Origin of the sequence: Pleurocapsa sp. FMAR1, assembly GCF_963665995.1 — a bacterium.
In the GTDB taxonomy this organism is placed as follows: domain Bacteria; phylum Cyanobacteriota; class Cyanobacteriia; order Cyanobacteriales; family Xenococcaceae; genus Waterburya.
Genome location: NZ_OY762512.1, coordinates 2,535,925 through 2,593,281 on the forward strand (window position 1 = coordinate 2,535,925; position 57,357 = coordinate 2,593,281).

Sequence of the window (57,357 nt, forward strand, 5' to 3'; positions counted from 1 at the left end):
GGCTTTTTAGAGGGATGATTTTTAGGGCAAGATTTATCTAAAATATTGACCCTCAAATGATCCCTCTGTCGAACGCCTACATTAACTTTTGACCAACGGTCACAGCAGGCTTTGTCCCTTTAGGGACAAAGCCTGCTGTGACTAATTAAATCAGATCAATCCAGTTAATTTCAGTATTTTTTATTTCATTTGCGTCTGGCATTTTTTGCCGACGCATCAGTTCGGAAATAGCTGCAATATCCTTGTCCCTATTTACCCCTGCAACTGCCATTACCTTATTGTTTTGTAAATAGAATGCCAGAAATTCTAACTCATCTAGACTTTTATTAGACTCAGCGAGTTCTCCATCAATTTTAATTTCATCCCATGATTCAGCGTGTCCCACATAACGTAGTTTCAAATCGTATTGACCAGACCAAAAGAAAGGAACAATATCGTCAGCTTTTGTTAACTTGCTTTTTTCCAGCATATTAATTGCTGCAATTTTCCCATGCTGTGCTGCTAGTCGCCAGTGTTCGATGCGGGTTGATTCTCCCATAGGTTGATAGGGAAAAGAAGCAATGTCTCCCGCTGCATAGATATCTTTTATTTCAGTTTGCAGATATTCATTGACAGGAATACTGTGATCTTTCTCGTTAAGTTCAATTCCCTCTAAGTAACTAGTGTTGGGTTGAACACCAATACCAACAATAACTAGGTCAGTAGCTATTTTTTCACCATTTTCCAAAACGGCATATTCAACTTTGCCATCGCCACCAAATTCTGTCGCTTTAGTTCCAAATTTAAAGGTTACGCCGTTTTGCTCATGAAGTTTTTGGAACATCTTGCCTAATCGATCGCCTAAGATCTTTTTAAAAGGGACATCACTAGGAGAGACTACAACAACTTCTAACCCTTGCTGATTTAAACTAGCTGCTGCTTCCATGCCAATAAAGCTCGAACCAATTATTAAAGCTTTTTTGGCTTTTTTAACTTCCTCCAGGATCGAGTTGACATCTTCTGTGTTCCTCAAGGTAAAGATATTAGCTAAATTTGACCCTGGCAGATCCATTTTCTTGGCTTGTCCTCCTGTAGCAAGCAGCAAGGAATCATACTCAAGGGTTGAATTGTCTTCAAAGGTAATTAACTTATTTATGGAATCTACCTTAGTGACTGCCTCACCAAAGCGCAACTCTATATTATGTTGGTCGTAAAACTCACAGCTACGTAGAGGTAAAGAATCTTCTTCAGCTTTACCTTGAAGATAGTTTTTACTCAACTTAGTACGGTCATAGGGTAGCTTTTGTTCGGCACTTATTAAAACAATCTGTCCCTGGAAACCTTGCTGACGTAAAGTTTCTACGGCAACTGTACCCGCTGAACCCGCCCCCAAAACTACAAAGGTACGCTGGTCAACTTTAGGTTCATACCTTGCCATAGCTAGAGTTCGCTGCTGAGATATATCCTCTGGCAGCTTTACTAATACTTGCTCTCCTTCTATCCTGACAGAAAAATTTGTGAGAGAATCTAATGCGGGTGGTTCTTCCTGTTGTCCTGCGATCGCATTAAAACAGGCATTATGCCAAGGGCAAACAATTCTTTCGTTACATAAAATTCCTTTAGCCAGAGGTGCGCCATAGTGGGTGCAAAATGCTCCCGTAGCGTAAAATTGACCGTCAATCTTGGATAATAATATTTGGTCGTCACCTACAGCTATTTGCTGCATTTGACCGTCTTGTAGTTCATCGACTTTGGCTACAGCTATTTCTTTCATATACTTATACTTTTAGTGCTGACTATATTTAGACAAAAGTTATCAGTTAATAACTGAATTTATTCAAAACGCTTAAAATATTTAATAGCGATCGCAACTTTAACTTAACATTTATTAACATTTATTTTCCAATAAATTAAATCTTGTTTGTATCTGACAATAGTATTAGATCGATTTCAAAATTTATGCTTATATCTGCATTTGATGCTTTAGTAGTCAGAATGCTGTCTTCGATCATCTATCAAAGGTTGTATATTGTCTCAAAGGCTTATAGCTATTTCAACCGTCTGATAATCTCAAACTGAAATGACGTTGTTTTATAGCCACCAGATAGTTAATTTTTACGTAAGACTCAACGAAACCATAAAAGTGCAAAAATAAATAATATACAGTAAATTGCATCTATCTAAACTACTATGGTCGATCTCCCACACCTAAGCGGTAGCGACATCCGCGACAAGTTCTTAAAATTCTACGAGTCCAGACAGCATAAAATATTGCCTAGCGCATCTTTAATACCCGAAGATCCGACGGTAATGCTTACTATTGCGGGAATGCTACCATTTAAACCAATATTTTTAGGACAGCGCAGAGCATCCTCTCCCCGCGCTACTACATCCCAAAAGTGTATTCGTACCAATGATATTGAGAATGTAGGACGTACCGCCAGACATCATACTTTCTTTGAGATGCTGGGTAACTTTAGCTTTGGCGATTATTTTAAAGGACAGGCGATCGCTTGGGCGTGGGAACTTTCTACTCAGGTTTATCAGCTACCAGCAGAGAGAATTATTCCTAGCGTTTATCACGATGATGACGAGGCTTTTGATATTTGGCGCGACAACATAAATATCCCCGAACATCGTATTCAGCGTCTGGGAAAGGAAGACAACTTTTGGGAATCTGGCATTACTGGTCCTTGTGGTCCTTGTTCGGAGTTATATTATGATTTTCATCCAGAATTAGGCGATGAGAATATCGATCTAGAAGATGACAGCAGATTTATCGAGTTTTATAACCTGGTATTTATGCAATATAATCGCGATGCAGAAGGAAATTTGACACCTTTAGCCAACAAAAATATTGATACGGGTTTGGGTTTAGAGAGGATGGCACAAATCCTCCAGCAAGTACCAAATAATTATGAAACTGATTTAATTCTGCCCATTGTTAATACTGCTGCTGAGATTGCAGCCATCGACTATACTCAAGCCGATGAGCAAACTAAAACTTCCCTCAAGGTAATTGGCGATCATGTTCGGGCAGTAGTTCATATGATTGCTGACGGGGTTACTGCTTCTAATGTCGGTAGAGGTTATATTCTACGTCGTCTAATTCGTCGAGTGATTCGTCATGGCAAATTGATTGGTATTGAAGGGAATTTTATTAACCAAGTTGCCGAAAGTGCGATCGCTTTATCTGAATCAGCTTATCCTAACGTTAGAGAAAGAGAAGACTACATTAAAGGTCAGCTTCAAAGGGAAGAATCCCAATTCCTCAAGACATTAGAGAGAGGAGAAAAAATACTAGCAGATATTATTGCTGAGGCAGCTAATTTATCGGCAAGTCAGATATCGGGCAAAGATGCTTTTGAACTCTATGACACCTACGGTTTTCCTTTAGAATTAACCCAGGAGATCGCTGAAGAACAGGGATTAACGATCGATCTTGGAGGTTTTGAACGAGAAATGGAGTCGCAAAAAACTCGTTCCAAAGATTCCCATGAGGCGATCGATTTGATGACTCAAAACGCTTTGGGCGAAATAGTCAAAGACAGTAATGAAACTAGCTTTTTAGGTTATTCTCAGCTTGCAGTACAATCTCAGATTATGGGCATTGTGGTTAACAGTAATGATCCAGGTAGGGGCAGTTCGCGAACTGCCCTTACGCAAAACGCTCCTACGGCAACTGCGGGTGATACGGTTCAAATCATTCTCGATCAAACCCCATTTTATGGCGAGTCTGGAGGGCAAATAGGCGATCGCGGTTATCTGTCTGTAGGGGCGAATGGCCATTCGCCCCTACAAATCCGCATTGAAGACGTACAAAAGGACGGCAATGTCTTTATCCACAAAGGAAAAGTTGAGCGGGGTACAGTCAACCTGGGAGATGTGGTTAACTCAACTATAGACCGCGCCTGTCGTCGTCGAGTTCAGGCAAATCATACCGCCACCCATTTATTACAGGCTGCCCTCAAGAAAATAGTTGATGATTCAGTGTCTCAAGCTGGTTCATTAGTTAGCTTTGACCGCTTGCGCTTTGATTTTAATTCTCCTCGCGCTTTGACCCCAGAAGACGTGCAGCAGGTAGAAGATTTGGTTAATACCTGGATTTCTGAGGCGCACGAAGCCGATATAAACGTGATGCCCATAGATGAAGCTAAAGCCAAAGGGGCAACGGCTATGTTTGGCGAAAAATATGGTGATGAAGTAAGAGTTATTGACTTCCCAGGAGTCTCGATGGAACTTTGTGGCGGTACTCATGTAACTAATACCGCAGAAATCGGCGTATTTAAAATCATCTCCGAAACTGGTATTGCTTCTGGAGTCAGAAGAATTGAAGCAGTAGCTGGGGCTGCTATTCTAGACTATCTCAACGTTAGAGAGAAGGTAGTTAAAGAATTGAGCGATCGCTTCAAAGTTAAGCCAGAAGAAATTGGCGATCGCGTCTTGAGTTTGCAAACGGAACTTAAAACTACTCAAAAAGAATTAGAAGCAGCAAAACAAGAACTGGCACTGGCTAAATCCGACAGCTTATTATCTCAAGCTGAAACGGTAGGTGAATATAAAGTATTAGTGGCAAATATGGGAGAAATGGATGCCAAATCCTTGCAGTCTGCTGCTGAAAGATTACAGCAAAAATTAGGCGAATCAGCCGTAGTTGTTGCTTCTATTCCCTCAGAAGATAAGGTTAGTTTGGTAGCTGCCTTTAGTCAGCAGGTTATTCAAGCTAAACAACTACAGGCAGGTAAATTCATCGGCGAGATTGCCAAAATCTGCGCTGGTGGAGGCGGTGGCAGACCAAATCTAGCGCAGGCTGGAGGCAGAGATGCTAGTAAAATAGATGAGGCTTTAGATACCGCCAAGCAACAGTTAATTGCAAAGTTAAGTTAGATCTAATGGGTGGGTCAAATTCCACCCTAATTTTTGTCATTTGTATTCTCATTGCCGAGAATGATAATCTATGACTACCAAATAGGCTGCGAAAAAATAAACCATCAGTAGGAAAATTGAGCCATAATTTGTCAGTATAAATAGTCATTTAAAATATGGAATCTACCAATCAATCTCTTAACACTGGACAGTGGTGTTTAGTTACAGCGCGTCAATGGAAACGTGGCTCTTTTTTAAAATACTTAAATAACGATATTGACAAAAAACATTTACAAGAATTAATTTTAGAGATTGTCGAGTTAGAAGAGTCTGTTTATGAAGATATGGTATTACTGCGTATTAGTAATTATGCAGAAGCAAGAAGCCAATTACAGCAAATAGAGCATTTCCAAAATATTCAAAGATTAAAGCCCAACGAAGTTAGTCGAATGCTTAATAAATAAATAATTTGCCTTAATTACTAAATTTTACCAGCCAATAAGATAACGGCTATTCTTTTTCAGGACAGCTTTGATACCGTAAGCGATCGCCATAGAAATAATAACTATTAAAAAAGTTGCCAATACCAAAGTAAAAAAGTTTCCTTGATAACTTAAATCTAAATTTAATTTCTTAGCAATGCTAGCAATAGCGTTAATTAAAAATGGATGAATAAAGTAAATAGCAAAGCTGGTTTCTGCCGTCTTTTTCATGCTGCTAATATCAGTATTTTCATAATGATCGAGAATAGACATAAGCAGAAAACAAAGCAAAATTTTCTGAAGTAAATTGACATCAGGAACCGTGATTGACCAAAATTCTTTGGTAAAGTTACCTGAACTGTGGAGTACAAAAATTTGAATTAAACTAAGAGCGATCGCCAGTAATACAATCACTGCCTTTTTCTTATTATCTTTTAGATAAGCGTAGATCTTTTTATTATTAATTGAACTCCAGATTCCAATCAAATATACTGGCAAAAAGTAAACTACAGAATGAAGAGGATTTATACCATCACTTGGTCGATGAACAATCAATGAAATAGGTAAAAGAAATGCAATTGCTAATAATATTTTGTTTGACCTGATAATCCAGTTAATTACAGGAGAAATAGCAAATAAAATCATTACCATGGGAATATACCAATAGGCAAAATTAATTCTACCTGTAACTAAAAACCAAATAATTGCTAAAAATGGTTGTTCTCTCAAGCTACCAGGGAGAAATTTTCCACCGTCACCTACAAACACAGTAAGTAATATAGGAACTAATGAACAAAGTAAATAAGGCAAAAGCACAAACTGTGTCTTTTTCTTCATAAACTTTTTGTATTCAAATCTAGGGTAAAAAATATGATTGTATAAAAAACCCGAAATAAATACAAAATAAACGCTTCCATTTGAAATCAGAGAATAAAGCAGCTTTTCGGCATTAGTTGATGTATCCAAACCACCCAAACCTTGACAATGACCTAACACAATTAGAATAATTGCTATTCCTCTAAAATAATTAATTGAATTGAGAAATTTTTTCTTTGTAGGTTGAGAGCTTGATACCATTTTCTATCTTTAAAACGGATTGTTTTATTTGATTGAATTTAAAATAACCTGAGCTAGGAATTTAGCCAAAAGAATAGGAACTAATTAAATGTCTCTTATTTTTCATCATGAACGATCACAAACTTTTTGATTTAATTACTAGCATTTTGTTGCCACCTGGTTGAAGTTCATAAGGTACAGTTTTAATCATCACAGAATATCCCCAGTTGCTAAATTCAGTCATAACAAAATCTAAATAGGGAGAAGTTTCCTGCATTAATGTCAACAGCGGAAATATTCTTACCTCTTGGCTAACCCTCAGCATTTCTTTGATCGAAGCGATATGAAAGTCTCGATCGCAATGTTCAGAATATAAAAACAAAAAATGAGAACATAATGCTAAGTCGAAGCTGCGATCGGCAAAATTTAAATGGGGTAATTCCTGGTTGAGATATCTATTGTCTTGTTTTCCCTGGCTATAATCCTCTAAAAAAAGCTCAAGGCTTTCGACGCGACTCTTTTTTAGGGCTTGGGGTGATGAATGATATTTCCACACCCAATTATTAGGAGTAGCAATTACCTGATCGATAATATTATCCACCACCTCATCAAATCGCTGCTTGATTTCTGCACCGTCAAACTGATAAATAGGATCGACGGAGGTAATATTTACCTCTGCTTTTGTCCCTTGGGCATTAAAGCTGGCTGGACCATCTCCTACCCCTAGAATCCTTTGCTGTAAATCCTTGGGGGAGAGGTCAAACATTTTAGTATATTCATCGAGCGATCGCCCAAAAGGAACAACTTTTGCTAATTTCATGACCATAATGGAAACTATTTTTTAATGTTTCTAAATAGCACATGGTTGAGATTTATTAACTTTATCAAGTTGTCTACTGCCTTTTGGTGGCATTGATAAATTATGCCTATTATGAAAATCTTGCTGTACCTTGTAGGTCAAACGAGGGGAAATTTGACGAACAATTTGTCCTAAAAGGCGATCGCCTGTAGATTGAATTAAAAATGGGGAAATTTTAGCCATAAACTGAGGGAATTCTACCTCAACGCCTAAATTTAAACTCCACCTAACTTCAGTAATACGGCTTGGGAGTGTAATCTTCTTAGGAAATAAGCCACTTTTAAAGGTATCATCCCGATCTACAGTCATCTCAGTTAATTCCATCGATGCCTGATAATTAACCTCATATCCAGTAGAATCATACTCAGGAATAGGAATAGTCTGCATCTGATAAATATTGCCTACAGGTGAATTTAAGACCACGCCAATTTTTGGCTCTACTTCGTAACCAAACGCGCCATATTGTCCTACAGTCAAAACATAACCATTGTCTCCTAAAGGTTCAACCTTCATTGGTTGAGCGCAGCGACAAAACCAACCTTCATGAGCATCAAGGTATTTAGCCACCGTATCTACATCGCTATACATATCCATTCGTCCGATAAAGCTGACCTCAAAGACAAATGTTTTTGACTGTTCAAGAGAATTAATATAGTTAAGCTGCATAGAATCAGATGAAGATCCTGGTGAAAATGAATTTTGCGGGTGACTAATAAATTTGGACTGCATACTATTTATTTAAATTACCGTTTTAGAACATTCCCTTACTGTTAATATAATTACAATAAAGGTGTTAATTATCAGCAAAACACTTTTTTTTTGAGACAGGTGTGATTTAGATTTCTATGGGTATATTTGTTGCAGGAGCTACTGGGCAAACTGGTAAACACATTGTTAGACAGCTATTGGCAAAAAACGTCTCTGTAAAAGCACTAGTTCGCGATCTTAAACAAGCTCAGACAGTAATTCCTGAGGCTGTAGAACTAATACAAGGAGATGTTTTAAATCCAGCAACTTTTGAATCTGCTCTTTCTGATTGTAACGTCTTAATTTGCGCTACTGGGGCTAGTCCTAGTTTAGATCCTACTGGACCCTATCAGGTTGATTATCAAGGTACGAAGAATTTAGTAGATGCAGCCAAAGCTCAAGGAGTCGAGCATCTGATTTTAGTTTCTTCTTTATGTGTGTCTAAATTTTTTCACCCTTTAAATCTGTTTTGGCTAGTTCTATACTGGAAAAAGCAGGCTGAATCCTATATTCAAGCTAGCGGTATTCCCTACACAATTGTTCGACCAGGGGGATTAAAAAACGAAAACAATTCTGAGCCAGTTTTTATGTCTGCTGCTGATACTTTATTTGAAGGTAGCATTCCCCGTGAAAAAGTTGCCCAGGTATGCGTAGAAGCAGCATTTCAGCCTGCTGCCAAATCCAAAATTGTCGAAATTATTACTCGTCCCACAGCCCAAGAAAAAACCTGGTCACAATTATTTAGCGATATTTCTTAAAGTTTGGCAGCAAGATCTATAATTTCTCATTGTTTCATTACCAAACTGTTTAATCAAGCTGCCTAAAATGCAACTAAGCAACAAAGCCAAGTTTCTCTATCTTGGATGTCTAATCTTAATTTTATTGAAGTTAAGATTAGACATTAGCAAGTCTCAAGTTGATGCTCACTGGCAAACTCCTAAACAGTTATTTTCTCAGCTTTTTCAAGATTGGCGTGATAAAAACTCTCATCAAGCACCCTACGCATATAGTACAAATTTATATAGCACGCAGCCTTTAATGATGGCAGGAGGCGATCCTTACATACGAGCCTTAATGCGAACTATTACAGCTAGTGAAGCTAACGTCAAACGACCTTATAATGTAATTTATGGCGGTCAATACGTTGACGATCTTAGCCATCACCCTGAAGTCTGTGTGCCAATTGTCGCTGGACCAAATGTAGGGCAATGTAGCACCGCTGCTGGGCGTTATCAAATGCTTGATTTTACCTGGAGTAAACAGGCTCAACTATATCATCCTCGCCCATCGGGGATTTGGCGTTGGAAAACCTATAGCTTTGAAGCAGAATATCAAGATGCAGTGGTTTACGAGTGGTTGAGTGATTCTAACGCTTGGGGAACAGATATTCCGCAACTTTTGCGACAGGGCAAAATTACTCAAGTATTAAAGCTGCTTTCAGGTACTTGGACTAGTTTAGGTTATGGCATAGAAACTAACTCTATGAGTGATTATTTGCCAAAAATATATCAAAATATGTTGCAGGAAGAACTCAGCTAGTACCGTCGCGCGGAGGTAAACTGATTAAAGCGATTGAGTCTGTAAGATATTTGGTCAGATTACACCGATCAAGGTAAAATTTTCTCTGCAACAAATTAAATTTTCTTTAACTCTAAACAAGAAAAAAACGAACTATGCTTGCCAAAAGAATATTGCCCTGTCTTGATGTCAATGCAGGAAGAGTAGTTAAAGGCGTTAATTTTGTTGATCTCAAAGACGCAGGAGATCCTATAGAACTAGCAAAAGTATATAATGATGCTGGAGCAGATGAGCTTGTATTTCTTGACATTACTGCTACCCATGAAGATCGAGGCACGATTGTAGATGTCGTTTATCGCACGGCAGAACAAGTGTTTATTCCTCTGACGGTTGGGGGTGGTATTCAATCCTTAGAAAATATTAAAATTTTGTTAAGAGCGGGAGCGGATAAAGTTAGCATCAATTCCGCAGCAGTTCGCAATCCTGACTTAATTAATCGTGCTAGCGATCGCTTTGGCAAACAATGTATCGTCGTGGCGATCGATGCCCGTCAACGTACCGATCTTAATAATCCTGGCTGGGACGTATATGTACGTGGGGGCAGGAAAAATACGGGTATTGATGCGATCGCCTGGGCAAAAGAAATGGCAAAAAGAGGTGCTGGAGAATTATTAGTAACCAGTATGGATGCCGATGGAACACAGGCAGGATATGATATCAACCTAACTCGTTCAATTGCTGAGCAAGTAGAGATTCCTGTAATTGCCTCTGGCGGGGCAGGAAACTGTCAACACATCTATGAAGCTTTAAATCAGGGTCAAGCAGAAGCTGCTCTTCTAGCTTCTCTACTACATTTTGGACAACTAAGTGTCTCAGAGATTAAAGCCTATCTGCAAGAGCGTCAAGTTCCTGTACGAATAGCTTAATTTAATGGGCTAAAATAAGAGAAGACACCCTAAAGGGTTCAGCATCAGAAAGCACTATATGCGGACAAGTATATGCGCAAGTAATTTATCACGCATCTTTAAGTAAAGCTTAAAAAAAGAAGTTTTATTCCCAATACTTAAAAATTGTGTATTAAGATAATAAATAGTTTACATTTCGTAAAAAATGCTGATTCCAATTCTCATATTTGACGTTGCTTTAGTAGCATGGTCGCTGCATCTAATGCAATCGGCTTTGGAACAGCAAGAGTTCTCTTTAATGCTTGCTGGTACACTTGTTGCTGCATCCGCCGCTGCTATGTTGGTAGTCTATTTTATTGCTGGCAACTGTATAAGTAGTCTTAGTTAATCTTCATTTTGGTTAACTCCATGATCTAGTTGTGATAATATTGTTCAAGTATTGGGGCATTAGCTCAGTTGGTAGAGTGCTTGCATGGCATGCAAGATGTCAGCGGTTCGAATCCGCTATGCTCCATTTGGCGTAAGGTCTAATTTTACATTGTTTGTGTAATTTAAAGTTTGTTTTTGCCGTTGTGTCAAGGCTATATTTCAAAAACTCTACGGCAAAGTAATGCTTTAAAATGGTTGTTAGACCATTTTCGTAATTTAAAAATACTAAGATTGACGAGAGGAAATGCTCGTGGTTAATGAGCATATTCCACTCCCGTGCTGACAAATTTTGAAGAAGAAAAGCGATGCCTAGCCGAAGGGATCGCCATCTAAATTGTGACTAAAAATCAAACTATGAAGATTGAAAAATTTATACAGCAAAATCCCCAACAGATAAAAAGTTATCCCCTTTCACTTCAGGCATTGTGGCATGACTATCAAGGTGATTGGAACAGTTCTCATAAATTAATCGACCATGAGAGCGATAGTGATTGTGCTTGGGTTCATGCTTATCTGCACAGAGTTGAGGGAGATTTAGGGAATGCTCGTTACTGGTATCGCCGTAGTGGTAAACCAGAATCAAAACAGACTTTGACAGAAGAAAGGCAGCAGATAGCTCAGGCTTTATTAGAACAATTTTAAAGGTTCGCCTTGACATTGATTAACTTCTACCAGTACATGAGTAAGAAAAGATATTTCATTGAGCAAGCTTTTATAGTCTTCGGGCGATCGCGGAAAATGTGTGACCAGAGAAATGGTTGTAGCCAAACGATTTTCAGCGACATAGCGGATGTGTAAGTCAGTGATTCGATTGTCGGCATCAGCTTCAATAGCAGTCATAATATCTAACCTCGTTTGCTTGTCAATCGCCCCATCAAGCAAAATAGCACCTGTATCTTGAACCAAATCATAAGACCATTTAGATATATAGCCGTACCAAGTTAAATTAGCGGTGCGACCCCCTAAGGGTTCAACAGTTTGCTCAACGGGGGGAAGCCAAGGCGTGTTTTGGGTCAGAGTATTCTGTCCCAACAGGCGAGTGGAACAAGCCCCCGTTTAGGGGGCGTTTCCTCGATGTGTCAGGCAGCCAGGATTACTTGTCCTAAATATATCGAGCCGCTGGGAATTTAAAAGGTAAAGGTAGTCCGCAGGGTAGTAATAACTAAGTCATCATTATTATTGTTGTTATCTGGATTGCTGACGTAAACAACACCAGGAGTTATGCCAACGTTATCACTTAGCTGGTACTGATAAAAAGCTTCGACATGAAGAGACCTGTCGTTATCTTCACCAAACCCATCGGCATCAATGGTGGAACTAGATACATAAGGTTCCATGCCAACGATGATACCGCCCAGACTGCCTTCTTTAATCAAGTCTGGGAAGGCTAAAGTTGCTGCCCAGTTCCAGATATCTTGACTACCTCGCTCTACAGTTTGCCCATCGGCAACGAAGCTAGAAAGAGTTTTTACTTTACTTAAACCACCCCAGCCACCAATCACAATGCGATCGCTCAAGGCAAAAGAAAACTGTGCGCCATAGGAATTACTAGATGTAGGTACACCACCTTCAAAAACTCCAGGAGTAGCAGGATTGAGATTTGGATTTGCTGCTCCTGTGCTGAGAGATTGAATATTAGATAAATCGCTACCTACCCCAGTATCGCTCTGGTTATAACCATTAACGTAGGTTAGAGCAATATCGAGCTTTTCAATAGGAGTAATAGTTAGTTGTCCAATAGCACTATAAGAACCATTAAATAGACCATTGCCGTTAGTAGGATTGCTGGCGTCCCCTGCTAGATAACCCGCACTTAACTCTAATTTATCGCCAAAATCATGAGTGATGCCCAAGCCTGACTGCGCTGGGGGATAATAAATAGGACTACGAGTACCAAAAGAAGAAATTGCACCTGAAGCCCCATCACCATCGAGAACACTTACAGTATCAGCAATGTCATCAGCCCTCAGTCCTATCGCCCCAATCTTGACATCAGTATTTTTGCCAATCGGGCGATCGTAATACACAACTTCTAAAGATAAATTATTATCTTCAGGTTGGGCAAAAAATATTTCTCCCTCAAATGTGCCTGTGGTGTCAGAAAACGTAGGAAAATTGCCCGTAGACAGACGAGTAAAGAGTCGATCTTCACCAGTAAAGCTGCTGTTTAACTCTAAACGGGTACGGTAACCAAATACAGGCACTCGATCAATTTTATCATCACCAGTTGTGGCGATTAGTTGCTGATTAGAACCTGCCACCACGCTAGCAAGACCAAATATTACCTGTCCCTCTAACTTGGTAGTAGTAGAAAACTGATTATCTTCTAGTACCGCAGTGCGACTCTCGATTTCGTCAACTCTGCCACCTAAAGTTGCTAACTCTGCCTCAAATTCCTGAGATAGACGATTAATGGTATCAATATCTTCTTGACTTACAGATCCCTGAGAAGCAATTAGGCGTTCAATTTGATTTAAACAGGAGTTTAAACCCGCAGCAAACTCATAACGAGTTAGGGCTTGGCTGCCCCGATAGGTTTGGTTGGGATAGCCAGCAATGCAGCCATAACGATCTACCAAACTTCTTAAGGCTTCATAAGCCCAGTCTGTAGGCGATACATCTTGTAGCTGATTGACGTTAGTTACCTGCCCCATACCATTGCCTTTGCCTTCTTGGTCGTATTTTTCGATCTGATCGATAAGCTCGTTTGTTTCGGCTTGGGCAGGATTGCCATAAATCCCTGTAACTAAGACTGCAAGCATAATAGAAGCAGTTTGGACCAAAATATTTCTCATAACAATCCTCACACACTAAATAAAAACATGATAATGATTCTCGTTCTCTTTATCAAGTAATGCCCAATTTATTTTGAGCTTTGATTAAGCGATCGCGAAATTGATAAGCTGCTTTGATGATTTCTCTTCGCTGAGTAGCATCAAGACTGCTATTGGGTGGGGCAGCAACTTGACCTTCGGTAAAATCAAGGGGCAACAGAGGCGATCGCCTTTTTATAAGCTGCTGCGCTGGGATCGACGTTTTCTAGCTTATTACAATTCCGTCCATTCTTCAGAAAGCATATTAGCTATGACTTCAAAACCACCGTTACTATCTGGTTTAAGCACATAAGCCATTCCTTGAGGATCGGGATAAATGCCTGTTGCTGCCTCAAATATGTCATCGTGTCCTACAATAATGTTATTAGTTCCATTTTCAGGTACGGTAGTTAGAAAAGGAGTCACGTTAGCTTTCATTTGCTCTACTTGTTCGTCGGTATAATCTTCAAAAGGCAGAAAGTTGAGTGCAGAATCTTTCTGATATTGACCAAAAGCTAAACTAGCAGTTTCCCAAGCACGACAATATTCACTGGTAGTTACTTCACCAATAGGTATTTGGGCTGCGTCGAAAGCATCGCCAATTGATATTGCTTGTTGCCAGCCTTCCTCACTAAGAACTCGTTGAGTTGCACAGTCATTAACATCTGCTTTAGTTTGGTCGGCGTAATCTGTCTCTGTCTGGGCGTGTCGAAAATAGATTACATAACCACCATTTTGCAGTTCGCTCAATAGTTCTTCATTACTCATTTTGTCTTGGAAATCGGCATTTGCCTGTTCTCCAGGACTAAGTTTTGTCTCACCTTCCCCGCCTTCCCCACCTTCTGCCATCAAGAAATTGCTTACTTCTCTTGATTCATCGGCATTGACTATTGCAGTACCAGATAGACCAAGAGTAGTAGCTAAACCAAGTGCTAAAAATAATTTTGCAGATTTCATATTGATAATGCTTCTTATTAGTACGCAGACTTTTAAGAATACATTTAATGAAAAATATTGTCAACAAGTAGCAAATTTCTGGTTGAAACCTACGCACCAAGTTATACCGTTTTTATTTATGTTGGCTACAAATGACTGACTGGGAGACTAGGGGTCTAGGGGACGGGGAGAAAAATTTGTAGCAGCAATTTTTAGAATTGGTATTGCTGATATAAGTACCAAGCCAGAATTGATTAGTATATTCTAAGCTCAAATAAAACGATTGAATATGTATGGACTAAGATGTGAGGACAATCTCTCTATTAGTATGCAGTAGATCACACCATCTGGTGTTGAGCATATTTAGGATGTAATCAGTTGAATTAAAAAGAGTTTATCAACATGATTACTAACCACAAATACCAGACTCGTTTATATAAGCACAACAATTGGACTTTTCTGCCAACTGCTTTTAGTGCTTTGGCAGGGGTCGGTCTAGGGCTGATAATTGGCAATTGCTTAGGTTGGCTTTAAACAAGTGCCATATACCATTTAGCGATCGCCTGAATTAATCACGCGACAAATGTGCAAAGTATCACTCATACTTTTAATGCCCTGGAAAATATACTCTAGCTGCTGGCGATCTCTGATATCCAAACTCAAAGAAATCAAGGCTGGCTTGTTGCGACCAGTTTTCACCCCTGCATTACGCACATTAATACCGCGATCGCTCAGACGAGCTAAAATATCTTTTAGAACTCCCACTCGATCCATTGCCTCAATTTGAATATCTACAGGGTAAGTAAAAGGCTTTCCTGCTTCTCCTTGAGTATTCCAGTTAACAGGAATAATTCGCTCTTTGGGAACTTTCTTGACGTTATGACAACCGTGAGTATGAATTGAAATACCTCTAGAGCTTAAAGTTACTGCGCCCATAATCGATTCTCCTGGCAAAGGTTTGCAACATCCTGCGATATGATAGAGCATTCCCTCCACGCCAATGATTGGCGATTTTCCCTTGTCTCTAACATTGTTTGATGTGTAGTTAGAAATCTCCACATCTTCTTCGGAGATAATTTCTGCCTCTTCTATGGGCTGCTGCTCTTTGACAATATCTCGCCAGCGATTAACTACATGGTTTTGAGTAATTTCGCCATATCCCAAAGCAGCAAGCAAATCTTCTACAGAATGATAGTTACAGCGTCGTGCCACAGCTTGCATTGTCTCAGACTTGAGCAAAGCCTCAAAACCACTTTTGCCCATTTCTTTTTCTAATAAATCTCTACCTCTAATGATATTTTCATCACGATGCGATCGCTTGTACCATTGACGGATACGGTTACGAGCGGTTGGAGAGACAACAAAGTTGAGCCAGTCTAAACTAGGACGACTATTTTTCTGGGTGACAATCTCGACAATATCGCCGTTTTCTAAGGGTTTTGACAGCATCGACCAGCGACCATTAACCCTTGCCCCCTTCATGTGATTGCCAATTTCACTATGAATACGATAGGCGAAATCAACAGGGCTTGCTCCTTGAGCGAGAGAGATGACATCGCCGTCAGGAGTAAATACATAAACATCATCTTCAAAGAGATTGTCTTTGACGCACTCCATATATTCTTGAGCGTCATTAAGATCTTTTTGCCATTCTAATAGCTGACGTAGCCAGGTAAATTTGGTATCCTCAGAAGATAGCTCTGGATTGCTTGTGCCTGTCTCTTTATATTTCCAGTGAGCAGCAATCCCGTACTCGGCTATTTGGTGCATTTCCAGGGTACGAATTTGAATCTCAATCGGACGACCATTTAAGCCAACTACAGTAGTGTGTAAAGACTGATAGCGATTGGGTTTAGGTAGACCAATATAGTCTTTGAAACGTCCTGGAATGGGTTTGAAAGCATCATGAACTACCGCCAAGGCGCGATAACATTCTTCGTTGGTTTCTACAATAATTCTAAAAGCAGCAATGTCATAGATTTGATTAAATTCCTTTTGCTGTCGCTGCATTTTTTGATAAATGCCGTAAAGATGTTTCGGTCGTCCCTCTAGCTCTATTACGTTAACTTTTAGCTGTTCTAAGCGCGATCGCAATGTTTCCGTAACTTGAGTAATTCTAGCTTCGCGATCGGTTCTTCTCTCGGCAATTAACGTCTTAATTTCTTCATAATCATCTGGTTCTAGGTATTTAAAGCATAAATCTTCTAGTTCCCACTTAAAGCGACCAATACCTAGTCTATTTGCCAAAGGAGCGAAAATTTCTCTGGTTTCTTGACTTATACGTCGCTGTTTTTCTGGCTTTAGATGATCTAGAGTCCTCATGTTATGCAGTCTGTCTGCTAGTTTGACTACAATTACGCGAATATCCGTTGCCATTGCCAAAAACATTCGTCGAAAGTTTTCAGCCTGACGTTCAGTAGTGCTAGAAAAGTTAAATTTTGATAGCTTGGTTACTCCTTCAACTAGCTGCCTTACCTGTCCCCCAAACATTTCTTCAATTTCTTCTGGGGTTACTTCGGTATCTTCCACCACATCATGAAGAAAACCCGCAGCAATAGTTACACTATCTCCGCCCAAATTACGTAATAAACTAGCTACTGCTATGGGATGGGCAATATAGGGCTCTCCCGACTTACGAAGCTGTCCCTCGTGTAACTTATAAGCGAAATTAAATGCACGGCAAATTAAAGTTGCATCTGGATCTGAGTGGTCTGAATGCTGATTGAGCAAACATTCTTCTAACCAGCGAGGAAGCTCAACTTTGTTAGATTTACTTTCTATGATAGAAATAGCGGTCATAGATTTTAAGATTATAAGTAAGTGTGTAAGGACGAGATAAAGTGAAAAAACCTTTGATTTATGCTATTTTCGCCGAAACATTTTAAATCTGATTTGGATAGCTTAAATAACAGCCATACGCTTAAGGGTGATAAATCACTGGACGTGGAATATGCTGCTTGCACCCTCGACAGTCGCTTTATGTCGGTGAAACCGCCCACCGCGCTGTCTCGCAAAGCAGCATCGAGAAGCATTCCCTTGCGCCTATCGGCGACGCGGGGTCTTCTCTCATTTCCGCCCACTAAAGTAAAGTATGGACTAAGCTTGCTACCCGTTTTGTTACTGAGATATAAAATTAAGTGTATTTCTCAAAAGGTAAATATCTATTTGGGTAAGGTATTTTTTCAGATGTTAAACCAACTAAAAAGTCAAGCCCATTTACTGTAATTTTATCTTATCTTAAAATTATAAAGCTAATAATGTTGCCTGCATCACATAATCGAGCATATCAGGATTTCTCAAATTTGTTAACCAAGTTCAGCGGCTTCTTAATTAATTCTGAAGAACAGGTTGACCAATTGCAGCTAAAACAGAAGTTTCAGCATTTACAGTCATGGTTTGATGGGAATATTGCCGATCTTGAGAGTGATAACTTAGAACAAGATGTTATTTCTCGATGGCAATCGGTACAAACCGAAATTAAGCGTGAATTTAAGTTATTAGCTACAGATATTTTGTTTTTGACTTCTGCACGCCAAAGCTCTACTCTTGATAAACGATTACGAAGTATCAAAGGGCGAGTTGCTAAATTACTTAGTTATTGTCAAATAATGAATAGTTAAAATCTAAATTGATATTGAATAATTGCTTGTATTATATCTATAACTTATTGCAAAAATTTAATCTATGTTTTAGATAAGATGTATAGTCATTCCCATTAATTTAATAGTAGCTTTGTATTGATAACAAGATTAAATATTACTTACTACTTTTTTGAAGATTGCGATTGTTGCTATTGAGAATGACTATAGTTTATTTACCCATGCTGTAAATTGACAAACCAATCAAGAGTTCGAGGATTAACCCAGCCTTTTTGAGTGATGATTTCCCCAAATTTGCGATTAGTTAAAGATTGCTGCTGTAAAGTATGGTTAATTTGTTCGGGTAAAAGAAGTCCTGCATTGTTTAAATAGTCTCCTAAACGCAGTTTACTGTGGGAGTGAACTAGCGTTGGTAGCTCATTTACAAAAAAGCCAACTGTTTTTGAAGGAAGATAACCTTCTTGAATTAAAATTTCGCCAAAGCGATAATTTGCGTATTGTTGTTGAAGTTTTAGAGTCTGTCTAATACTTTGGGGAGATAACAAACCAGCCTGGAGTAGAAGTTCTCCTAAAGGCAAATTTTCCGTTTGCAGTTGAGGCGAAAATCTATATTGATTAAATCGTTGTTTTCCTACTAGGTAGAATAAAGGTAGACTATCAACTAAATATCTTTTCCAGAGGCGGTTGGGTTCGCTAGAAAGGCGATATAGCCATTCTAAACCCATCTCGCTCATTATTTTAGGCGATCGCTTGACATTTCCTGCTTCAAAGTCAATGGTTGCGCCAATAGCCAGAAATATTTTTATTTTAGGCAATTGATCTCGGTACTTAGCAATCCATTTTTCTTGTTTGGGTGCGCCAACTCCCACGGCTAAAACGGTGGCATCAGAATGATTAATCCGTTCAATAATAGCTTGGCATTCCTTTTCATCTTGTTCAAAGCCGAAAGAAGGAGAATGAGCGGCTACTACTATTTCTCTGCCCACTTTTTGATTAATATTAAATAATGCTTGTTGAGCAATTCCTTCTTTGGCACCTAAAAGAAATATGCGAACATCTTCGTTATCTTTGTTGTATTCATAAAAGGCGGGAAATAAATCAGAACCCGAAATTTTTTCTTTGATTGGACTACCTAATAACAAAGAAATATATTGCATAACTTTGCTATCACAAACTCGATAATCTGCATGATAATAAGCCTTGAGCAATTCGCGATCGCTTTGTATCTTAACTAAATGATCGACGTTAGGAGTCACTACAACCCCACCGTTAATATTCAGATCTTGTAACAACTCAGCAGTAGTGATGTTGTGAATCGATACATTTAAAAAATCAACTATATCCATTTTTATCGTAGTACTTTAATTGGTTAGGATAGAGCAGTAAATTGCTCGTAGGTAAATAAATAATAAGTAAATTAAAAGCTTAAAATAAAAGAAGCTAGATTCACCTAATAAGCGAAATTCTAGCTTCTTAATGTTTGTTAGCAATTGATCGAAATCACTAACTCTATTACTTTTCTTGATCGGCAATCATTCATCGTTTAATGTTCATTGATAAAAGCTTCAGTCATTTGATAGGCTTCGTCATCGGTAAACTGTTGAGGGGGATGCTTCATAAAATAGGCAGAAGGAGGAGTTAAAACGCCACCAATACCTCGATCTAAGCCTAATTTACAGCAACGAATAGCATCGATGACAACCCCTGCCGAATTAGGAGAATCTTCTACGGAAAGTCTCATCTCCAGGTTCATTGGCACATCGCCAAATAGTTTACCTTCAATGCGGATAAACGCTACTTTATTATCTTTTTGCCAGGGTACATAGTCACTGGGCCCAACATGAATATTTTCATCTTCTAGGCGTTTGGCAATTACTCCCTGTACAGCTTCAGTCTTAGACTCCTTTTTAGAATCTAAGCGAGAGCGATCAAGCATATTGCGAAAGTCTGTATTACCGCCAGTATTTAGCTGATAGGTACGCTCAATCTTAACTCCGCGCTTTTTACAAAGATCGACTAAAGTACGATGGCTAATAGTTGCGCCAAACTGAGATTTAATATCATCGCCAATAATCGGAATATTGTGATGCTTAAATTTATCTGCCCATAATGGATTGCTGGCAATAAATACAGGAATACAGTTAACAAAGCCTACTCCTGCATCCAAAGCACATTCAGCATAAAACTCTACAGCCTCTTGTGAACCAACAGGAAGATAGTTAACCAAAACTTCTGCTTCAGACTGTTTGAGACTGTTGACTACATCTGCTTTTGACTGTTCTGGGCGATCTCCGATCACAAAAGTGTATTTCTCATCAGCACCGTTCATGTGGTCTGCCACACCGTCTAACACTGCTCCCATTTCCACTGTAACTGCCGTTTTGGGGACGTTTTCACAAAAAACAGTTGTACAGTTGGGAGGAGCAAAAATTGCCTCAGCAACATCTTTTCCTACTTTTCGTTGGTCAATATCAAAAGCAGCAACTACCTGAAGATCGTAAGGCTTGTAGCCACCGATCTCCCAGTGCATTAAGCCGATCGCCTCAGCCTCTTTTTTGCCTCGATAATATTCAATTCCTTGGATAAGTGAACTAGCACAGTTCCCTACACCGACAATTGCAATTTTTACGCTCCCCACCATTTAACCTTCCTCCATTATTGGACTACATTATAGGAAATCTTACAGTCATTGTTTAAAAAATAATAAACGAATGGTAATCAATTCCACCATAGTAGATGTTCTACTTAATAGATCGGTACACCAACCCAAGCAAACCGCCTATACATTTTTAGCCGATGGAGAGAAAGAATCGGGTAGTTGTACTTACCAAGAATTAGATACCCAGGCAAAGGCGATCGCTGTTCAACTCCTCTCTAAAGTCAAACCAGGCGATCGAGCTTTGTTAGTCTATCCCTACACTGCTGGTTTAGAATTTATCGCTAGTTTTTTGGGTTGTCTCTATGCTGGAGTGATTGCCGTTACTGACTATCCCCGACAACATATTAAATCTCTTAGCCAGTATCAAGATCGGATCGACAATTGTCAAGCTGGAATTATTTTAACCACCCAAGAATTTGCCGATCGCGTCAAAGGACAGTTAGTTGCTCATCCTGGCATGGCATTAAAGCTAAAGGCTTTACCCTGGATTGCTAGCGATAAAGTTGATTTGAATTTAGCATCTGGGTGGCAAAAACCAAATATCAACGGCGATACCTTAGCTTTTTTACAATACACTTCTGGTTCAACAGGAGATCCTAAAGGCGTGATGGTGACTCATGGCAACGTACTGCACAATTCAGAGGTTATTTATCAGTCTTTTGGACACCATGATCGCACTAAAATTTTGATGTGGTTACCGATGTTTCATGACATGGGTTTAATCGGTGGCGTGATGCAGCCTTTGTATACAGGTTTACCCGCCGTGCTAATGTCTCCTATTGCTCTGGCACAAAAGCCTTTTCTTTGGCTACAGGCGTTGTCTAAATACCAGATTACTACCAGTGGGGGTCCAAATTTTGCCTATGACTTATTGTGTCAAAAAATTACTGATGAGCAGCGAGCTAGTCTAGATCTTAGTCATTGGCAGGTAGCTTTTACTGGTGCTGAACCTGTAAGGGCAGAGACTATCGCCAAATTTGCTGAACTATACAAACCCTGCGGTTTTAAACCTGAAGCCTTTTATCCCTGTTATGGCATGGCTGAAGCCACATTATTTATCACGGGTGGTAATGCAGCAGAACGTCCTAAAGTTACTTACCTAGATAAAACAGCCCTAACTAAAGACAAAGTTGTCACCGTAACGCCAGATTATCCTAACTCAAAAGCCGTAGTTAGCTGTGGTCATACTTGGCTAGGGGATGAAATTATTATTGTTAATACCGAAACAAAAACTGAGTGTAAAAATAATCAGGTAGGGGAAATTTGGGTAACGGGGGCAGGAATTGGCAAAGGATATTGGCAAAAACCAGAACAAACAGCAGCGACTTTTCAAGCAACATTAGCTAACAAACCAAATAAAACCTACCTTCGCACAGGAGATCTTGGCTTTATAAAAGACGAGGAACTATATATCACTGGACGCATCAAAGAAATGATGATTCTTTGGGGACGTAATCATTATCCCCAACACATCGAAGAAACAGTAGAGACTTGTCATCCTGCCTTACGTGCTAATCATGGTGCAGCCTTTAGTGTGGAAGTTGGCGGGGAAGAACAATTAGTAATTGCCCAGGAAATAAATCGTGCTGACTTACGAAATCTTAATGCTGAAGAAGTCATCGGCGCAATTCGTCTGGCAGTGGGCGAACAAAACCTGGCTAATGTCTTTGCCGTGTCTTTACTTAAAACAGGCAGCATTCCTAAAACCTCTAGCGGTAAAATACAGCGTCGCACCTGTCAAAGTATGTTCCTTGACGGCAGCTTAAATACAGTAGCGCAGTGGCAACAGTCAAAAATAGCCGATACTGATATTACAGATTTAGCAGGACAATTTTTTAGCGATTAATCTGGTTATTAGTTGTTAGTTATTAGTTAGCTGTTGATAACTGACGGTGGATTGGTCATTGATAATTGTTTAGTCGCGATCGCCCATTTTTGCCTTAAACTAGGATTTTCAATTAGCGTTTTAAGTTTATTAGTAAAATTAAGGCGATCGCCTGGAGTATAGAAAAATCCATTAGTACCATCTTGGATATTTTCAACTACCCCCCCTGAATTGGGCGCAATTACAAAAATTTGGGCTGCAAATGCTTCTAGTTATAGTCGCTCAAATTAAAATTAAAGCTGTTTTTTAAAATCTATGATGGGCTGGACACAATTTTTTATCCCAGATACTCTAAATTTACTCTGGCTGGCTCTTAGCCTATTTTTTGCTGGCGTAATTGAATCTTTTTTATGGAAAACTAGTTTGTTCCAAACGTTAAATATTCCTATTCAAACACAATGGTTTGGAGCAAACAAAAAGTGGCGGGGATTGATTAGTTTACCCATAGCAATGGTAGCGAGCGTTTATTTATTAAATACCATTGAAATTTTCATTCCTACCTTACCTCAATCAGCAATTTTATTTTCTAATTTTAATCTTTTAGAGTTTGGCTTATTAGTAGGATTTATTTTTAACTTATCAGAATTACCTAATTCTTTTGTCAAGCGACGTTTAGAAATACCTCCTGGAGATGAAAGCAGTAAAATATTTTATTTCATCGATCACATGGATTCCACTTATGGGGTTTTAATTCTCTGGTATTTTTATTTTCACTTTCCTCTGCACTTAATTATCACAGGCTTAATTATCACACCATTGCTATTTATGGGTGCAACAGAACTACGTAAGAAGCTGGGATTAAAATAATACAATTTTGCAAAAAAATGATTATAAAAAGCTTTAGTTTAAACCACTAAAATTAATTCTTGAACTATTTTTCCTTCAGCATCTTTAAGTTCAAGCACTGTTAAATTACCTTCAATTCTTTCTTGACATTCACATTCAGAATTAATTAAGAAATCAAGATCGGTTTTTAAAGTTTCTAGCTGACAAAATTGTAGAACAGTTAAATTATTCATAGTTAAACCTTGATATTTGCTTTATTCAGACTTTATATTTGTTGTTCAAAGCTAACTCAAGCTAAAACCTATTTCTGTGATCTCATGCAGAGATTAAAGCGATCGCACAACCTCATAATATACGATTAAAAATACAATGCTAAAGTACTTTAATTAATCGGTATAAAGGCTCTTACCTTGGCGCGAGTTAAGGCGGTATAAAGCATCTTCTGTAAATCTGGACAATTTTGCATATCTTCGGTGTCCAAAAAGACATAATTTATACTAGAGCCTTGAGCTTTATGGACGGTCAAGGCATAGGCGTAAGTTATATCGTCAAACATCCGTGATAGATCGAAATATTTGTTCCACTGCTTTTTTTCTACGTAATATTTAGACTGTTCATTTTTTAGCTGTTCTCCTTCCTCGGTTAAGATAGATAAATTCACTTCAAACCCAGCATCAGTCATGACTGGTACTGACCAATATTGATAAGCTACCTTGTCAAAAGAAAGCTGTTTAATTGATGCTGATTCAATAACAGAACATTCTTCAGAATTATTAATTAGCACACCCCACTTATTTTTACCTTTTTGCCCAGGACGAGAACGAAATAAGGGTTTTTTGGCAATTAACCTATCTCCTGGTACATAAAGCGGTGCATCTTGACCCCATAAACGCGATCGCACAAATTTATTGGCAGATTTTGCTGTTTTATTGCGCCAAACTAGTAATCTGGCATAATCAGGGTTAATTTTGCAATCATCAGACTGAAAATATTCAACTACTGTATCTAACCATTGCTTTCTCGGCTGACAGATAATTGTCCGATCTTCGCTGCTTTTAAAAGGATAAATAAGGCGATTATATCGAGCATCACTGCGAATCTTCTCAGCAACTACGGCTATTTCACCTTCATAACGTACAATTTCGTTTAGGGTAAATGTTCTGTCAATATAGTCGGAAACGGCAACTACAGGCTCGTTTTCTTTAACGGGCGGTAATTGTGATTCATCTCCTACAAACACCACTTTAGTATCTATAGTTAAAGCGATCGCCTTAACTATTTCTTCAAAGTTACTACGATTGATCATCGAAAATTCATCAACGATCACCACTCCATAATCGTCAAATTTTGCTTCTCCCATGGAAGTAAATTCTTCTAAGCCAGTTTCTTCATTAATTTCTGGCTGTTGACCTAGTAATTGGGCAATAGTTTTGACCTCGATACTAACACCCATAGACATTGCCACCTGCATTAGGCTTTTAGCTGCTTTATTTGTTGGTGCTGCTGCTACCAACTCCAAGTTTTTAGCTCGAAGCCACTCGATAAAATGGCAAATTAAAAAGCTTTTACCTGTCCCTGCATATCCACTCAGGCGAAAGATACTTTCGTCACTTTTAACAAATGACTTTAATTGAGTTAAAGCTTGTCGTTGAGCAGCCGTTAATTGTTTTACGGAGACATTTTTAGTTTTAGATTTTGCCATTGCTTCAGGGCAAACGGTTATTTGCCTTACTTATTTCGCCATTGATCGCTTAACAATTCAGCATATCCCTAATCCTCTTCTTCGATCCAGGGAATGACTACAATAAATATGTCAGGACTTAGGCAACGATATCAATTTCGCCGCACCGCAAAATATCAAGTCTGTTTCAAGGGACTTAAAGTAAGCGATACTCCGCCTAAAAAAAGGGATATAATTTAGTCTTTGCTAGTAATTGCTATTAAGAAAGTAAAACAAATTTTTGGTTATGTTTTGAACCGTACATAAATAAAATATGAACTCGCTACAATTAATTTAGATAGCACAATTTAAGCTCGCGGTTTTTAAAAATGTATACTAGACGGCTGCTACTTATTGACGATAACGAAGATAATAGAATACTAGTCGAAATTGCCCTAGAAATGAACTCCGATTGGGAAGTATTAACAGCGATTAATGGAGTAGAAGGGATTACTAAGGCAGAATTAGAACGACCTGATGTTATTCTGTTAGACTTTATCATGCCAGATTTGGATGGATTAACTGTTTGTCAGGTTTTGAAGTCTAATCTGTTTACCTGTTCGATTCCCATCATTTTTATGACAGCTATGACTCAGGCTAAGATACTTTCTGAATTAGAAACTACTTTAGCTGAAGGAACAATCATCAAGCCTTTCGATATTACCAGCCTACATTCCCAAATCATGCAAATATGCAATTTTCAGACAAATTCAGAATTGAGCGAAATACAGTTTAGTTAACCAAAAATGATTAATTAGCGAGTTTGTGCTTTACCGTCTGCATAATGAGCGGTTTTGATCTAAATGGTTATCATAGACATACTATAATCATCTAAACTTGTTAAAGAAAACTAACGATGTTAAATTAGAAAATTTGTTTTTCTAATTGTAGTGTTGGCATTTTTCAGCAACAGTACAATTAGAAGGAGACTTTCTATGCCTCAAGATCGTTCGCGTTCTGCTAATCGTCTGCTTGCAGCTTTGCCAGAGGTTGAATATCAACGTTTGGAGCCTCACTTAAACTCTGTTTCTCTTTCTGTAGGAACGGTCTTCTACGAAGCCTCAGAAAAGATTGAAACCGTTTATTTTCCTAAGATGGCACTAATTTCTCTAGTTTCTATTTTAAGCAACGGTTCGACTACTGAGGTTAGTTTGGTTGGCGGTACAGGAATGGTGGGGCTGCCAGTTATTTTTGGCAGTAACTTGAGTCATAGCCGTGCTGTTGTTCAAGTGCCAAATGGTGGGATAAAAATATCTGCCCAGGTTTTAAAACAGGAGTTTGATCGCGGAGGAGAATTGCAAAAGCAGTTGCTTCTCTATGCCGATACCAGACTAAAAGAGGTTGCTCAACTAGCAGTTTGTAACCGCCATCACACAATCGAAGAACGTCTTGCTCGTTGGCTACTGACTGTTCGAGATTTAACTCAATCTGACAAGCTACCACTGACTCAGGAATTCATTGGTGATATGCTTGGAGTTCGTCGTTCTGGGGTGACCATAGCAGCGGGAATTTTACAAAAGGCAGGCTTAATTCATTGCTCCCGTGGCAAGATTAATATCTTGGATAACCAAGCTTTAGAAGATGTTTCCTGCGAGTGTTACCAGCTTTTTCACGATAACTTTTATCGGCAAGAAGAAAATTAAGTAGTCGAAACAAAGGTTAAGACAATGAATTTTATCTCTCGCAAAGCGGTGAGACCCCGCGTCGGCGAAAGACGCAAGGGAACGCTCACCAAGACAGACGCAAAGGCACAAAGGGTTTTTATAGATGTCCTAATCTATAGTTCGATTGCTATAAAATATAAAGCTCGTTTACCAATCATCTTCAAGCTGTGCCGCCATTTCCTCAACCACTTCTAATTTCTGTGCCTCTTCCATTTCTTCAAGATCTTCCTCGCCCCAGGCTTCAGATAGAGGTTGAACTACTTTAGAGATTGCATCTTGTACAAAGGATTTGATAAATTCATCCCGCCGACTAAGTTGAAACTGCTGCTGCACAACTTCAGTTATTCCTCCATCACCCCAATCTAAATTATGTCTAAAATACTCAATAAAGCTTTTACCAGCAATGCGAGTTAAATAAGCGGCCGAGACTGCCTGAATAGCTTTGCCCACAATATAGGTAGCAACATTAAACTGTAGGGCTTTAGCTAGAATATCCACTGCGCCCTTGACGACTCCTAAGCTTACTAGGGTTTTGCCTAAAGACAAAGCTAATTCTTTACCCTGTTCAAAATCCAACTCCACATTATAGACTCTTCCAATTTCAATTACCATCTGCGCATTAACGGCAGCAGCAGCCAGCATATCTACTACGGGAACAGGAGTTACGGCAATGACTCCTGCACCAATCCATTGATAGCGATCGATGATTTTATCTGATTCTCTACGTCTTTGATTTTCTATTATTTTGCGGGCTTCTTCTCCTAAACGATGGGATTGAAGCAAAATATTATCGGCAATTAAATCTTCTCCTTCTGCGCGTAATACCGCCACTAGCCTTTTGATTAAAGGTAGAATTTCCACGCTGGGTTCGATGATTTCGCCAGTAGGTAACTGCACTGGTTGAGGGTTAGCACAGATTGCCGTAACGTCACTAGGAGGAATAAAAGGCTTTACTCTTTCTTTAAGTCTTCCTAAGATTATTTCGCGATCTTCATCAGTATAGAGATCTGTTTTATTAAATACTAAAAGCGATCGCTTGCCAATCTCTGCCAGTATCTTTAGAGGCTCATATTCTGACTGTCGTAAATCGTTATCAACGGTAAATACTAGTAGATCTGCTTCTGTGGCTAACTGTCTGGCTAGTTCTCCTCGCTCTGTCCCTGCTATTCCCGCTTCTAAGATACCAGGAGTATCTATAATTAATATTTCTCTACCCACCCCTCGCAGCTTGAGGCTATAGGTTTCTCCTTTGGTAGTTGTCCCCATAATGGGGTTAACTTCTCCTACGATCTCGCCGATTAAAGCGTTTACTAAAGAGGTTTTACCTGCCGATCCTGTACCAAAAATAACTACTTTAACTTCTCCCCGCTGTAAATCTGCCTCAATCTGCTGAGATTTATTTAATAGGGCTTTTTGAGCAATTTTGTCCTGTATTTTTCCTACGTGCTGTCTTAAAGCCTGAAGATTTTGGGCAGCTACCTGAGTTTTTTCTTCGGGTATTCTGGCTTTGATTACCTGGCGTTTGCTTTTCTTGCGCCTAGATCCCTTTCTGGTGTATTTGTTAACGTAATAAATATATCCGCCCATCATTGAGCCAATCAAGACTATGACCAGCAGCAGCAACAAGTTAGCTAGAATTGGTGCAGTAAATGAGATCTGCATATATAGGTGAGACAAAGATGTCACCAGCCAGATCGATAGCCCCAAAATTAGACTAAGACCAAGAAACAAAGCTACTAGACGCAACAAAGGCATTTTACATTTATTAAAACTAAAACACGGGTATTTTACCTATGGTAACTACTTTAGATCTCTTGCACTAATCAGAAATATCGGTTGAGGCAGTTTTAATTTATAAGCTAATATAAATTTTATTATTTACTTCATGAAAAATAGCGATCGCCGTATAGCCCATACTACTTATATTTTAATCGCTTTAAATATCTTGGTATATGGTCTAGAAATAAAATTTGGAGGCAGCGAAAATCTTGTTACTTTAGAATATTTGGGTGCATTAATTCCTGAAAAAGTTCTGGCGGGTGAATGGTGGCGATTAATTGAGGCTAATTTTCTGCACTATAACTCAATTCATTTAGCGACTAATATGTTATCTCTGTTCTTTTTAGGACGTTTAGTTGAATTAAGTCTCGGTTCTAAATCTTATTTGACTATTTACTTTTTTAGCGGTGTTGGCTCGATGCTGACATTTTCTTTATTGTCCTTTAGATTGGGTTTGGACAATGTTCTTCTGGTTGGTGCTTCGGCTGCCATCATGGGTTTGATGGGCGCAATTTTGGCAATTTCGCTTCATATCTGGTTACGCAAAAGATACTCTCCTACTGCCAAACGTCGCTTATGGCAGGTAATTTTAATTGTTTTAGTCCAGTTTATTTTTGATAATCTGGTACCTCAAGTGAGCTTCCATAGTCATCTTTTCGGTTTTATCATTGGCTTTTTGATCAGTAGTATTTTGATTTTTTATAAATATAATTTCAAGGAAGCAGAAGGTAATAAGTAAGGGTGTTATTGAATCAAGATATTACATTTGAATTGATGGCGTTGCTAAATCGAAACATAAATGTTGAACTAATGTTTGTTTCGGTGCTTAAAAAGCTGACAGCCCTTCGGGTTCAGCAGTTGCTCATGTGGGAAGCCCCCACCGCAAGCAGCATTTCCGCTTGCGAAGCAGCATTTCCGCTTGCAAAGACCGCACTGCTTTACTACAAATAGTAATACGATGAGCTTCATAGCTACAATCAGCAACGCCGAATTGATAAACTTTGATAAGATCTAAGATTATCTTTACATAACCATCCCGCCAATGAAATCCGATTACTTGGAGAGGATTCTTAATGCCCGCGTTTATGATGTGGCTCAAGAATCACCTCTAGAATATGCTCCCAATCTTTCTACCAGACTGGAAAATAAACTACTTTTGAAACGAGAAGATATGCAGTCTGTGTTTTCTTTTAAGCTGCGGGGTGCATATAACAAAATGGCGCAATTATCTACTGATATTTTACAACAGGGAGTGATCGCAGCTTCGGCAGGAAATCATGCTCAAGGGGTTGCATTAGCTGCGAAACAATTAGGGACAACGGCTATTATTGTTATGCCTATCACTACTCCTCAAGTAAAGATAAATGCAGTAATTGCCCGTGGCGCGAATGTGGTTTTGCATGGGGATACTTATGATGATGCCTGCGCCCATGCTAAAGAATTGTGTGCAGAGAAAGGTTTGACTTTTATTCATCCTTTTGACGATCCTGATGTGATAGCAGGACAAGGAACAATCGGCATGGAGATTTTACGGCAGTATCAACAGCCGATTCATGCTATTTTTGTAGCGATCGGTGGTGGAGGCTTAATTGGCGGAATTTCGGCATACATTAAGCGATTACGCCCCGAAATTAAGATAATTGGCGTTGAACCCGTTGATGCCGATGCTATGTCTCAATCTTTAAAGGCTGGTTATCGGGTATGTTTGCCAAAAGTTGGTTTATTTGCCGATGGTGTAGCGGTAAGGGAAGTAGGCGCGGAAACATTTCGCCTGTGTCAGGACTATGTAGACGAGATTATTTTGGTAAGTACGGATGATACCTGTGCTGCGATCAAAGATGTGTTTGAGGATACTCGTTCTATTTTAGAACCAGCAGGAGCATTGGCGATCGCAGGAGCAAAAGCCTATGTAGAAAGAGAAAACATCACAGGAGAAACTCTAGTGGCGATCGCCTGCGGTGCAAATATGAACTTCGATCGTCTCCGTTTTGTCTCAGAAAGAGCAGAAATTGGCGAACGACGAGAAGCCATCTTTGCTGTCACTATCCCCGAAGAAAGAGGCAGTTTTCGTCGCTTTTGTGAGTGTATTGGCAAGCGAAACCTAACTGAATTTAACTATCGCATTGCCGATGATAGCAAAGCTAATATTTTTGTGGGGGTACAAATTCAAAACCGCGCTGACGCAGTAGAAATTGTCGCAGCTTTTGAAGCTCAAGGATTTAAAATAATCGATCTAACCGATGACGAACTGGCTAAGATGCACCTGCGTCACATGGTGGGCGGGCGATCGCCTTTAGCTAATAACGAGCTACTATATCGCTTTGAGTTTCCTGAGCGTCCAGGGGCATTGGTAAAGTTTCTTAACTGCATGAGTCCTAACTGGAATATCAGTTTGTTTCACTACCGTAATAATGGTGCTGACTACGGACGTATCGCCGTAGGTATGCAAGTTCCGCCTAATGAAATGCCAGAGTGGCAACAGTTTCTTAATTCCCTAGGTTACCGTTATTGGGATGAAAGCACCAACCCTTCTTATAAACTATTTCTAAGTTGACTATCTGTGAGTGACTAGTAATTAGTAACAGACACATTCAGTAAGAGCAGTAATCCAAGTAGTTGGACAAAATTAAATTCAACGTCAATACTTAAAGTCAGAGGTTAGAGGTCAGAGGTCAAAGGTCAGTAATAATTAACTGTACTTCTTTCTGTCCATGTACTTAGTAAAAACAATTGCCCATGGATAAAAGACTATTCCCAATGTCCTAACTGTCCCCCTCGCGCATTCCCAAGCCAGTCCGTTGCGAGGCAAAGCGTTGCGAGGGTTCCCCGCGTTGAAGCTATTGCCGAGGGTGGGCGGCTATGCCGACTTGAAGGAACTGTCGAACCCCTGGCTGCCTGACACATTTATTTGAGGACAGTTAAACTCTTAAGCACTTTAATTCCGAAATTCTGATAAACGAAATGGCATCATAGTATTTTCTTCTAGCCTTTGAAGATGCAAAACAGGGCAAAGTATTTTGAGAAAATAAAGGTGTAGGGTCAAACAAACTACGACCTTTATGTAAAACTCCTTTGAGCCATCTGATCCCAATTTTGAGATAACTTAAACCTCTCTCCCAATGCCGATCTACTTGACTTCTAAGTCCCTTCAATTGAACTGTCATGCCATGAGTAGTCGCAAATAAAAGTGCTAAGGCTACCACCAAATATAAACGTTCCAATGCCTTGCGATCGCGACCTCGACAGTCCCTTCAACGCGGGAAACCCGCGCAACGGGCTGTCTGGCAATTTTAGATTCTTCCAATTGAAAAGCTCCAGATTTAGAATCTAAAAATAATTCTTCAATACGAAATCTTAGAGCCTACTGCCATAAAGCTTGTAGAGTCGGGTCTTCATCAGTAATAACAGCCCAAGGTTCTTTTGTCCCCTTGACATTGGCTAAGACAAAGTTGCTTCGGCATTCTCCATCGAGCCATAGTCCAACATTGTGATACAAAATCGCCTCTGACTTTGGCGGATAAAGATATTTCAGTTCAATAGGATGTCTCCTTGCCCCCTGAATAGTTACGTCACAGGGTAAGCGTAGACAATAGTGCCATTGACTAGTGGTGAGCCAATTCATCAACTGATGGTTGGCAAAACCTCGGTCAGCTAGAAGCATCTCATCAGGATACTTGCGGAGTAATCTACGTGAAAATTTCAGCATGGTTTTGTATTCTTTGAATGCTACTGTTGAACTTTTATGTTCCATTACTTTCCATAAGAAAGGAATTGCCCTACCACCACAAATCACAGAAAGATGAATCATGCAGTATCGATTCCATAAAACTGTTGTATCCAGTGCCAGATAGAGGCGTTGTCCACTCCAGTTACTAATTGCCGCCATTACTAGAGGTACATACAGAGATTTGACTTTAATTCGACTGTTATGAACGAATCTTTGCCATCTTCGCTCAATACTCTGTGCTTGGTTCGCCCTACTTATCACGTAAGATTCCCACTCACTAAGGTTAATTTTGCTGCTACATATCAGCGCGTTGATCATCCAAGCTAACGCTTTGATCTGCCTGAAATCTCTGTATGTGGAATCTTGACTCAGTAGACTCAGCAGTTGATGATAAAGAGGGGTAGATCTTGACATGGAATATAAGGCTAAAACTATTCATTTTCAGCTTCCCATAATTGCTCTACCTTTTCTTTTTTCTGACCGCATTTCGACTCTTTTAGCTACTTGTGTCAGGCAGCCAGGGGTTTCCCTTTATGGGGTCGCTCGTCTAACTGCCCTAACTGTTTAATCAGTAATTATCAACTGTTCATTGTTCATTGTTCATTGTTCATTGTTGAATCTCGTTGCTCAAATTTCGCTGGTTTATAGCTATCAGTAGGTTTAATCGGCTCTATTTTACTGGTGTCTTGATTAATACAGCCTTCTTGGCGCTCGGCAACATATTTACAGACTCTTGCCCAGAGTCTAGTGCGATCGCCTGGCTGACCACTACTAAAGATTACTTCGCGATCATTTTTAATCTGGACTTGGCAAACTGGACACACTTTAACGTTGTCTGAGGACATGAACCCTCCTAAATAAATATTTTTCTTATCATAATATTTAAACCGTAGCTAATAATACTAATTAAGTGATTAAGCGATCGCTGAGAATAACTACAAAGTTTCTCACTTACTACTTGAATAGAAGCTTGCCCTGTGGGGAACTACCAGTCTTTAGGTAGAATTTTTTCTCTCTGCCCGTTTACGTTTCTCAATAATTGCCATAGCAATTAGGGCAATAATGGTTAAAGGTATAACCACAAAAAGCATAATGTTGGTATATACAGTTAAAGCTTTGTGATTAAGAGCATCTAAAATAAGATAAGCATTATAAGCTAGGTAATAAAATAAAAATAAAACGCCTTCGCGACGATCAATTTTTTTTCCCGAATAAAAAATTGGCAAACAGGCAAAAGCGACGGCGATCGCCACAGGAGCGTTAAACTCGATTACGCTATTGCTAACACTAATCCCATTTGGTGCGACTATCCCTGCAATACCTAGTACCGCTAAAATATTAAAAATATTACTTCCTAAGACATTTCCCACAGCAATATCTTGTTCTCCCCGAAAGCTAGCCACCATAGATGTAGCCAGTTCTGGTAAAGATGTTCCCAGGGCGACAATTGTCAAGCCAATTAATAATTCACTCACCCCAAAACTGCGAGCAATTGTCACTGCCGATTCCACTAGCCAGCGAGAGCCTAAGATTAATAATGCTAAACCGCCCAAGATAAAAACAATATTTTTTATCCATAGAATAGGGCTACTTGTGCCAGAAAAACTATATTCTTCGGCAAATTCATCTTGCTCTGCATCTTGCTTACTATTCTGATAAACCAAGGAAAGAGTATAGACAATACCACCAACAAACAAAATCAGACTGTCTACCCTACTAAGTTCACCATCTAAACAAAACATCCATAGCAGCAATGAAACACCAATCATAATTGGCACATCAGAGCGAATTATTTGTTTAGTGACAATTAGTGGAGTAACAATTGACGATAAGCCTAAAATTAGCAAGACATTGCAGATATTGCTACCAACTACGTTGCCCATGGCAATATCACCCTGTCCTCTCAAGGCAGACATGACGCTAACCGACATTTCGGGCGCGCTAGTTCCATAAGCTACAATAGTCAGCCCAATAATTAGTGGAGAAATTTTAAGAACAGCAGCAACCGTTGATGCACCCTTGACCAAGAATTCTGCACCCACTACCAGCAATACTAGTCCTGCGATCAGAGTCAAAAACGTAATCGGATTCATAAAAGGTAGTATAAAATTTTATTCAATACTGATTAGGTTAATTTAATTCCGATTAGAGATAACAGCTAGCTAACAACTTGTAACTATTAAACTTAAATTTCATCAGGGCTTTGCCCTTTGAAGACAGAGGGCAGAGGGCAAACCCCCTAAATTGTTTTTTAGGAGTTAATAAGCACCATTATTTTTAGGAAAAACAATTACGCCGATAGTTTTATAAACAATCCAGAGATCGAGTATCCAGCTATGGCTAGTAGCGTAATATACATCTATTTTTACTCTTTTAGGATAAGGAATATCATTTCTACCAGACACCTGCCAAAGACCAGTGATTCCTGGTCTAATTGTCAGCACAGTATTAATTTTACGACCATATTTAGGCAATTCTTCAGGAACTAAAGGTCTTGGTCCAATTACGCTCATATCTCCTCTTAACACATTCCAAAATTGAGGAAATTCATCTAAACTCGTCAAGCGTAAGAATTTACCAATTTTAGTAATTCGAGGATCTCGCTTCAGCTTAAAACTAGATTGGAACTCATGACGCATCTGATCGCAATCTTGCATCATAGTTTCTAGAACTTCGTCTGCATTGTCAACCATCGTCCTAAATTTAATACAGTTAAAAGGCTTATGGTTTTTACCAATTCTTTGTTGAACATAGAAAATTGGTCCTTGGGAATTGAGGGCAATTAACGCCATCAAAATCAAATACAAGGGAGAAAATACAATGAGAATAAAAAAAGCAAATACTATATCAAATAGACGTTTTATAAAATTTCCGTCCAAAATAGGGAAAGATAAATTCAACCTATAAAGATTGAGAAAAGATTGAAAACCTTTTCTAACGAATCCCTGTACTACTTTGACGGAAATAAGTTGGCTGTTAGCAGTCATCTTACTCCTTCACACATCACACCACTTTTCCAATAATAAATCTATAAAGTCTTAATTAACAGATTATTGTTAAATAAACAGTAACTTTATAGTTTTAATCAGAATACTCCCATTCTTGACAACAATCTTCGATAAATTTTAGATAGGATTGTTTGAAAATTGTTGAGCTAAACTTGTTTGCCTGCAAGCGACAATTTTCTGGCTCAATTTGAGTTTGCAGTTTTTCAAAATTATTGACCGTCGCCACTAAAGCTTCTGGTTTTTGAACCTCAAAAAACAAACCCGTACCATCTTGAGGATTTTGCCGAATATCTTTGACTGTTTCTAAAGCACCTCCTTTTCCATAGGCAATTACTGGTGTTCCACAAGCCTGCGCTTCTACTAGAGCAATTCCAAAGTCTTCACAAGCTGCATAAACAAAAGCTTTAGCTTTGGTTATGTATTTTTGAACAATGTTATGGGGTTGCCAACCTAGCACTTGAATATTGGATTGAGCTAATTGACGTATCTCTTCTATTTGCGGTCCCTCTCCAATAATTACTAAGGGTTTTTTCAATTGATTAAATGCTTTAACAATTAAGCATATTTGTTTATAGCTTACCAGTCGAGAAATTGTCAGATAGAAGTCTTCTTTTTCTGGCTGGAAATCAAATTTTTCCAACTCAACTGGAGGATAAATTACTTTAGCAGAACGACGGTAACAACGCCAAATACGCTTGGCTGTATGGTTGGAATTAGCAATAAAGTAATCAACTCGATTTGCCGAAATAACGTCCCATTGACGCAGACGGTGCAGGATATACCTGGCAGTTATGCCTTTGATTCCTTTTCCTTGGCGATCGCCTTTTAGATAATCAAAGGTTAGATCCCAAGCATAGCGCATTGGAGTATGACAATAACAAATGTGTAGTTGATGAGGATTAGTCAGAACTCCTTTGGCTACTGCGTGGGAAGAAGAAAGAATTATATCATAGTCATTTAGATCTAATTGCTCAATTGCTAAGGGCAGCAAAGGTAAATATTTTTGGATTCCATTACGAGCCTGGGGAAACTTTTGCAGAAATGTAGTGCCTATTTTTCTTTGATAAAGATAGCTTTCGGGGTTAACAGATTCAAAATCAATTAGAGCGTAGAGATCCGCATCGATATATTGCAAAATCTCTTTGACCACTAATTCCGAACCCCCTGTCGCCTTGGGAGTTAACCATTCATGCACAAAAGCATATTTTAAATCCACAGTCGCTTAAGTTTAATTATAAAGTAATCATGTTGTAGGGGCAATTCGCGAATTGTTCCTACATCTTTCATCAGTAATCAGTCTGAGTAATCAATTGCCATGTTACATCATTTGGCTCATTCCCTAATGTTTTATAGGGTTTTAAATTTAATCGCTCGATAGCATCTCGATCTACCAGAAGGTATACAGGCTGATTTTGTTGCCAGTATTGCTGTAATTTATCATCTGAAGCGGGAGTGAAAACGCGATCGCTATAAAATTCTAAAGAGGGACGAAAGTTGGGGTAAGCAGTATATATAGATTGTCGAGGAGGTGTATTTTTTTTAATCACTTCAGCAACAGGCTTAACGGGAAAAGCTTCATTTAATTCCCACAGCCAATCATTTGAATTAAATAACAGCAACAGAGCAAGATAAAAACTAGCAATTGTTACAGGAATAAAATATGCTGAAGATCGCCACAGTAGAAGAGCAGCAATGCTTGAGCTAATAGCTACTATCAATAAAATTATAGTTAAATCTAAATTTGAACCTGAATTGAAATAACCCCAGGCATATATACCGCTACCTACCCAACAGATTAGAGCAACCAAACTCAAGCAAATCTTCCAAGAGTAAGGAGAGCGTTTTTTTTGCCAAGCTGTGTTTAAACTAGCTCCAATAAATAACGATAATCCAGGATAGATGGGTATAACGTACCAAGGTAATTTAGTTCTCATGAGAGAAATAGCCAGCAGATAAACTCCACTCCAGGTTAAAGCTAATTTGCTCCAAGTTTGATGGCGATTCTCAACCGCCAATTTAATCCCCATAGGTACAAAAATAAGCCAAGGAAGGCTATATTTAGCAATTTCCAAAAGATAATGCCAGGGAGGGCTAGAGGCATTGTTGACAGGCTTCCAGATGCGGTTAAAGGTTTGTGTACCTAAGCTAATTCCCAAAAATTCTGACCCGTAGTGTAGATACTGAAGTATATACCAAGCGATCGCTGGAGTGACTCCTAAAATTAAACCACTCCATAAATAAGAACTACCTAATAAGCCAGGACTATCCCAGGCGATAAAGAGAATAGCAATTCCCCCTAGCAATACTCCCATCATGATGCCTTTAGTCAGACAGATTAAACCAATTCCCAAGCCTGCACTTAATAACCAGCGAGGTGATTTGCGTCCTCGTAATAGACACCAGATCGCCAGACAAAACCAACAGGCGATCGCCCCATCTAACATAGCTAATCTACCATGACGGGCTACGGGCAAAAGAGTCAAATACACTAAAGCTGAAAAAATTGCTGCTAAATGAGATGAGAAAATTTCTCTGCTAATCTTATAAAGCAAAGGAACAGCTAAAGCTGACAGCAAAGCAGGAAATAGCCTAGTACTCCACTCACTTACTCCAAATGAGCGATAAGAAAAGGCAATTAGCCAATGTACTAAGGGCGGTTTGTTCCAATAAGGCTGATCGTAATTAATCGTAGGATAAAGCCAAGTATATTCTCCAGGGGAAGCACGCCAAATATTACGTGCTACTCCCGCCACAATGCCTTCATCCCAATCCCTTAGAGGCAAATTTCCTAAACCAGAAGTATAAAGAAACACCGCAGCTACAAATAAGCCCAGGAAACACAGGCGATCGCTATTTATTAACTTGTCACCATCTCTCCAACTCCCCATCTCCCCAGCCTCGTCAATTGGTAAATGGTAAATGATAACTGATAAATGAATTACTCTGGGTATCCACTTACCGCATCAGAGTCATTATCTCGTTTTGAACCCAATAATTCTAAGCGATCGACTTTAATAGTGGGACGCGATCGCTGTCCGCCTGTATTTTTATCTGTCCAGGTTTCAATCTTTAAAGAACCTTGAATGCCGATTAGCTTGCCTTTTTGAACATAGTTTCCCGCTATTTCCGCAGTTTTACCCCAAATTTCGAGGTTAAACCAGTCTGGCTGGTCGCTATTGCGACTACGACGATTAACAGCCAAAGGAAGCTTACACAGCATTGAACCTGACTGAAAGTGAATAATCTCAGGTGCAGCACCAGCACGACCTACTAAATTGACAACGTTAAGACTCATGGATTTTTTATATAGTACGAAGGAACTAAGACATAATTTTTAGTCTAGCAAATTATAGCCAAGTGACATCCAGACTAAACCAGGATTTTAAATTAAGGACGTAGATCTTTCAAGAATGCGATCGAAATCATTTGCGATCGCTTTTAGCTGAGTAATGATTTTAAAACATAGCTAGATCGAACCAGATAAATTCAAGTTTTCACTTTCATTGTCAGAAGTATTTAGCAACACTATTTAACCTATGTTATTAATCAAATTATTTCCTAATTTTTTGGCTGGAACTACTCATAACCACCAGTTAGATAAAGCCAGAGAGAGACATCATAAATTACCCAAAACTCAACAGGACAAGTTTACTCAGTTAGCAAATCAAGACTATTCCCAGGCTTGTGCGATCGCTCAAAAGAGATATGGCGAAATAGCACAGATGTTACGAGCCGTAGTCAAAGAACGCTATACTTCTGCCGAACAAAATAAAATCAATAACATTATTATCAGTCTGATCGATATTCTTGCCAGTAAAGCCAATATTTTTCCTGACATGGATTATGAAAATATCTGGTATACAGATCATTATGATCTAATTGAATTGGCAAGAAACATGGGAGTAGGAGATGAAACATTGCCTCATTGGCGAGAGGAGTCTAACGTACACTATCGTTACTTAGAAATTTTTGCTGCGGATTTGGTACAAATTTTACTAGACATTGCTGAAGAGGCTTTGATAGAGGGCTATAGTTCAGGTGGTAATGTACATAAATGGTTTAAATATATTGCAAGAGAAACATTGAAATCTCGCAAACGTTTATCTCGCTATCGCCAAAAGCAAAGCGAATATCTTTTGCTATCGCCTAAAACATTGGGAATAGAAGGATGGGATAAACATTGAGCATTAATCATTGAACATTGAACAATTCTAAAGATGGACAAAAATAATGTTACTTATGATAAGGCATATTGCTTTGCTATCAGAATTGTTAATGCTTATAAGTATTTGATTGAAAGCAAAAGAGAGTATGTTTTGTCTAAACAATTATTAAGAAGTGGCACATCGATTGGAGCTAATGTTGCAGAGGCTAATGGAGCAATATCTCCAGCAGATTTTTCAGCAAAAATATCTATAGCTTATAAGGAAACTTTAGAGACAAAATATTGGCTGTCTCTATTAAAAGACACTGGTTACATAGACATAAAATCCTTTGACAGTATCTATCAAAATGCCGATGAATTAGCTAAAATTCTCTTTTCAATTTTAAAAACCACCAGAATTAAAACCAAAAAATGTTAAATGCTCGCCCTCGACAGTTTGCTCAATGGTGGACTGTGCCATCTGGCATAATTGTCTTGGTGAGAATCGCTCGATCAAAAACCGTATCTTCGATATCTGCTCCTGTTAAATTTGCCCCCATTAAATTGGCTTTGGTTAAATTCGTACCTCTGAGGTTGGCGTGACTTAAGTTGGCGTGACTTAAGTTGGCTTTGGTTAAATATGCCCCGCGTAACTTAGCCTGCTGTAAATCTGCGCTGGAAAGATTAGCGTAACTTAAATTTGCCCAGCGTAAATCGCATCGAGACATACTTGCTTGTGCCAGATTGCTAGCCAAAAAATAGCTATGGCTTAGATGAGTGGCGATCGCGCTAACTCGAAAAAGATTGGCCTGATAAAAACTGGCTGACTGTACCTCAGCTTCAAAAAAGTTGGCACCCGATAGATCTGCCTGATCGAAACTAGCCCAAGCCAAATCTGTTTCACTAAGATTGGCACGGTTGAGCTTTGCCTGCATAAAGTTCGCCTGACGTAGCTGTGCCTGTCGAATAGAAGTACCAATTAAATTTGCCCGACTAAAATTGGCACTTCGCCCTTTAACAAACCGCAGATCTGCCCCAATCAGGTTTGCTTGATCTAAATCTGCTTCAATTAAATATGCTGAGTGTAAATCTGCTCCAGTTAGGTTTGTTGCTTGGAGATTAGCATTAATTAATTCTGCCTCTTTTAAGTTTGCTCCTGTAAGGTTGGCTTTACTTAGTTGAGCGTTAGTAAAATCTGCGCCAGTTAAATTAGCTTTAACTAAATATACTTCTGGCAAGTTAACCCCGTGAAGATCGGCGTTAATTAAATCAATTTCTATTTGTCCATGACTATCTAGCCAATTGAGCCAATTATTTGTTCCCTGTTTTAATTTGGTTAGATGTTCAAAATTTGCCACTTAAATACTCACCTGCGATCGCCTTTTTCGATTATTATTCTGGTCAACACGCTGGTTAGACAAGCTGCTTCCTAAGCAGCTTGTCTAACCGTCAAAATTATTATTTTAGCTATTCGCTTTTCTTAGCAGTCAAGGTTTCTCTACCGCTAATATTTTCTATTGCTTCTAAGGCTGCTGCCGATCCTGCAATAATATCTCGTTCTTCTCCTCCCAAATATAGTCTGCCAAAGCTGCCTATTGAGGTTACCTTGAGAATATTAATCAAAGCTGCTTTTTCAGCTTGGTTAGCTGCTAGGGCTGCGTAGGCTGCTGGTTGGACTTCTAAGACATATAGGGTTTGTCCTTCAAGTAACATCTGTCCACGACAGTCACGATTAATCAATTGTGCTTGGTAAGGATCGATATTACGAATAATTTGGCTAGAAACAACTCTAGGCTTTAGACCTTGGTTTTGTTTTACCCCTAATGTTTCTAAAATAGCTCTACCGGCTGCTTTAACTTCCCCCTGATTACTAGCATGAATCTCTAATAATCCATAAAGTCTTTCTACAAACTGGACTCCTGGACGAACTACCGCCGACTTGAGAGCAACATCAGTAATACGATTGATTTCAATCCCAGGAGAAATTTCAATCCATAAAGAAGCATCTCCTGGTAGGGGTAAAAAACCTAATGCCACTGTACCAATATAAGCTGCGTGCTGGGATTGTAACCTGTCTAAATATACATAACTACGAAGTTCTACACCCAAAATATCAGCCCTCTTGCTTCAATAAAAATTTAATCTAAAAATACTTTCTAAACCATCCTCCAGCTAACCAGTTTCTGTCCTATTTTGTAAAGAGTTTAATTTAAAAACAGCCCTAAATAATAGACCTCCTGCACGAATCAAAAATATTGGTTGAGAATGAGGTCAGAGGTGAGCAAGGTTTACCCACCGCAGCTAGTCAGAGGTCAGGAATTTAAAAATAGTATCGAAAAAATATATTCATGCAAGAAATCTAATAAGCATTCAGCAAGCTTACGTTACAAATTAGTTCGTTGTCGTTACGCAGAAAAAAGAAAAAAATCAGAGGTTAATATCTTATAGCGGTTCTTATTTGAATGAGGTACGTTTTAAAACCTTGGTTTTTGTTAATCGTTAATCGGGTGTACCTTCTTTAAATTAAGACATCTTTATGATCTCTTTGCATCTTTGCGTCTTGGCGCGAAATAGTTGTTTAACGTCTTAACCTCAACCTCTGTTTTTTCTCATGAAACTACCACCATTTTTACTCGGTGCAACAATATTATTTTGGGGTTGGCAGACGGGTTTTTGGATTATCGCTATTCCTTTGGCAATTATTTATGAAGGCTCTAGCTATATCAACTGGCGGTGGGTTTTTACTACCGCCAATTTCCGCACCTTTTCTCATCTATGCACGGTGCTATTAGTGGGAGTGTTAATTTACCTATTTATTAGCGATCGCTCTTTGAAGTTAGTTTTTAGCTTTTTTCAGTGGCTACCTGTAATTTGTTCACCCTTATTGATTGCTCAGGCATATTCTACCAGCGATCGCGTCGATCTTCATGCACTTTTATTTTTTAAGGAGCAAGCTAATCAGCAACAGTTTTTTGCTTTGGACTTGACCTATCCTTATTTTGCTATTTGTATCCTGGCTGCAAGTGCTGCCAATGTTCGGGAATTATCTTTTTATCTTGGCATAGTCATTTTAATTACTTTTGCCCTAAATTCTATTCGCTCCCCAAGATATTCTGCTTGGCTATTTTTAATATTATTGTTGCTAGCAACAGCTTTGGGTACAGTCGGACATATAGGACTACACCGTTTGCAAATAGCGATGTCACAAAACACAGCTAGGTTTTTGTATGGTTATTATCGACCCAAAACAGATCCTAATCAAGTTAGTACGGCAATAGGCGATATTGGCTCAGTTAAACAGTCAAATAAAATTGTATTGCGAGTCAAACCCGCACCAGGACAAATTCCTCCCCAGCTATTACGTAGAGCTACCTATAACAGATATACATCTGGGTTTTGGGGTGCAGCTAAAGCTGAATTTAAGCCTGTTAAACCAGGAAAAGATGTTAATACCTGGCAGCTTCAAGCTAAATCTGCTCAAGCTAAAAAATTAACCATCAGTGAAAATATCGAGGATGGTCAAAGTTTACTAAAACTGCCTGACTATAGCTTTGGGCTGGCTCAATTACCTGTGGAAAAAATTGAACAAAACCAATATGGTACGGTACAAATATTTAGCAACCAGAGTCTGTTGTCTTATCAAGTTCAATACGATCCTGATTTATCTGGGGATAGTCCTCCTACACCAGAAGACCTACAAATAACAGACGCGGAAAAACCTGCTATTAATCAAATTATCACCGAACTAAACTTAGTTAACCAATCACCTCAAGAAGTTTTAAACACCGTTAATCAATTTTTTAATCTTGAGTTTGATTATTCCTTAGAATTAGCGCGCCAGCGACACAATAAAACTCCTTTGTCGGCTTTCTTATTAAGTCATCGCTCAGGACATTGTGAATATTTTGCCACCGCCACTGCCTTGCTATTACGAGGAGTAGGAATACCAACTCGTTATGCTGTAGGCTATTCTGTTCATGAATTAAGTAGTCTAGAGCAACAGTACATAGTCCGTAGTCGTCATGCTCATGCCTGGACGCAGGTATATATTAACGGTGAATGGCAAGCTTTTGATACAACTCCCTCTGCTTGGAGAGCGATGGAAGATAATGCTGCATCTAATTGGCAATATCTTCAGGATCTAGGCTCATTAATTTGGTTTAAATTCTCTCAAATACTGGTCATTTTCCAAAGTGCAGGAAAATTAAAGTATATCTGGATACTGGCTTTGCCGATCGCCTTGGTTCTGAGCAGATTTATTAACCAAGGACAAAAAAGACATCTAACCATCCAGAGAATCAACCAAAAAAACTCTGTTGGGATAAGCATTGGTGCAGACTCAGAAATCTATCTCATCGAGCAAAGATTAAATAAACTAGGTATAAAACGCGATCGCGCTGAAACTTGGCAAGACTGGATCTTAAGAGTGAAAAATAATCCTGATACATCAGACAATCTCGACAATCTCGACAATCTTGACTCAATTATTAGGCTACACTACCGCTATTGTTTCGATCCAGAAGGTATCAGCACTAAAGAGAGAGAAGAATTACATTATGCCTGTCAGATTTGGTTAGAACAAAATCAGTAATCTAGCTCTAACCATCATTTTTGATGTTTAACTATAATTATTGGTTGACAAAAAAAAGGATAATTATAATATCCTAATATTAACTTGAATAAACATTTATCTTTTTTATAATTAGTTAGTTCCATTCTGCAAAATTGAGACAAAATACTGATTATTGCCAATAGAGAGTACGTATTTTAATAGTAAGAGGGAAAATCAAATGCTCGCGCTTTCATTAGTGACATTATCCGTCGCAGCGATCGCACTATATATAAGTTCTAGAATAAACGACGATGTTTTTAAGGCTGCAATTCGCTTTACGTCTGTGGCATTTTCCCTGGTAACTCTATTATGCGCTCCCTGGATTTTAAAGTTAGGTCTGGTTTCTGTTTATGTTGCGCTCTTTAGCTTAACTTCTAGGTCAACTAAAAATTCTTGATTTTTATCTGCTCTGCTCGGCTGTCTAAATGTTTACCTTTTGATACTTATTCCATAGTTCAAAGCGATCGCTTTGAGCATAAATCGATCTAATTACGCTAAAGTCTAAAGGTAAAAGCTAGATTTAAAAGGATTTCTCGACTATGACTCTATCAGTTGGCTCAACAGCACCAGCTTTTACTACTATCGACGACCAGGGTAACAATGTTTCTCTAGCAGATTTTCAGGGAAAGATGGTTGTTCTCTATTTTTATCCTAAAGATGATACTCCTGGTTGTACAAAACAAGCTCAAAGTTTCCGCGACAGCATTAGCGAATATCAAGATAAAGACATGGTGGTACTTGGTGTCAGTATGGACGATCAGGCATCTCATCAACAATTTAAAGAGAAATATAGTTTACCTTTTACGCTTTTGGTTGATAGCGATGGCACAATGACCAAAGCCTATGATGTTGACGGTGGTGGTCATGCCAAGCGCGTAACCTACATTATTGACGGTAATGGCAAAATTACTCACGTTGATGACAAGGTAAATACCGGTACTCATGCTGCTGATGTGTTATCAAGTATTGCCTAAGTGAAATAAAGAATTAATTTTAATTTGGGCTAATGCTCTATCTGTGTAGTTAGATATAGCGTTAGTCCAAATTTTATTATTAGCTGATGGTCGTAAAAATAATTGCCAAATTGCGATCGCTCGGATAACGGTTCGACCCTTAAAGGGTTCGACAAAAACAAAAGGTTTGCCCGCATATACGCGCACTAAGACGGCGTAAGCTTTACCGCCAAATTTAAAATCTTCGCTCAAAGATGTATTATATTGTCTTAGGCAAAAAGCGGAATTTTTAACAATGAGATACATCTCAACAAAAGCCTATCTCAAACTTTGCGGCACACTGGCGATTATAGCTTTAATAGGTCTGGCGACTATTGGCAATTATGGAGTCTGCGTGGATGAGGAGACTCATATAAAGAATGTTAAATATAACTACGATTTAATCACCAAAGGCGAGCCGATACCTATCGATCTCAAATACTACGGCATTATATTCGATGTCACTGCTGAAACCGTTTTTCAAGTCCAGAAAATCTTTAAGGAGGGATTTGCTTATAATCCTCTTAAAGACGATGATTTGCTCAATGGCGAACCCACCGATCGGGCTATTGCTGCAAGAATTCCAGTCAAGCATCTTCTAACTTTTTTGCTATCTCTGGTAGCTTATATTTCTGTAGCAGCAATGGTGGGAATTTTAGCTGGCTTTGAATATGCTTGGTTAGGATCGCTCAATTTAGCTCTCTTCCCTAGATTTTGGGGTCATAGCTTCTTTAATCCGAAAGATATTCCCTTGGCAGCTATGTTTACATTAGGGACTTGGTTAGGAGCTTGCTTAGTAGATTACTATCTTAAAGCACCCAGAAAAAATATTAAATTAGGCATCAACCGTATCACTCTCTACTCCTTACTTTACGGTGTTTTAGTCGGGTTGGCTACAGGAACCAGAATTGGCGGATTTTTCTTATTGTTTTTTGTACCTCTAACTCATCTTTTAATTAGCCTGGGAATAAAAAGTATTGGTAATTTTTTACGCTTCTGGAGTTTATATGGATTAATGTCTGTTGCTTGGATGATAACCACAGCTGTTATTCATCCTGCATCTTGGTCTAATCCAGTACGCTGGTTTGTAGAAACTTTGCAATATTTATCTAAATTTCAGTGGCCCAACACTGTTTTATTTAAAGGTCAACAGATTTTAGCCAGTTCTCTCCCGTGGGATTATCTTCCCAGATGGTTAGTGATTACTATTCCCTTAATTTTTCAAATTACGTTTCTTATCTGTTTACTGTTAATTGTCTATAAATATAAAACACTAACTAACATTCAACGGGCTTGTGTGATCTTGGTTTTGCTTCAGATATTTGTTTTACCAGGTATTGCCATCCTCAAACAATCAACTATGTATGACGGGATGCGACAATTTCTGTTTATGCTGCCAGGAATCGCCGTCTTTTCTGCTACTGCATTAGCTTGGATCTATCAAACGATATCCAGAAAAAGTTGGCAGATATTCGCTTCAGTGTTGACGATCGCCTTATTAAGTCCCATTGTTTTGGATATGATAGCTTTGCATCCCTATGAATATATTTATTTCAATCGGCTGTTTGGGGGATTGGCTGCGGCAGAAAATCAATATGAAACTGATTATTGGGGCTTGAGCGTCCGTGAAGCTATGGAGTGGCTTAATAATAATGCTGCCCCCAATGCAATAGTTGCAACTCAAAATCAATTTTTATCCAAAATATCGGCTTCTCCCAAACTTGATTTAGTTGTGGGGGATTCTAAGCAATTTTACTATGTAGCCTTACCTCGATGGGATTTTCATAGTCAATACCCTGAATGTCCAGTGGTTTATTCCGTTAAAAGACAGGGTGTTCCCTTAACCATTATCAAAAAATGTGACTATTCTGGTCACAGATTATCTATCAAAAGTGGGAAGAACAATTAGTGCTTTATTTTCTAATATTAAATTAGGCGGATATTCAATCTTTGCATCGGCTAAGAATTTTGCTGTAGTGACTTATAGAGACAAAATATCTGCAAGACATTTAAGTTAAGTAAAAATATCAGCCAATGACCTACAGACTTAAAGCTCATAAATCCGTATCCAAAGGAATCAAAAGAATTGCAAGCGAGCAAATAGAAAAAGCAATAAGTGAGTTATCTGCCACTGATGAGCTTGGCGTTGACGAAGCAGTACATCAGGTTCGCAAACGCTTAAAGAAAACTAGAGCTGTAGTTCGTTTAATACGAGATAGTCTAGGAAAAAAATCTTATAAGCGAGAAAATGCCCGTTTTCGCGACTTGGGACGTAATTTAGCCAGTTTACGAGACGGCAAAGTGCAGATTGAAGCTTTAAATAAGTTGACTACACATTTTGCCGATATTGCGCCCGAAACCTTTACGGATATGCGCCAAGAGTTACAGGTTGATTATCGTCGAGAATATCAGCAAGTCTTAAATGAGGGGATTTTAATTTCGATCAAAAACCAATTGAAAGATGCTAAGGAGGCGATCGCTGACTGGACAATTGAAGCAAATGATTGGTCAGCGATAGATAAGAGTTTGAAGCGTATTTATCATCAAGGTTGTAAAGGTCTAGACCAAAGTAGATCCAAACCAACAGCAGAAAATTTTCATGAATGGCGTAAGCGAGTTAAATATCTTCGCTACCAGCTAGAAATTTTGAATCAGATTTGGTCTGAGGTGATGAAACAGTGGGTCGATCAAACTCATAATCTGTCTGATTATTTGGGTGAAGATCACGATTTAGCCGTGTTAGAAGAATTGGTCTTAAGTCAGCAAGAAAGATTTGATCGTGAAGACACACTAGAGACTTTAACTGCTTTAATCGATCGCCGTCGTCAAGAATTACAGTCAGCGGCGATATTTTTAGGCAAAAGGATTTACACGGAAAAACCAAAAGATTTTACCGCTCGCTTGGGTAATTACTGGCAAGTTTGGCAAACAGAAATTTAATTAAAAAAACTATTTAACCAGAAAAAGGAGATCCAAAATTATGGCTAATAACCCACTTTTAGAAATTAAAAATTACGGACAAAGCATCTGGATGGATAATCTTAATCGCAGTCTAATTGAGTCTGGCGAACTAGAAAAGCAAATCAAAAATTACGGACTGCGGGGTATTACTTCTAATCCAGCGATATTTGAGAAGGCGATCGCTGGTAATCAAGTTTACGATGCAGATATTGAAGCGGAAATCAAAGCGAATAAACCAGTTAGTGAAATATATGAATCGCTGATTTTCAAAGATATTCGTAATACTTGCGATCGCTTTAAAGAAATTTACGAACAAACTGGAGGACTAGATGGCTATGTCAGCATTGAAGTTTCACCTCACCTTGCTAGAGACACTGAAGGTACGATTGAAGAAGCAATACGGTATTACCAGGCAATCGAGCGTGAAAACGTAATGATTAAAATTCCTGGCACACCTGAAGGTTTTCCTGCCATCGAACGAGTTATAGCTGAAGGGATTAACGTCAATGTTACCCTGTTGTTTTCTGTAGAAAGTTACGAACACTCAGCACGGGCATATATTAGCGGTTTAGAACAGAGAGTAGAAAAAGGACAACCAATTGATAAAATTGCTTCAGTTGCCAGCTTCTTTTTGAGTCGCATTGATTCTAAAATTGACGCTTGTATTGAGGAAAGACTCGAACAGATTGGTACAGAAACCCTAAACGAAGAAGTTCGCCTACGACAGATTCTCGGAAAAGTTGCGATCGCCAATGCTAAATTGGCTTATCAAAAATTCCACGAGATTATTGATAGCGATCGCTGGAAAGCCTTAGCCGAGAAGGGTGCAAACTTTCAAAGGCTTTTGTGGGCAAGTACCAGCACTAAAAATCCTGAATATAGCGACGTGATGTATGTTGAGGAACTGATAGGAGAACATACTGTTAATACTTTACCTCCTGATACCTTAAAAGCCTGTGCCGACCACTGCGATATTACCGCTAATTCTATTGAAACTAACGTCGAAGCAGCCAAGCAGTTGATAGCTAGTTTGCAAGAAAGCGATATCAATATAGACTTAAATGAAGTGATGCAGGAATTATTAGAGGAAGGAATTGATAAATTTGTTCAACCCTTTGATTCTCTTCAGCAAACTTTAGAAGCTAAGGTTAAACAGCTTGCTGCTGCTTAATTCTTGTTTAAGACATCACAATTATCTCTTTTAAAAACTAATAACTAAACTAAAAATGATTGAAGCACCTCCAGCACCTCCTAATCCCAGTCCTCAACCTGTACCAACTCCCCAACCTCAACCTGTTCCAACGCCTATTCCGCAGCCTGTACCAACTCCCCAACCTCAACCTGTTCCAACGCCTATTCCAACGCCTATTCCGCAGCCTGTACCAACTCCCCAACCCCAACCTATTCCCCAAGCCCAGTAATTAAAGGCTGGTAATTTTTAACTTTTTACTGATACGACAAATCCTCAGTTGGCAGCGGTTGCTGAGGATTTGGTATGGATTTAAGTAAATGTAAGTAAAACAGAGCAAAAAACTGCAACTAGAGATAGTTTCTATTGCACTTATAATCGCTCAAGCTATTAAAAGAATGTTGGCTGGCAATTTGTTTGGCGAACTTAGCTAAGTAACAATTTTTTCTGCTTGGCAAGCGCACGATATGTAACTTTTGCTGCTTTGGCTTTACACGAACATCCTGAATGTCTGCAAAAATTACAAACTGGGGAAGCGGAGTATTCTGAATGGTTTGTGCAAGAAGTGCGTTGATTTTATCCCTTTTTTCCGTTTGCAGCAGCTATAGTTTGTCAAGATTTTGATTGGCACGGATATCATTTTTCTCAAGGGACAAAAGTGCTGCTCGATTTATATGGTACTAATTACGATCCTCAATTGTGGTCAAACCCAGAAGCTTTTTATCCCGAACGATTTCGCGAATGGGATGAGAGCAAGTTTAATTTTATTCCTCAAGGTGGTGAAGACTACTATACTAACCATCGTTGTCCTGGAGAATAGATCACGATAGAATTAATGAAGGTAACGCTAAATTTCTTGACTCAATCTCTGCAATACAATGTACCTAAACAAAATTTGCAAATAAGCTTGTCAAAAATGCCGACTGCACCAAAGAGCGGGTTTATAATTAATCTGAGTTCGGAAATATCTATCCATTAGCCAATTTTGTTTTGAGTGATATCATCATTTGCGCTTAGAAAAATAGATGATATAACTTATGTATAGCTAAATTATAATTATACACATTGATTTGCAACGCTAGATTGTTTCTACGTTTCACGTAAATTAGTTATTATTTTGACCAATCAATAAAACTATTGAAGAGTAACAAAAAAAAGAAACTAAAATGCGGATTGACCTATGGTCATAGATTATTGACTGAATTTATAGTCTAAAAAGAACATGACATTCAGTTTTTTAACGATAAAATCTCTCTGATATTGCTATTTTCTTATGTTTAAATTTTATTTGTAGACGATAAAGTGATTTATTGACAGAGGAAGGCGGTCAATAGGCTTGACTGTATTTTGGTCAGCACTTCTTGTTCCATTTTTCGTTTTGATTTAATTAGGTGCTTATTTGTGAAGAGAAAAAGTTGTTGTACTGCCAAGCCATTTGTAACTTTAGCTACTCAATCTAACCTGTGGCAATAATCGTTACCCAATAGTGGTAAATGAACAAAAATTATCAAGAAAAGCTACAAGAACGAATATTAATAGTAGACGATTTACCTGAAAACACTAGATTGCTGTCATCTTTACTAAGTAATAAAGGTTATAGAGTTGATTCGGCTACGGATGGAAAGATGGCTTTGTCCATAATCAAGACAATAAGCCCTGATTTAATCTTGCTTGATATTATGTTGCCTATAATGGACGGATATCACGTATGTCGCGTTTTAAAATCTCAGGCAGAAACTCAACGTATACCAATTATTTTTTTAAGCGGTTTAGACTCAGAGTACGATAAAGTTGAAGCTTTTCGAGTGGGTGCAGCAGATTATATTACCAAGCCTTTTTTTATCGAGGAAGTGGTTTTTCGCGTCCAGACTCAATTAAATATTGTTCAACAGCAAGCAAAATTTCAGCAAGGTTTAAATGAGCAAATCTCCGAAAGAAAAATTGCTGAAAGAGAATTAAATAAATCTCGTGCTTTATTAACTGGAGTTTTAAATAGCTCTTTAGATGGGGTTGCTGCTTTTGAAGCAATTCGCGATCGCCATGGACAGATTGTCGATTTTCGCTGGTTAATTGCTAACCCAGTAGCGGCAATGACCCTGGGCAAAACAACCCAAACTCTTAAAGGCAGACGATTATTTGTCGAAGAGTCTCCTGGTCATCTATTTGACGGGCTGTTTGAAGCATTTACTCAGGTTGTGGAAACTTGTACCGTGCTAGAAAAAGAACATTTTCACGACTCTCTTTCTCTCCCAGCTTGGTTTCATATTGTGGCGGTAAAGCTTGGTGATGGTTTTGCCATAACTTTTCGTGACATTAGCGATCGCAAACAAATAGAAGATACTCTAAAACAAACTAATTTAAGATTAACTTACCAAGCTAATATCGATAGTCTGACTCAGATAGCCAATCGTCGCCGCTTTGATGAGTATATTGCTCAGGAATGGTCGCGATGCGCCCGCGATCGAGAATATTTATCGCTAATTTTATGTGATGTGGATTATTTTAAATCCTTCAATGATACCTATGGACACCAGGCAGGAGATAATTGTCTATATGAAGTTGCTCAAGCCATTGAACGGGCTGTTAAACGTCCTGCTGATATAGCATTTCGTTATGGGGGAGAAGAGTTTGCCGTGGTTTTACCCCATACAGAAGGAGCAGGGTCGCTTAAGGTAGCAGAAGATATTCGTAGACAAATTCAAGACTTACAAATACATCATGCTTCATCCCAAATTAGCGATATTATCAGCCTTAGCTTAGGCGTTACTAGTATTATTCCTGACCCACGCTCATCGCCCGATATTTTGATTGCTACTGCGGATGACGCTTTGTACGATGCAAAACTCAAAGGTCGCGATCGCATTATTTATCGAACGGTAGATACGTCACAGCAGGCTCCGCCACGTCCCGCATGAAGACGAGCGACCCTCGGCTTCACCACCGCAACGCAACTGTCTCGCAACGGGCGAGTGGAATATGCTCTCGCGGACTCCAGTCCGCGAGAGCATATTCTCGCCCCAAAACGCGCCTTAACTTCGCGCTGCTGTGACCGTTGGTGAAGATCGCTTCATTTATAAGTTTATATACTATTTACCTGCTGTTGAATAATCTAGAGAATAACTATGTTCTATCGATTATTTTAAATAGTTAATCTACTGCGTTCTCTGGACTGGTATTTAAATAACATATTTGTAATAAGATTATACTTACGTAAAAATTCCTAAATTCCTGTAAGATACTTGTAAATGTATAAAGATTGAGTAAACTGCATTTTCACTTAATTTTCATTAAAGATTAAGTCTACAATTTTCCCTAATGTTATCTGGCAAAATAGTAAAGCTATTTGATAATTATATTCAATAGTAATTTATCTACAAAACATTTGGCATTGGCTTAATATTAGATTTTAAAGCGAATAAAAATCTTAGTATTTATTGTTTAATAACATTTATAAAAACAGATAAATTTAGTAAGCATAAAAAACATGAATAAAATACATAATTTATCTTGTAAATATATTTACAATTTACTATATTGTGCAAAATATAGAGATTTCATAATCATAAACAATGATTTTAGCTTTAAAAAAAGCCTCTAATAATATTTTAACCCAATATATACAGGCATAAAACGTAATTAGATAGCCAAAAATATATTCTATAATCAATATTTTTATTTCTATTTAGTTATTTTACTTAATTTTGTTAATGATTAGATTATTAATAGTAGACGATCAAAATTTTACCAGGCAGGCATTACAGGCAATTTTAGAAACAGAACCAGATTTAGAAGTTGTTGGCAAAGCTATTAATGGTCATGAAGCTTTTAAATACATGGAACAATTTCAGGTTGACATTATGATAGTTGACTTGGAAATGCCCGAAATGAGTGGTTTAACCGTAACTAAAATAACAAGTCAGCGTTTTCCCCAGACTAAAGTCATTATTCTTAGTAGTCACGACGACGAAGATAATATAAATGCAGCAGTCGAAGCAGGAGCAAAGGGTTACTTGCTCAAAAATACTTCAGCACAAGAAATTATTGATACAATTCGGGCAATTCAAAGAGGCTATTTTCAGTTAGGACCTGGACTATTTGAAAAGCTCCTTTCTCACCTGATTAAAGAAAAAGAACAGGCTGCTGATAAGTTAGCTCAACTTGAGGATAAATACGCCCAATCAATGATTGGGCTAGAAGAAAAGATACTTGCTAAGAATGAAGCCGAAAGGCAAGAGCTATACCAAGAAATTGAGCTACAAGTTGTAAGTCTAAAACAAGATTTTCGTAAAGGTCTGGAGAATTTTCAATATCAGGTAAGTAATCAGCTACAGAGCGGTTTAAATGAGGCTAACAATAGGTTTCATAGTTCTTTTCCTGATATACAAAAAATTGAAACGCAAATAGATCATCAAAATGCAGAACAGCAAAGATATATTAATGCTTTATTTGTAGGAACTAAACAAGCTATATCTAAATTAGAAAAGCAAATAGACTTTACTCGTCACTTTGCAATTTTTCTGAGCGTAGCATTCGTCATAGTTAACCTATTTTTTTCACGCTAGCTTCATTTAATGGCGCTAGCTTTTCGGGCGTTGCTGATTTCATGAAGTGACCCCCTAAAGATAAGGTTATTCTCATAAAAAGCGATCGCTTGCTCGCTCCGCATTATATCTTCGATTATTTAAAATCAATCAAAGGACCGTAAGGAACTATGCCACTAGGATTGATATGAGGATGACTTTGATAGTAATGCAGTTTGATATGCTCTAAGTTGCAGGTATCTTGAACTCCAGGATATTGATAAATTCTCGTTAAATAGCTCCATAAATTAGGATAATCCCAAATATGGCGCAGATTACACTTAAAATGTACATAATAAACCGCATCAAAGCGAAATAAGGTAGTGAACATACAGATATCTGCTTCAGTTAAAGTATCCCCACAAAGATATTTTTGTTTTGCTAGTACATTTTCCCAATAATCTAAGGCAGCAAACAATTTTTTAACTGCTTCCTCATAAGCCTCTTGGGATTTAGCAAATCCAGCTTTATAAACGCCATTATTAATTGGATCGTAAATGTCATCGATCGCCCGATCTATTTTCTCTTGTAACTCTTGAGGATATAAATCAATTTTGTTTTGGGCTATGTCTGCAAACTCGGTATCGAACATCCGTATAATTTCGCGAGATTCATTGTTGACAATACTTGAAGTCTTTTTATCCCATAATATTGGTACTGTAACTCGCCCTGTATAGCTGGAGTCGGCGATCGCATATACTTCTCTTAGATACTTAGTATGATTGATAGTATCGGCAACCGTCCCCCGAAAGTTAGAAAATTCCCAACCGTCCGAGCCCATCAAAGGGTCTACTGCGGAAATGCTTATGGCATCGGTTAATCCTTTCAATTGACGCATAATCAAGGTACGATGCGCCCAGGGACAGGCATAGGATACGTATAGATGATAGCGATCGCTAACTGCGGTCAAGCCACTCGAACCATCAGCCGTAAGGCGATCGCGAAAGGTAGTTGGATTGCGCTGAAAACGCCCTTTTTTATCCTTTTCGTACTCTTCGTTAGTCCATTGACCATTGACCATCATTCCTGTAGCCATAGTTTCCCCCAATTTAGTTACTGTTTGTCATTTAATTAGTCGCGATCGCCTAATCGAGTTGGCTATGACATTGCAACAGCAAACGACCAAAAACAACGTTAGGCGTATTATTATAATTATTAGCTAACAAATGCTATTTTGCGAGCTTGTTGTTTAATTTAGGCAGAAATTCAACGTCATCATATTTCAGATCTTTTAATTCAATATCGGTCTGAATCATAAGTGCCATCAACAGCACTTGATTTATTTGTTTAATTTAAAACAATACTAAATAGCATCTATAAGTAGATTTAGATTGCATAAATTCTCTAACAATAAGCAAAAAAAAACTATTTTTCAAAAATTTACTAACAATAGCAAACTACAACAAAACAGCTTTTTATCTAGCATCTATTTTCTGATAGGCTTGCATATCTTTCATAGTTTCAATCGACCTATTATTAGTAAAATGGTCTAGAAAAATATAGATTCTTGGCAGTTGAGTCCAAATTATCATCTATGAGCAAAAGACTTGAGAAATCATACTCAACTAGATGCTTACTCTGCTAAATGGTAGTCTCGGCTAATAGTAAACATTTTATACTTATCATTCTCCCATAGTGATCGTACTTTGTCGGTACTGTAGGGGACATAGGAAGCCTGAGCGTTCAAATGGCAAGTCTAACAAAACTTTTTTGCGCTTTAGAATCTACAGTTACAAGCCTTTTAAAGATAATGGTTACATTTAAAAACTGCAACTTCAAACTAACTTTGATCGCCTTTTTTATCATCCTTTAAGTAGAGGCTGTTTTGAGATAAAGCTAATAGGATTATTAAAGTAAGAACACAATCAATTTATCCATGTCTTTAATAACAAGTAAATCAACCAAGCGTGTTTTGGTTGTCGATGATATTGCTGATAACTTATTTTTGGCGCAATTTATTTTAGAAAACCAAGGTTATGAAGTAAATACAGCCAACAGTGGAAGAGTCGCCATAACTCAGGTAGAAACAGAGAAAATTAAACCAGATTTAATTATTCTAGACTTAATGATGCCTGAAATGGATGGCTACGAAGTAATCGAATATTTACGTAACCATCAAAAACCACCTTATATTCCTGTTTTACTAATGACTGCCGATACTAGCGTTAGTTGCGAAGATGCTTTACACGCAGGGGCAAGTGGAATAATTTATAAACCTTGGGATTTAGAACAGTTTTTGAAAAAAGTTGAGATGTTTAATGTTTGACCAAATGACCTCAGTTCAGATTAAGAGAATTAAACGGTTAAGGTAGCTCTTAGCTTTAAGCTTTAAGCCCTTAGCCTTTGAGCTAACTACAAAAATTAGCATAAAGATAAAGTGTAGAGATAAAACACTTTTTTGCGATCGCCTTATAGCAAGGTTGTAGCTTCAATAGAAATTTAGATTAAAGACTAAAAACTTTTTTAAATAAACTAATAAATTTTTCAAATCTCAACTCTCAAGTTTGAGATTTAATTGGTTTGAGGTCAACAAGCTTACTCACTATGGCAACAAGAGCATCTACATTAAGTGGTTTAGCGATATGTTGTTGGAAACCTGCTTCTTTTACTTGTTGCTGGTCAAATTCTGCTGCATATGCCGATAGAGCGATCGCCGTAGCTATTTGCCCCGCTACTAAATCAAAAAAGCCCTGATAATCGTCTCGTTGTAAACATTGAGCTTCTCTTGTCCCCACCAAACAAACATCGGGTAGCGCGAACTAAACATAATGCTGACTGCGGTTTTGAGACTAGGCGACCACCCTTCAATTGCCCCAATAATAGAGGTTTGCGACCAGTCATAGAATCTTACTAATTCTCCCATCAATCCACCACCAGGGATAATTGCTGCGTATCCAGTCAATGACTCGTCTTCCATCTTTTAGTTAGCTTGATAATTATTTGAAGCTGCGCGATCGCCAAAAGCTAAATAATCAGCGATTAATCTAAAATTAATTATATGCTATGAAAATTAACTTTCCTCTAAGCTTTGGCTGTTCATTGACTTATTGTGACTTCTCCCAAAGCTTCTCAGTTAATAAAACAGTTACGTCCTGGGGAAATGGGCATAAATCGGGAAAATAAGCATCATATTCAATTTGCATATTGTCCACCGCTTCTTGATAACAATCGAAATATATACTTGCTAAAAATCCGCTTAAACTAGGAGAGTCAGCCAAAATATCCTTCAACTTTGATTGAGTACGTCTAATAGTCACTTCCCAACCCCGATAACAATCGGGCAAAGGTACATATATACGTTTTAGAAGATGTTCAAATAAGGTAATCAAACGACTTTTTAACTCTCGTTTATCTCTTTTTCCCAAAGATTCAACCTCTTCAATCAAATTTTCCCAATCAACTCGCTCAAATTCTTGGGCTTTTAGTTTGCTTATAGTTTCCTCAATCCAAAGCGCAAAATCC

At 38.5% G+C, this 57,357-nt stretch carries 59 protein-coding genes, 1 tRNA gene and 2 pseudogenes (1 of these 62 only partly in view); 32 read left to right on the top strand and 30 right to left on the bottom strand.

What is annotated here, in order from left to right; genetic code table 11:
• Positions 1–145: 145 nt before the first annotated feature.
• Positions 146–1,753: an FAD-dependent oxidoreductase gene (locus SLP02_RS12240; RefSeq protein ID WP_319420937.1), complete on the bottom strand. Its 1,608-nt coding sequence runs from the start codon at positions 1,751–1,753 to the stop codon at positions 146–148.
• A gap of 416 nt (positions 1,754–2,169) precedes the next feature.
• On the opposite strand from SLP02_RS12240, the gene alaS reads away from it, so the two are divergent.
• Both alaS and SLP02_RS12250 read left to right on the top strand, forming a co-directional pair.
• On the top strand, positions 2,170–4,866 hold the full coding sequence (alaS, locus tag SLP02_RS12245; RefSeq protein WP_319420938.1) for an alanine--tRNA ligase: 2,697 nt from the start codon (positions 2,170–2,172) through the stop codon (positions 4,864–4,866).
• 155 nt (positions 4,867–5,021) lie between these two features.
• Entirely contained in the window at positions 5,022–5,309 is a 288-nt protein-coding gene (locus tag SLP02_RS12250) for a hypothetical protein (protein WP_319420939.1), read from the top strand.
• Positions 5,310–5,333: 24 nt separating this feature from the next.
• Here the strand turns inward: SLP02_RS12250 and SLP02_RS12255 are convergent, their stop codons facing one another.
• From SLP02_RS12255 to SLP02_RS12265, 3 genes are all read right to left on the bottom strand, one after another.
• A complete protein-coding gene (locus SLP02_RS12255) occupies positions 5,334–6,404 on the bottom strand; it encodes an acyltransferase family protein (protein WP_319420940.1) in 1,071 nt (356 codons plus the stop codon).
• Positions 6,405–6,519: 115 nt separating this feature from the next.
• Positions 6,520–7,209 (bottom strand): class I SAM-dependent methyltransferase, encoded by a 690-nt coding sequence (locus tag SLP02_RS12260; RefSeq protein WP_413467179.1) that lies wholly within the window; start codon positions 7,207–7,209, stop codon positions 6,520–6,522.
• 24 nt (positions 7,210–7,233) lie between these two features.
• The gene (locus tag SLP02_RS12265; protein ID WP_413467370.1) at positions 7,234–7,908 is read right to left on the bottom strand and encodes a DUF1997 domain-containing protein; all 675 of its coding nucleotides are present in this window, start codon (positions 7,906–7,908) and stop codon (positions 7,234–7,236) included.
• A gap of 179 nt (positions 7,909–8,087) precedes the next feature.
• Between SLP02_RS12265 and SLP02_RS12270 the strand changes: the two genes are divergently transcribed.
• The 6 genes from SLP02_RS12270 (at position 8,088) to SLP02_RS12295 (ending at position 11,483) form a co-directional block, all read left to right on the top strand.
• The gene (locus SLP02_RS12270; RefSeq protein ID WP_319420943.1) at positions 8,088–8,747 is read left to right on the top strand and encodes an SDR family oxidoreductase; all 660 of its coding nucleotides are present in this window, start codon (positions 8,088–8,090) and stop codon (positions 8,745–8,747) included.
• Between the two features lie 67 nt (positions 8,748–8,814).
• On the top strand, positions 8,815–9,528 hold the full coding sequence (locus SLP02_RS12275) for a glycoside hydrolase family 24 protein (protein WP_319420944.1): 714 nt from the start codon (positions 8,815–8,817) through the stop codon (positions 9,526–9,528).
• Positions 9,529–9,662: 134 nt separating this feature from the next.
• Positions 9,663–10,433: an imidazole glycerol phosphate synthase subunit HisF gene (hisF, locus tag SLP02_RS12280; RefSeq protein ID WP_319420945.1), complete on the top strand. Its 771-nt coding sequence runs from the start codon at positions 9,663–9,665 to the stop codon at positions 10,431–10,433.
• Positions 10,434–10,617: 184 nt separating this feature from the next.
• The gene (locus SLP02_RS12285; protein ID WP_319420946.1) at positions 10,618–10,800 is read left to right on the top strand and encodes a hypothetical protein; all 183 of its coding nucleotides are present in this window, start codon (positions 10,618–10,620) and stop codon (positions 10,798–10,800) included.
• A gap of 53 nt (positions 10,801–10,853) precedes the next feature.
• A tRNA-Ala gene (locus SLP02_RS12290) sits at positions 10,854–10,926 on the top strand.
• A gap of 251 nt (positions 10,927–11,177) precedes the next feature.
• Complete coding sequence (locus SLP02_RS12295) at positions 11,178–11,483, top strand: hypothetical protein (RefSeq protein WP_319420947.1); 306 nt, start codon at positions 11,178–11,180, stop codon at positions 11,481–11,483.
• Here SLP02_RS12295 and SLP02_RS12300 read toward each other — a convergent pair.
• The 4 genes from SLP02_RS12300 to SLP02_RS12315 form a co-directional block, all read right to left on the bottom strand.
• On the bottom strand, positions 11,469–11,873 hold the full coding sequence (locus tag SLP02_RS12300; RefSeq protein WP_319420948.1) for a cation diffusion facilitator family transporter: 405 nt from the start codon (positions 11,871–11,873) through the stop codon (positions 11,469–11,471). The two genes, SLP02_RS12295 and SLP02_RS12300, sit on opposite strands and share 15 nt — an antisense overlap.
• 95 nt (positions 11,874–11,968) lie before the next feature.
• Positions 11,969–13,636, bottom strand: a complete 1,668-nt coding sequence (locus tag SLP02_RS12305) for an iron uptake porin (protein WP_319420949.1) — start codon at positions 13,634–13,636, stop codon at positions 11,969–11,971.
• A 52-nt stretch (positions 13,637–13,688) separates the two neighbouring features.
• Entirely contained in the window at positions 13,689–13,832 is a 144-nt protein-coding gene (locus SLP02_RS12310; protein ID WP_319420950.1) for a hypothetical protein, read from the bottom strand.
• A 56-nt stretch (positions 13,833–13,888) separates the two neighbouring features.
• Complete coding sequence (locus tag SLP02_RS12315) at positions 13,889–14,611, bottom strand: histidine phosphatase family protein (RefSeq protein WP_319420951.1); 723 nt, start codon at positions 14,609–14,611, stop codon at positions 13,889–13,891.
• Positions 14,612–14,992: 381 nt separating this feature from the next.
• Here SLP02_RS12315 and SLP02_RS12320 point away from each other — a divergent pair, with 381 nt between their 5' ends.
• Positions 14,993–15,124: a hypothetical protein gene (locus SLP02_RS12320; RefSeq protein ID WP_319420952.1), complete on the top strand. Its 132-nt coding sequence runs from the start codon at positions 14,993–14,995 to the stop codon at positions 15,122–15,124.
• 18 nt (positions 15,125–15,142) lie between these two features.
• Here the strand turns inward: SLP02_RS12320 and SLP02_RS12325 are convergent, their stop codons facing one another.
• Entirely contained in the window at positions 15,143–17,389 is a 2,247-nt protein-coding gene (locus SLP02_RS12325) for a RelA/SpoT family protein (RefSeq protein WP_319420953.1), read from the bottom strand.
• 458 nt (positions 17,390–17,847) lie between these two features.
• Between SLP02_RS12325 and patD the strand changes: the two genes are divergently transcribed.
• Positions 17,848–18,210, top strand: a complete 363-nt coding sequence (gene patD, locus SLP02_RS12330) for a heterocyst frequency control protein PatD (RefSeq protein ID WP_319420954.1) — start codon at positions 17,848–17,850, stop codon at positions 18,208–18,210.
• Positions 18,211–18,404: 194 nt separating this feature from the next.
• On the opposite strand, the gene SLP02_RS12335 is transcribed toward patD, so the two are convergent.
• Both SLP02_RS12335 and SLP02_RS12340 read right to left on the bottom strand, forming a co-directional pair.
• A complete protein-coding gene (locus tag SLP02_RS12335; RefSeq protein ID WP_319420955.1) occupies positions 18,405–19,535 on the bottom strand; it encodes a WecB/TagA/CpsF family glycosyltransferase in 1,131 nt (376 codons plus the stop codon).
• Positions 19,536–19,732: 197 nt separating this feature from the next.
• Positions 19,733–20,830, bottom strand: coding sequence for an inositol-3-phosphate synthase (locus SLP02_RS12340; protein ID WP_319420956.1), 1,098 nt, complete (start codon positions 20,828–20,830; stop codon positions 19,733–19,735).
• Positions 20,831–20,900: 70 nt separating this feature from the next.
• Between SLP02_RS12340 and SLP02_RS12345 the strand changes: the two genes are divergently transcribed.
• Positions 20,901–22,694, top strand: coding sequence for a fatty acyl-AMP ligase (locus tag SLP02_RS12345; RefSeq protein WP_319420957.1), 1,794 nt, complete (start codon positions 20,901–20,903; stop codon positions 22,692–22,694).
• A 26-nt stretch (positions 22,695–22,720) separates the two neighbouring features.
• Here SLP02_RS12345 and SLP02_RS12350 read toward each other — a convergent pair.
• Positions 22,721–22,933, bottom strand: a pseudogene (locus SLP02_RS12350) (glycosyltransferase); the annotation flags it as partial.
• Between the two features lie 58 nt (positions 22,934–22,991).
• Between SLP02_RS12350 and SLP02_RS12355 the strand changes: the two are divergent.
• Entirely contained in the window at positions 22,992–23,540 is a 549-nt protein-coding gene (locus SLP02_RS12355; RefSeq protein WP_413467371.1) for a CDP-archaeol synthase, read from the top strand.
• A 38-nt stretch (positions 23,541–23,578) separates the two neighbouring features.
• Here the strand turns inward: SLP02_RS12355 and SLP02_RS12360 are convergent, their stop codons facing one another.
• Positions 23,579–23,752, bottom strand: a complete 174-nt coding sequence (locus SLP02_RS12360; RefSeq protein WP_319420959.1) for a hypothetical protein — start codon at positions 23,750–23,752, stop codon at positions 23,579–23,581.
• 149 nt (positions 23,753–23,901) lie between these two features.
• A complete protein-coding gene (locus SLP02_RS12365; RefSeq protein ID WP_319420960.1) occupies positions 23,902–25,221 on the bottom strand; it encodes an ATP-dependent DNA helicase in 1,320 nt (439 codons plus the stop codon).
• Between the two features lie 347 nt (positions 25,222–25,568).
• On the opposite strand from SLP02_RS12365, the gene SLP02_RS12370 reads away from it, so the two are divergent.
• Together SLP02_RS12370 and SLP02_RS12375 are read left to right on the top strand one after the other, a co-directional pair.
• Complete coding sequence (locus SLP02_RS12370) at positions 25,569–25,979, top strand: response regulator (RefSeq protein WP_319420961.1); 411 nt, start codon at positions 25,569–25,571, stop codon at positions 25,977–25,979.
• 195 nt (positions 25,980–26,174) lie between these two features.
• Positions 26,175–26,882, top strand: a complete 708-nt coding sequence (locus SLP02_RS12375; protein WP_319420962.1) for a Crp/Fnr family transcriptional regulator — start codon at positions 26,175–26,177, stop codon at positions 26,880–26,882.
• Between the two features lie 168 nt (positions 26,883–27,050).
• Here SLP02_RS12375 and SLP02_RS12380 read toward each other — a convergent pair whose 3' ends face one another.
• Positions 27,051–28,658, bottom strand: coding sequence for a YcjF family protein (locus SLP02_RS12380; RefSeq protein WP_319420963.1), 1,608 nt, complete (start codon positions 28,656–28,658; stop codon positions 27,051–27,053).
• Between the two features lie 130 nt (positions 28,659–28,788).
• Between SLP02_RS12380 and SLP02_RS12385 the strand changes: the two genes are divergently transcribed.
• The 3 genes from SLP02_RS12385 to ilvA all read left to right on the top strand — a co-directional run bounded on the left by SLP02_RS12385 (position 28,789) and on the right by ilvA (position 31,236).
• Entirely contained in the window at positions 28,789–29,421 is a 633-nt protein-coding gene (locus SLP02_RS12385; RefSeq protein WP_319420964.1) for a rhomboid family intramembrane serine protease, read from the top strand.
• 8 nt (positions 29,422–29,429) lie between these two features.
• Positions 29,430–29,633: a hypothetical protein gene (locus SLP02_RS12390; RefSeq protein WP_319420965.1), complete on the top strand. Its 204-nt coding sequence runs from the start codon at positions 29,430–29,432 to the stop codon at positions 29,631–29,633.
• A gap of 91 nt (positions 29,634–29,724) precedes the next feature.
• Positions 29,725–31,236, top strand: coding sequence for a threonine ammonia-lyase, biosynthetic (gene ilvA, locus SLP02_RS12395; RefSeq protein WP_319420966.1), 1,512 nt, complete (start codon positions 29,725–29,727; stop codon positions 31,234–31,236).
• Between the two features lie 364 nt (positions 31,237–31,600).
• On the opposite strand, the gene SLP02_RS12400 is transcribed toward ilvA, so the two are convergent.
• Positions 31,601–31,885 (bottom strand): hypothetical protein, encoded by a 285-nt coding sequence (locus SLP02_RS12400; RefSeq protein ID WP_319418699.1) that lies wholly within the window; start codon positions 31,883–31,885, stop codon positions 31,601–31,603.
• Positions 31,886–32,043: 158 nt separating this feature from the next.
• Complete coding sequence (locus SLP02_RS12405) at positions 32,044–32,823, bottom strand: hypothetical protein (protein WP_319420078.1); 780 nt, start codon at positions 32,821–32,823, stop codon at positions 32,044–32,046.
• On the opposite strand from SLP02_RS12405, the gene SLP02_RS12410 reads away from it, so the two are divergent.
• A complete protein-coding gene (locus SLP02_RS12410; RefSeq protein ID WP_319420967.1) occupies positions 32,822–32,977 on the top strand; it encodes a hypothetical protein in 156 nt (51 codons plus the stop codon). The two genes, SLP02_RS12405 and SLP02_RS12410, sit on opposite strands and share 2 nt — an antisense overlap.
• Before the next feature lie 25 nt (positions 32,978–33,002).
• Here the strand turns inward: SLP02_RS12410 and SLP02_RS12415 are convergent, their stop codons facing one another.
• The 6 genes from SLP02_RS12415 to SLP02_RS12440 form a co-directional block, all read right to left on the bottom strand.
• A complete protein-coding gene (locus SLP02_RS12415; RefSeq protein WP_319420968.1) occupies positions 33,003–33,254 on the bottom strand; it encodes a hypothetical protein in 252 nt (83 codons plus the stop codon).
• A gap of 150 nt (positions 33,255–33,404) precedes the next feature.
• Positions 33,405–34,502 (bottom strand): calcium/sodium antiporter, encoded by a 1,098-nt coding sequence (locus SLP02_RS12420; protein WP_319420969.1) that lies wholly within the window; start codon positions 34,500–34,502, stop codon positions 33,405–33,407.
• A gap of 165 nt (positions 34,503–34,667) precedes the next feature.
• The gene (locus SLP02_RS12425) at positions 34,668–35,396 is read right to left on the bottom strand and encodes a sugar transferase (RefSeq protein WP_319420970.1); all 729 of its coding nucleotides are present in this window, start codon (positions 35,394–35,396) and stop codon (positions 34,668–34,670) included.
• 94 nt (positions 35,397–35,490) lie between these two features.
• A complete protein-coding gene (locus SLP02_RS12430; RefSeq protein WP_319420971.1) occupies positions 35,491–36,633 on the bottom strand; it encodes a glycosyltransferase in 1,143 nt (380 codons plus the stop codon).
• Between the two features lie 70 nt (positions 36,634–36,703).
• Positions 36,704–38,305: an ArnT family glycosyltransferase gene (locus SLP02_RS12435; protein ID WP_319420972.1), complete on the bottom strand. Its 1,602-nt coding sequence runs from the start codon at positions 38,303–38,305 to the stop codon at positions 36,704–36,706.
• A 50-nt stretch (positions 38,306–38,355) separates the two neighbouring features.
• The gene (locus SLP02_RS12440) at positions 38,356–38,712 is read right to left on the bottom strand and encodes a single-stranded DNA-binding protein (RefSeq protein WP_319420973.1); all 357 of its coding nucleotides are present in this window, start codon (positions 38,710–38,712) and stop codon (positions 38,356–38,358) included.
• A gap of 241 nt (positions 38,713–38,953) precedes the next feature.
• On the opposite strand from SLP02_RS12440, the gene SLP02_RS12445 reads away from it, so the two are divergent.
• Both SLP02_RS12445 and SLP02_RS12450 read left to right on the top strand, forming a co-directional pair.
• Entirely contained in the window at positions 38,954–39,601 is a 648-nt protein-coding gene (locus SLP02_RS12445) for a hypothetical protein (RefSeq protein WP_319420974.1), read from the top strand.
• Between the two features lie 33 nt (positions 39,602–39,634).
• On the top strand, positions 39,635–40,000 hold the full coding sequence (locus tag SLP02_RS12450) for a four helix bundle protein (RefSeq protein WP_319420975.1): 366 nt from the start codon (positions 39,635–39,637) through the stop codon (positions 39,998–40,000).
• Between the two features lie 22 nt (positions 40,001–40,022).
• On the opposite strand, the gene SLP02_RS12455 is transcribed toward SLP02_RS12450, so the two are convergent.
• Entirely contained in the window at positions 40,023–40,919 is an 897-nt protein-coding gene (locus SLP02_RS12455; protein WP_319420976.1) for a pentapeptide repeat-containing protein, read from the bottom strand.
• Positions 40,920–41,028: 109 nt separating this feature from the next.
• Complete coding sequence (locus SLP02_RS12460; RefSeq protein ID WP_319420977.1) at positions 41,029–41,670, bottom strand: hypothetical protein; 642 nt, start codon at positions 41,668–41,670, stop codon at positions 41,029–41,031.
• A 502-nt stretch (positions 41,671–42,172) separates the two neighbouring features.
• Here SLP02_RS12460 and SLP02_RS12465 point away from each other — a divergent pair.
• The 3 genes from SLP02_RS12465 to SLP02_RS12475 all read left to right on the top strand — a co-directional run bounded on the left by SLP02_RS12465 (position 42,173) and on the right by SLP02_RS12475 (position 45,147).
• Positions 42,173–44,152, top strand: coding sequence for a transglutaminase-like domain-containing protein (locus tag SLP02_RS12465; protein ID WP_319420978.1), 1,980 nt, complete (start codon positions 42,173–42,175; stop codon positions 44,150–44,152).
• Between the two features lie 199 nt (positions 44,153–44,351).
• Complete coding sequence (locus tag SLP02_RS12470) at positions 44,352–44,570, top strand: hypothetical protein (protein WP_319420979.1); 219 nt, start codon at positions 44,352–44,354, stop codon at positions 44,568–44,570.
• Positions 44,571–44,712: 142 nt separating this feature from the next.
• Entirely contained in the window at positions 44,713–45,147 is a 435-nt protein-coding gene (locus SLP02_RS12475) for a peroxiredoxin (RefSeq protein WP_319420980.1), read from the top strand.
• Here the strand turns inward: SLP02_RS12475 and SLP02_RS12480 are convergent.
• Positions 45,133–45,378 (bottom strand): hypothetical protein, encoded by a 246-nt coding sequence (locus SLP02_RS12480; protein WP_319420981.1) that lies wholly within the window; start codon positions 45,376–45,378, stop codon positions 45,133–45,135. The two genes, SLP02_RS12475 and SLP02_RS12480, sit on opposite strands and share 15 nt — an antisense overlap.
• 43 nt (positions 45,379–45,421) lie before the next feature.
• Between SLP02_RS12480 and SLP02_RS12485 the strand changes: the two genes are divergently transcribed.
• From SLP02_RS12485 to SLP02_RS12520, 8 genes and pseudogenes are all read left to right on the top strand, one after another.
• Entirely contained in the window at positions 45,422–47,074 is a 1,653-nt protein-coding gene (locus SLP02_RS12485; protein WP_319420982.1) for a hypothetical protein, read from the top strand.
• Positions 47,075–47,199: 125 nt separating this feature from the next.
• The gene (locus SLP02_RS12490; protein ID WP_319420983.1) at positions 47,200–48,105 is read left to right on the top strand and encodes a CHAD domain-containing protein; all 906 of its coding nucleotides are present in this window, start codon (positions 47,200–47,202) and stop codon (positions 48,103–48,105) included.
• A 40-nt stretch (positions 48,106–48,145) separates the two neighbouring features.
• Positions 48,146–49,297, top strand: a complete 1,152-nt coding sequence (gene tal, locus SLP02_RS12495; RefSeq protein ID WP_319420984.1) for a transaldolase — start codon at positions 48,146–48,148, stop codon at positions 49,295–49,297.
• A 55-nt stretch (positions 49,298–49,352) separates the two neighbouring features.
• Positions 49,353–49,547 carry a hypothetical protein gene (locus SLP02_RS12500; protein ID WP_319420985.1) on the top strand — a complete coding sequence of 65 codons (195 nt, stop codon included), beginning with the start codon at positions 49,353–49,355 and terminating at the stop codon, positions 49,545–49,547.
• 219 nt (positions 49,548–49,766) lie between these two features.
• Positions 49,767–49,889 carry a hypothetical protein gene (locus SLP02_RS12505; RefSeq protein WP_319420986.1) on the top strand — a complete coding sequence of 41 codons (123 nt, stop codon included), beginning with the start codon at positions 49,767–49,769 and terminating at the stop codon, positions 49,887–49,889.
• A 15-nt stretch (positions 49,890–49,904) separates the two neighbouring features.
• Positions 49,905–50,135: pseudogene (locus SLP02_RS12510) on the top strand (cytochrome P450); the annotation flags it as partial.
• Between the two features lie 673 nt (positions 50,136–50,808).
• Positions 50,809–52,230 carry a diguanylate cyclase domain-containing protein gene (locus SLP02_RS12515; RefSeq protein ID WP_319420987.1) on the top strand — a complete coding sequence of 474 codons (1,422 nt, stop codon included), beginning with the start codon at positions 50,809–50,811 and terminating at the stop codon, positions 52,228–52,230.
• A gap of 792 nt (positions 52,231–53,022) precedes the next feature.
• The gene (locus SLP02_RS12520; protein WP_319420988.1) at positions 53,023–53,877 is read left to right on the top strand and encodes a response regulator; all 855 of its coding nucleotides are present in this window, start codon (positions 53,023–53,025) and stop codon (positions 53,875–53,877) included.
• A gap of 115 nt (positions 53,878–53,992) precedes the next feature.
• On the opposite strand, the gene SLP02_RS12525 is transcribed toward SLP02_RS12520, so the two are convergent.
• Positions 53,993–54,931, bottom strand: a complete 939-nt coding sequence (locus SLP02_RS12525) for a glutathione S-transferase family protein (protein WP_413467372.1) — start codon at positions 54,929–54,931, stop codon at positions 53,993–53,995.
• A gap of 840 nt (positions 54,932–55,771) precedes the next feature.
• On the opposite strand from SLP02_RS12525, the gene SLP02_RS12530 reads away from it, so the two are divergent.
• Entirely contained in the window at positions 55,772–56,161 is a 390-nt protein-coding gene (locus tag SLP02_RS12530) for a response regulator (protein WP_319420990.1), read from the top strand.
• Between the two features lie 232 nt (positions 56,162–56,393).
• Here the strand turns inward: SLP02_RS12530 and SLP02_RS12535 are convergent, their stop codons facing one another.
• The 3 genes from SLP02_RS12535 to SLP02_RS12545 form a co-directional block, all read right to left on the bottom strand.
• Positions 56,394–56,630, bottom strand: coding sequence for a response regulator (locus SLP02_RS12535; protein ID WP_319420991.1), 237 nt, complete (start codon positions 56,628–56,630; stop codon positions 56,394–56,396).
• A complete protein-coding gene (locus SLP02_RS12540) occupies positions 56,570–56,812 on the bottom strand; it encodes a hypothetical protein (RefSeq protein ID WP_319420992.1) in 243 nt (80 codons plus the stop codon). Before SLP02_RS12540 ends, SLP02_RS12535 begins: the two co-directional genes overlap by 61 nt.
• A 127-nt stretch (positions 56,813–56,939) precedes the next feature.
• Positions 56,940–57,357, bottom strand: the 3' portion of a protein-coding gene (locus SLP02_RS12545) for a DUF29 domain-containing protein (RefSeq protein ID WP_319420993.1). Its footprint extends 35 nt past the window's final position; the window shows 418 of its 453 coding nt (coding positions 36–453); the start codon falls outside the window, past its right edge; its stop codon occupies positions 56,940–56,942.

What these genes read in the sequence shown, in the direction of transcription:
- hisF (WP_319420945.1), top strand. Translation starts at nt 9,663, where the DNA reads ATGCTTGCCAAAAGAATATTGCCCTGTCTTGATGTCAATGCAGGAAGA.
- SLP02_RS12435 (WP_319420972.1), bottom strand. Translation starts at nt 38,305, where the DNA reads ATGGGGAGTTGGAGAGATGGTGACAAGTTAATAAATAGCGATCGCCTG.
- SLP02_RS12365 (WP_319420960.1), bottom strand. Translation starts at nt 25,221, where the DNA reads ATGGCAAAATCTAAAACTAAAAATGTCTCCGTAAAACAATTAACGGCT.
- SLP02_RS12270 (WP_319420943.1), top strand. Translation starts at nt 8,088, where the DNA reads ATGGGTATATTTGTTGCAGGAGCTACTGGGCAAACTGGTAAACACATT.
- SLP02_RS12325 (WP_319420953.1), bottom strand. Translation starts at nt 17,389, where the DNA reads ATGACCGCTATTTCTATCATAGAAAGTAAATCTAACAAAGTTGAGCTT.
- SLP02_RS12450 (WP_319420975.1), top strand. Translation starts at nt 39,635, where the DNA reads ATGGACAAAAATAATGTTACTTATGATAAGGCATATTGCTTTGCTATC.
- SLP02_RS12500 (WP_319420985.1), top strand. Translation starts at nt 49,353, where the DNA reads ATGATTGAAGCACCTCCAGCACCTCCTAATCCCAGTCCTCAACCTGTA.
- SLP02_RS12520 (WP_319420988.1), top strand. Translation starts at nt 53,023, where the DNA reads ATGATTAGATTATTAATAGTAGACGATCAAAATTTTACCAGGCAGGCA.
- SLP02_RS12345 (WP_319420957.1), top strand. Translation starts at nt 20,901, where the DNA reads ATGGTAATCAATTCCACCATAGTAGATGTTCTACTTAATAGATCGGTA.
- SLP02_RS12305 (WP_319420949.1), bottom strand. Translation starts at nt 13,636, where the DNA reads ATGAGAAATATTTTGGTCCAAACTGCTTCTATTATGCTTGCAGTCTTA.
- SLP02_RS12320 (WP_319420952.1), top strand. Translation starts at nt 14,993, where the DNA reads ATGATTACTAACCACAAATACCAGACTCGTTTATATAAGCACAACAAT.
- SLP02_RS12475 (WP_319420980.1), top strand. Translation starts at nt 44,713, where the DNA reads ATGACTCTATCAGTTGGCTCAACAGCACCAGCTTTTACTACTATCGAC.
- SLP02_RS12315 (WP_319420951.1), bottom strand. Translation starts at nt 14,611, where the DNA reads ATGAAATCTGCAAAATTATTTTTAGCACTTGGTTTAGCTACTACTCTT.
- SLP02_RS12515 (WP_319420987.1), top strand. Translation starts at nt 50,809, where the DNA reads ATGAACAAAAATTATCAAGAAAAGCTACAAGAACGAATATTAATAGTA.
- SLP02_RS12465 (WP_319420978.1), top strand. Translation starts at nt 42,173, where the DNA reads ATGAAACTACCACCATTTTTACTCGGTGCAACAATATTATTTTGGGGT.
- SLP02_RS12445 (WP_319420974.1), top strand. Translation starts at nt 38,954, where the DNA reads ATGTTATTAATCAAATTATTTCCTAATTTTTTGGCTGGAACTACTCAT.
- SLP02_RS12410 (WP_319420967.1), top strand. Translation starts at nt 32,822, where the DNA reads ATGGAATATAAGGCTAAAACTATTCATTTTCAGCTTCCCATAATTGCT.
- SLP02_RS12355 (WP_413467371.1), top strand. Translation starts at nt 22,992, where the DNA reads ATGGGCTGGACACAATTTTTTATCCCAGATACTCTAAATTTACTCTGG.
- alaS (WP_319420938.1), top strand. Translation starts at nt 2,170, where the DNA reads ATGGTCGATCTCCCACACCTAAGCGGTAGCGACATCCGCGACAAGTTC.
- SLP02_RS12375 (WP_319420962.1), top strand. Translation starts at nt 26,175, where the DNA reads ATGCCTCAAGATCGTTCGCGTTCTGCTAATCGTCTGCTTGCAGCTTTG.
- SLP02_RS12335 (WP_319420955.1), bottom strand. Translation starts at nt 19,535, where the DNA reads ATGGATATAGTTGATTTTTTAAATGTATCGATTCACAACATCACTACT.
- SLP02_RS12265 (WP_413467370.1), bottom strand. Translation starts at nt 7,908, where the DNA reads ATGCAGCTTAACTATATTAATTCTCTTGAACAGTCAAAAACATTTGTC.
- SLP02_RS12530 (WP_319420990.1), top strand. Translation starts at nt 55,772, where the DNA reads ATGTCTTTAATAACAAGTAAATCAACCAAGCGTGTTTTGGTTGTCGAT.
- patD (WP_319420954.1), top strand. Translation starts at nt 17,848, where the DNA reads ATGTTGCCTGCATCACATAATCGAGCATATCAGGATTTCTCAAATTTG.
- SLP02_RS12470 (WP_319420979.1), top strand. Translation starts at nt 44,352, where the DNA reads ATGCTCGCGCTTTCATTAGTGACATTATCCGTCGCAGCGATCGCACTA.
- ilvA (WP_319420966.1), top strand. Translation starts at nt 29,725, where the DNA reads ATGAAATCCGATTACTTGGAGAGGATTCTTAATGCCCGCGTTTATGAT.
- SLP02_RS12260 (WP_413467179.1), bottom strand. Translation starts at nt 7,209, where the DNA reads ATGGTCATGAAATTAGCAAAAGTTGTTCCTTTTGGGCGATCGCTCGAT.
- SLP02_RS12285 (WP_319420946.1), top strand. Translation starts at nt 10,618, where the DNA reads ATGCTGATTCCAATTCTCATATTTGACGTTGCTTTAGTAGCATGGTCG.
- SLP02_RS12360 (WP_319420959.1), bottom strand. Translation starts at nt 23,752, where the DNA reads ATGAATAATTTAACTGTTCTACAATTTTGTCAGCTAGAAACTTTAAAA.
- SLP02_RS12250 (WP_319420939.1), top strand. Translation starts at nt 5,022, where the DNA reads ATGGAATCTACCAATCAATCTCTTAACACTGGACAGTGGTGTTTAGTT.
- tal (WP_319420984.1), top strand. Translation starts at nt 48,146, where the DNA reads ATGGCTAATAACCCACTTTTAGAAATTAAAAATTACGGACAAAGCATC.
- SLP02_RS12420 (WP_319420969.1), bottom strand. Translation starts at nt 34,502, where the DNA reads ATGAATCCGATTACGTTTTTGACTCTGATCGCAGGACTAGTATTGCTG.
- SLP02_RS12525 (WP_413467372.1), bottom strand. Translation starts at nt 54,931, where the DNA reads ATGGCTACAGGAATGATGGTCAATGGTCAATGGACTAACGAAGAGTAC.
- SLP02_RS12380 (WP_319420963.1), bottom strand. Translation starts at nt 28,658, where the DNA reads ATGCCTTTGTTGCGTCTAGTAGCTTTGTTTCTTGGTCTTAGTCTAATT.
- SLP02_RS12240 (WP_319420937.1), bottom strand. Translation starts at nt 1,753, where the DNA reads ATGAAAGAAATAGCTGTAGCCAAAGTCGATGAACTACAAGACGGTCAA.
- SLP02_RS12255 (WP_319420940.1), bottom strand. Translation starts at nt 6,404, where the DNA reads ATGGTATCAAGCTCTCAACCTACAAAGAAAAAATTTCTCAATTCAATT.
- SLP02_RS12425 (WP_319420970.1), bottom strand. Translation starts at nt 35,396, where the DNA reads ATGACTGCTAACAGCCAACTTATTTCCGTCAAAGTAGTACAGGGATTC.
- SLP02_RS12540 (WP_319420992.1), bottom strand. Translation starts at nt 56,812, where the DNA reads ATGGAAGACGAGTCATTGACTGGATACGCAGCAATTATCCCTGGTGGT.
- SLP02_RS12415 (WP_319420968.1), bottom strand. Translation starts at nt 33,254, where the DNA reads ATGTCCTCAGACAACGTTAAAGTGTGTCCAGTTTGCCAAGTCCAGATT.
- SLP02_RS12275 (WP_319420944.1), top strand. Translation starts at nt 8,815, where the DNA reads ATGCAACTAAGCAACAAAGCCAAGTTTCTCTATCTTGGATGTCTAATC.
- SLP02_RS12405 (WP_319420078.1), bottom strand. Translation starts at nt 32,823, where the DNA reads ATGTCAAGATCTACCCCTCTTTATCATCAACTGCTGAGTCTACTGAGT.
- SLP02_RS12485 (WP_319420982.1), top strand. Translation starts at nt 45,422, where the DNA reads ATGAGATACATCTCAACAAAAGCCTATCTCAAACTTTGCGGCACACTG.
- SLP02_RS12385 (WP_319420964.1), top strand. Translation starts at nt 28,789, where the DNA reads ATGAAAAATAGCGATCGCCGTATAGCCCATACTACTTATATTTTAATC.
- SLP02_RS12340 (WP_319420956.1), bottom strand. Translation starts at nt 20,830, where the DNA reads ATGGTGGGGAGCGTAAAAATTGCAATTGTCGGTGTAGGGAACTGTGCT.
- SLP02_RS12490 (WP_319420983.1), top strand. Translation starts at nt 47,200, where the DNA reads ATGACCTACAGACTTAAAGCTCATAAATCCGTATCCAAAGGAATCAAA.
- SLP02_RS12440 (WP_319420973.1), bottom strand. Translation starts at nt 38,712, where the DNA reads ATGAGTCTTAACGTTGTCAATTTAGTAGGTCGTGCTGGTGCTGCACCT.
- SLP02_RS12370 (WP_319420961.1), top strand. Translation starts at nt 25,569, where the DNA reads ATGTATACTAGACGGCTGCTACTTATTGACGATAACGAAGATAATAGA.